We start from the raw sequence: 55,491 nt of genomic DNA on the forward strand, positions 1-55,491 counted from the left end.
GGCCGCTCACCGGATCGAGCAATCGAGCGGAGGACGTAAATGCGTGGACGAGCAACGTCAGCACCGCGAAGCCGATAGAGGCGACAAGCCATGTCGAGAGGTAGCCGGCAGCCAGGACCAGCGGATGGGCCACCGGCTCGCCCTTGATGCGGGCGGTGTCGGCGATTTCACAATAGGTACGGATCATCGGCGCCGCCGACGGCAGCATCTTCGCCACGGCCATCAAAAACCACATTACGCGCCAGAACCGGTGCGCCGCCGGCATCAAGTGGTGCGGGCGTCAGGCACATGCCGAAGAAGCGGTCGAGGACATCCGGCAGCGGCAGTTGCGGCAGATATCGCAGGACCACATCGCCTGGTACGCCGGGGAGCCGGCCTTCGGCGCCGCGGATCGCCATGGCGCCGAGAATGAACCAGGCGAGCAGAATGCCGCCGGCGATGGCGATGTTGACCGTCAGGCGGGGGCTGCGGGCCAGGCTTGCCGTGGCGCGGCCGGCGCGGTCGAGATGGCTGAAATCGTCCTGCTGGCCGGTCATGACAACCGAATGAGCCTAATCGCCGCGTTGATCAAGCCGCATGGTCTGACCTATATCCATAGGTAGATACCTGCATCGCAAACTGGAAGTCCAATTTGGATCATCTCGAGACAGCACGGATACTGGTAGCCGGCAGCGGCCCTGCCGGACTGATCGCGGCGCTCGGTTTCGCAGAGGCGGGCTTTCCGGTAACCCTGGTCGGACCCGAAGCAGGCGGGCCCGATGGCCGGACCACGGCGCTGATGAACCCTGCTCTCAAGGTTCTCGATCGGCTGGGCGTGCTGGCCGAACTTGCGCCGAAGGCCGCGCCGCTGAAGGTCATGCGCATCGTTGATGCGACCAGCCGGCTGATCCGCAGCCCGGTGGTGACTTTTCGCGCCATAGAGATCGGCGAGAAGCAGTTCGGGCTCAACCTGCCCAACAGTGCGCTGAACCCGACGCTGGCCAAGTCCGTCGCGGCGCATCCCGGCATCGAATGGCTGACGTCGATGGTCGAGAGCTGGCGTCTGGACGCCGATCAGGCGCATGCCGTCTTGACTGATGGTCGCGAAGTCTCGGCCGCGCTTGCGGTCGCTGCCGATGGGCGCCTGTCGCCGGCGCGCGAGGCGGCAGGCATAGTGGCCTCGGTGCGATCCTACCGCCAAGCGGCGCTGGTGCTGAATTTTGGCCATCGCATCGAACACGGCTTCACCTCGACCGAGTTCCACACAGAGACCGGGCCGTTCACCCAGGTGCCGCTGCCCGGCAAACGCTCCAGCCTCGTCTGGGTGGTGAAACCGGAGACGGCGAAGGACCTCGCCGCACTCGATGACGCGACGCTTTCCGAGCGTGTCGAGCAGCAGATGCAGTCGATGCTGGGCCGGGTGTCGGTCGAGCCCGGCCGACAAATTTACCCGCTTTCAGCGGCATCACCGGGGCGCTTCGCGCAAAACCGTGTGGCGCTGGTCGGCGAGGCTGCACATGTGTTCCCGCCGATCGGGGCCCAAGGTCTCAACCTCGGCATCAGGGACGTCGAGGATCTGATTGGAATCGCCGGTAAAAATCGCAGCGACCCCGGCGCCGCGAAGGCCCTGGCCGCCTATGATTCCAGGCGCCGTCCTGACATTCTGGCGCGTTCCGGCGCGGTCAATCTGCTCAACATGTCGCTGCTTTCGGACATGCTGCCTGCGCAGATGGCACGCAGCGCCGGCCTCAATGTGCTCGGCAGTTTCGCGCCGCTGCGCGCCTTTTTCATGCGCGAAGGCTTAAGGCCGGGCAGCGGCTTTGCGGCGCTTACCGGCGGTTCACGGAAACAGGTCCGGCGGTAAGATGCCGTGGCGGATCATGTAGAGTAGCCCGGTCACCGTCAGCACCGAGAGGCAGGTAGTAATCAGCACGCTGGCCGAGGCGCGTTGCACCCAGACGCCATATTGCTGGGCGATGACGAAGACGTTGGTTGCGGTCGGTAATGCCGCCAAAAGCACGGCTGAAAAAACCCAGATTTCGGAAAAGTTCCCGATCCAGCTCAGCACGACGTAGCAGAGCAATGGATGCAGGATCAGCTTCAGCGCCGCGATCGAGGCCAGCTCATGCGGCACGCGGTTGAGCGGCCGGAGCGCAAGCGTCACGCCCATGGCAAACAGGGCGCAAGGGGCGGCTGCCCGCGAAAGATATTCAAGCAGGCGATCGACCGGCTGCGGTGGGTGAAAGCCGAGATAGGCGGCGCCGACGCCAAGCGCGGTCGCGATGATGAACGGGTGCAGGACGATTTTCCTGACTACGCCGAGGATGAGCCGCCACGGCGATGTCTTGTCGTCGCCCGACAGCGCCATCATCATCGGCGCGATGGCGAAATGCATGATATTTTCGAAGCAGAAGATCAGCGCGACGGGAACCGCCGCTTGTTCGCCGAAGGCGAGCAGCGCCAGCCCCGGCCCCATATAGCCGATATTGCCGTAGGCCGCGGCCAGCGCCTTGATCGTCGACTGGGCGATCTCGCCGCGCGACGCCGTCACCGACCATACGAACATGATCGAGAAGATCGTGTAGGTGGAAAATACCGAGCCGAAGATGAAGCGCCATTCGGTCAACTGTTCGAACGGCGTGCGGGCCAGCAATTGGAAGAACAGGGCAGGAAGCGCGACATAGACGATGAAGGTGTTCATCCAGCCAAGCGCTTCCAGCGGCTGCCTGGTCATGCGCGCGACCAGAAAGCCGATGAAAATCAGCCCGAAGAACGGAAGAACAAGACCGACAATGTCAGACATTTTTGCCCTGGCCCGAAACCCCGGGACCGGGCTAGCCCGTAGCTTCATCGGGCGTCAAGCGCTTCGGCATTGAACTGACCCGCTATCTGCGCCAAATAAAGCCTGATCCCAGACCTAAGTCGGGCTCGATTTTTGGCCACGGTGTGTGTAAATTCAAAGTGTTAGAGCGCTCTTCGCACATTCGAGGGGACGCCGGGCGCTCTAGAGGCTTAGTGGTGAGTACGATGAAAACAGCCAAATTCTCGATCGGACAAGTGGTTCGACACCGGCTGTTTCCATTCCGCGGCATCATTTTCGATGTCGATCCGCAATTCGCCAACACCGATGAATGGTACGAGGCGATCCCGGCCGACGTGCGGCCGCGCAAGGACCAGCCGTTCTACCATCTGCTCGCTGAAAACTCGGAAACCGAATACATTGCCTATGTCTCCGAGCAGAACCTGCTCGAGGACCAGTCAGGTGAGCCGGTCCGGCATCCACAGATCGGCGAGATGTTCGACAAGCGGCCGGACGGACGCTATGAGCCAAAACGCCAGTCGAGACACTGACATCACCTTGCATCGACGTGACGACAACAAAAAAGCGGGGCATGACCCCGCTTTTTGTCGCTCCGGTATCTGTCCCGGCGATTAGTTGGCGGCTTTGGCCTTGGCCTGCTCGTCCTTGAGCTTCTTGGCGAAGTCCTGGTTGTTCTTGACGACGAAATCCTGAAGTTTTTTCTGCCGATCCTCGATGTCCGACTGCTGCAGCGGCGCGCCGTCAAAGGCGCCGCTGAAGCCGGTCAAGGCAACCTTGATGGGATTTGGCTGACTTTGGAAGTTGATCGAGGTCAGCGTGATCGCCTGTCCCTTCTTGAAGGACGCGACGAGCGCGTCGGTCAGCGGCACTTCGGCAACGCAACGGTCGGCGAAGCAAATGACATAATCCAGCTTCGTCGCCTTGCCGGCGTCTATCTGCAGGGCGATGCCGGGGGGCACCAAGCGACCTGGGGGAACCGTGACCTGGAAGACCTTGCGGTTTACCTTGCCCTTCAACTCGATCAGGCTGACCCCGGTGACGAACTGGCCGTTGCCGGCAGTGATGATGTTCTGGACATTGCAGATGTCGACATCTTCCTGCTTGGTGCAGGCCTTGAACCAACCCTGCGGAATCTGTTGCTGTGCCGAAGCGGTGGGAAGTCCGGCGCCCAGAAAGCCGACCACGCCCGCGGCCAGGACCGAAAGGCGGTATGCGTTGCTGTTCAGGCTCGTCATGTCGTGCATTTCCTCTCAAATGATCCCGGGACCGGCTTCTTCGCGCCGTGTGGTCCTGCTACCTGTTGCCGAATTGAGGCAACAGAATGACTTCGGAGCGCGTGTTACACTGCATGAGCAGCCGAATCCAGCCCGCCGCCTGCAATTCTTGGCCTCGCAATTTGGGTCGTGCGATTTGGGTTGATGTATCTGGCCGGAGCGCCGCGGCGCCATGTTAGGGTGCACTCCGAATCATCAAGCCGCCCAGTAAGGAGACGGTCATGGGCCGCATTCTTGTTTGGCTGATCGCCGCAATTTCGTTCATCGCCTTTGCACCCGGCGTGGCGATGTCGGAACCGAAACATGCCATCGCCATGCAGGGCGAGCCGGCGCTGCCAGCCGACTACCAGCATTTCGACTACGTCAATCCCGATGCGCCGAAGGGCGGCAACATCACTTACTGCGTCGTCGGCAGCTTCGACAATCTGAACCCGTTCATCCTGAAGAGCCTGCGCACCACGGCGCGCGGCATGCAGGACCTCATTTTCGGCAATCTCGTCTTCGAGCCGTTGATGATGCGCAACTACGACGAGGCCTTCAGCCTCTATGGCCTGCTCGCAGACACAGCCGATATGGATCCCGAGCGCAAGTGGATCGAGTTCCATCTGAACCCAAATGCAAAGTGGTCCGATGGCGACCCGGTGACGCCGGATGACGTGCTGTTCACCTACGATGTCTTTACCGACAAGGGCCGCCCGCCCTACAGGGATCGCATGAGCCTGATCGCCAAGCTCGAAAAGACCGGCGATCACAGCGTGCGCTTCACCTTCAACGACAAGGCCAATCGCGAGACCCCCTTGATCATCGCGCTGACGCCGATCATCCCAAAGCACGCCTTCAACAAGGATACCTTCGACAAGACGACGTTGAAGCCGGTGATCGGCAGCGGTCCCTACATCATCGACAAGGTGCAGCCGGGACAGCGCATCGTGTTCAAGCGCAACCCGAATTACTGGGGCAAGGACATCCCTTCCAAGCGCGGCTTCGACAATTACGACCAGATCACCATCGAGTACTTCCTCAACGCCAATGCCAAGACGGAAGCGTTCAAGAAAGGCATCTGCGCCATTTACGATGAGGGCGATCCGGTCAAGCGCGAGCGCGATATCGATTTTCCCGCCTTTCATCGCGGCGAGGTGATCGCCGAGACCTTCGACACCGGCATACCGCCCGTGGTGACCGGCTTCCTGTTCAACACGCGACTGGAGAAGTTTTCCAATCCGGAGGTGCGGCGCGCGCTCGGCATGCTCTACGACTTCGAATGGGCCAACAAGAACCTGTTCGGCGGTAAGTACACGCGCACGATGAGCTACTGGCAGAATTCCGAACTTTCCGCGCTCGGCCATCCCGCCAGCGACAGGGAAAAGGCGCTGCTGGCGCCCTACCCCGGCCGCGTGCCGGCCGATGTCATGGACGGCAGCTGGCGCCCGCCGGTGAATGACGGCACCGGCCAGGACCGTAAGGTGCTGAAGGTGGCGTTCGACCTGCTGAAGAGCCAGGGCTACACCGTCAAGGACGGGGTCCTGCTGGACCCAAAGGGAAACCCGTTCGGTTTCGAGATCCTGACGGCCTCGCAGGACGAGGAACGCTTTGCCGCCATCTATCAGCGCTCGCTGGAAAAGATCGGCATCGCGGTGACCATCCGCAGCCTCGAGGCCGACCAGATCCAGTCGCGCAAGCAGCGTCTCGACTTTGAGGTTCTTGTCGGGTCGAGCGGGTTCAGCAACTCGCTGTCTCCCGGTATGGAGCAGAACCTTCGCTGGGGTTCTTCAGAGGCCAAAAGAGAAGGTTCATTCAATCTGGCCGGCGTCGCCGATCCGGCGGTCGACGCGGCGATCGACGCGATGCTGAGAGCACGGACCAAGGAAGACTATGTCGCCGCCGTGCGCGTGCTCGACCGATTGCTGATCTCCGGCAATTACATGGTGCCGATGCAGTACAACGCGCAGCAATGGCTCGCTTACTGGAATTACCTGGACCATCCCAAAAAGACGCCCATATTCGGTTATCAATGGCCGACCTGGTGGCGCAAGCCGAACTGAGCGTGGCCCAGATCGGTCTCGCTGAAACGTTCGGCTGCAGGAGATCAAGATGAGCGATGACAATTCCATTACCGTCGACGTGGTTTCCGACGTCGTCTGCCCCTGGTGCTTCATCGGCCAGAAGCGGCTGGATAAAGCGATTGCCGCTGCCGGCGACGTTGAGGTTCATGTGCGCTGGCGGCCGTTCCAGCTCGACCCGACCATCCCGCCCGAGGGCAAGGACCGGCGCGAATACATGCTGGCCAAATTCGGCAGCGACGAGCGCATCCGTCAGATGCATGCCCGCGTAGAGCCGCTCGGCGAAGCCGAAGGCATCAATTTCGCTTTCGACGCCATCAAGGTCGCCGCCAACACGCTGGACGCGCATCGTGTCATCCGCTGGGCCGGTGCCGCCGGTGAAGCCGTGCAGAACCGGCTCGTGCGCCGGCTGTTCCAACTGTATTTCGAGAAAGGCGGCAATATTGGCAACCACGCCGTGCTGATCGATGCCGCCCGCGAGGCCGGCATGGACGCTGCCGTGGTCGAAACGCTCCTGCCGACCGATGCCGACGTCGAGGAGGTGCGCACAGAAATCGCCACGGCATCGCGGATGGGGATCACTGGCGTGCCGTGCTTCCTGCTCGAAGGCAAATACGCCGTCATGGGCGCGCAGGACGCCGACACGCTGACTGATGCCATCCGCCAAGTCGCGGCCGCAAAGGCCAAGGGCGAGCTGGAAAAGGCCGGCTGACCGAAGTTATTTCACCGTCACCTTGGCTTTGCTGAGGAAGAAGCCATGCCCGTTGCTGCCCGTGCAGGTCAGTCCCTTGGTTGACGACTGGCAGGTAAACGGCCCTTTGCTCCAGCTGTTGCCATAGGCCAGCTTCGCGACATCGCTGCAGCAGCCCTGCTCTCCCGGATTCTTGATCAAGGTCGCCGGGCCGTTCGGCCCAAGGATCACGGTGACGTAGCTGGGCTCGACGCGCGAACAGCTCAGTTCCGGACCGCCATCCTGTGGTTCGTAGGTGCTGGTGCCGCCCTTCGGCGTGTAGATGCAGCCGATGTTGCCGGACGGAGCATTGAACTCGATTTGCCCTTCGGCGCTTGCCGGAATGGTCTGGCTGACGGCATGCGCAAGAGGCAGCCAGGCAAAGAGCGTCACCATTGCGGGAACGGCTGCGCGTGCAAGCATTGGGGAGCTTCCTTGTTGGGGACCGGACATGCATCGGTGCCGACAGTGCCCGGCAAGGTTCATTCCAGTGCGCTTGATTGTCAAACGGTGTTGAGCTGCAGCTAAAAAGCGTGGGCCAACTCATGAGCAGTCGCCGTGCAGGAGCGACGATCTTGCGTGCCCAACCATGATGGCCGGTGAAATGATTCGGGCGGCCTGGGGCGATCACGGACGGCAATTTTTCGGGCGATCCGGTTAGCGCGCGGTGGGAAAACCGGCCGACGGGCAGGCCTTTTGGTCACAAAGCCGTGTATGAGCCTTCCCTCAGGGAATATATTCGCACATCTGAGCGTTCTCGCAACACATTGAAACAAAGGACAAATTTGACCCAAAGACGGCGCTCTCGCAGCACCAACTGTTGCCTCATGGCAACGGCGGGTGGGCTGCTTCACATTCCCCGGGATAAAATTCATAGAAAATGATCAATTGGTGTTACTATCCGTAACAAAACTAAAAAAGGTTTGGGCGGGATTGTGATTCGGGTCGACAGACCGCGACGTTCAATATCGGCACTTTGGAACCGCGACGCCCCCGCCGGGCCGTCGCCCCTGACGCCAGTATCGTCGATGCGGACCTTCTGGGGATTGATGCGGGCCTACTGGTTCTCGGACCGGTGGAGAGAGGCCTGGGCTCTCACCGTCGTCCTCGCACTCATCATAGCCCTGTCGAGCAAGGCCGACGTCTGGTTTACCGTGTTGGCGGGCGAACTGGCAGCCTCAATCGCTTTTTTCCACGACGCCGCGAATACCACGCCCCTTGAATCAGTGCTTACCAATGCCGGCCTGCTTGTGCTGCTGGTCGTGTTCAAGGACATGGGAATCATAGGCGCCTGCAAATTTGTATCGGCGACATTGCATCGCAAATGGCGCGCCTGGTTGAACGCGCGTTTCAATGCGGCGCTGCTTGATACCAACCATACTCACTACCACGCTCAGAATGGCTCGCCAGATGCGCCAGCGCCCGACAACATCGATCAGCGCGTGCAGGAATCCATCAAAGACATGGCGGGCGGCGCCATCGGGCTTGCCCAAGGTGTCTTCGGCGTCTTCACCTCACTTTATTTTGTCGGCGGCGCTTTGCTGGCGAATTCCGTGGAGGTAAAAGGCCTGGATGCCCTCGGCAGCTATGGCAGCGCCGTCCTCGCTCTGCTGGCGGTTGCCATCTACGTGCCCGTCAATACCTGGATCGCGATCAAACTCGGCGGAATGCTGGAGTGGCTCAACGTCAGGATGCAGAAGGCCGAAGGCACCTATCGCAGCGAGCTGATCACTTTGTTGCGCCGCAGTTTCCATGTGTCGGCGTCGCAAGGCGAAGACGTGCAAAAGACGATACATGGACGGCTCTATCTCGATATCGATACCACCTGGTCGAAGCTCAACATCGTCAACACCCTCTATGCGGGATTCGAATCGGTCTATAATTTCGTCGGGGCCAAAGTTGTCGCCTACGGACCTGGTCTGGTGCCGTTCATCCACAACGGCGTCGACCTCAAGGGCTACATAACCGGTTCCGAGCAGGTCAACGCGCTGATCAGCAAATGTTCCTGGTTCATCCATGTCATGCCGAGTCTCGCCACCTTGCGGGCCAACAGCCAGCGCGTCATCGAGTTGGCGCACGCCATTGAGAACGTCCAACAGCCGCAGGAATTCTACAGCCAGACCGGCCGTTCCGACTTCCACTATGCCAGCCAGAACCCGGTCTTCGGCCTGACCATCCAGAAGCTTGAACTGGCGCATCAGGGTGAAGACGCCACGCCGTTCCTGAGCGCAGCCAATCTGCGCTTTCGGCGCGGCGAGTGGGCATTCCTCAAGGGCGAATCCGGCTGCGGCAAGACTTCGCTGATCAAGGCGATCAACGGCTTGTGGCCTTATGGCCGCGGCACCATCGTCTTCCCTGACGGTGTGAGGAGCTTCTATGCCGCCCAGGAGGTCAAGCTGCAGCAGGTGTCGCTGAAGCAGCTGGTGTGCCTGCCCGGCTCCGAGGACGACTATGGCGATGCGCAGGTCGCGGCAGCCCTGCACAAGGCCGGCCTTGGCGATTTCATCGAACACATGGCCGATGAAAGCCGCGAGGGAAAGATCTGGGACCAGCTGCTGTCCGGCGGCCAGAAGCAGAAGCTGGTTGTGGCCCGCATCGTGCTGCAGCAACCGGGACTGTTGTTCCTCGACGAAGCGACCGGCGCGCTCGATCCGGATGGCAAGATCGCCTTCCACCAGGCCATCAAGGACAACTGTCCCGATGTCACGGTGATCAGCATCATGCATGAGGCGGTGCCGCCACGTTCGGCCTCGGGCGAGGAATTCTACCATAGCGTGGTCGCGATCGCCGACGGCGTCGCCACCAAGAGGCCGCTTGTTCCGAACCTTCCGCGCGAGCTCACCACCATCCTTACGCAGCCGCGGCCGGTCGAGGACAAATGGATGCGTTTTTCACGCCGGCTGAAGCAGAAATAGCAGCCACGCCGAAGCGCGTTCCGCCACTGGCGGCGGGGCACTCGCTCCCTCCCCCTTCAATAATCATCACAGTCTCGCGATTGGGCCGGCTCCCGGCTGTTTTCCGCCACCCCCGCGATTGACTCGCCAAGATGCGCTCCTATGTTGCGCCCGCTCGCTGAATTCCAACTCGAACCTGCGAGCAGAAAGGTCACCGCGCCATGCATGGCGACAGTAGTCGAACGCAACCGCCGTCCGCCTCGATGTGACCTCTAACGGCTCACGTCCCGCCGGACGGCAAGGAGTGAGCCATGAACGAATTTACCCCCGTCGTAGCGGGCGACGATGCCGTCGCTATCGCGCGTATCCTTGCCAATGATCACGTCGCCGATGTCGTCGAGGCCCTGAACCGGGAAGCTCGCGATACCGCGATAGAACTGCTTTGCGAAATGCCGTTCGAGCGGCTGGTCGAGATCTTCGACCAGCCTGAACTCGACGGCGCCTCCGATCTGGCCGAGGCGCTGCCGCGCGCCAAGGCGTGCAAGCTGCTGACCGCCATGTCGGTCGACCGCGCCGCCGATATCCTGCGAGAGCTGGATGAGCCGACGCGCTCCGAGCTGCTCGGCGGGTTGGTCCCGCCGCTGCGGGCAACGCTGCTTTCCATTCTCGGCTATCCCGAAGGCAGCGCCGCCTCGATCATGACGACCGAATTCGTCAGCGTGCCGTCGGACTGGTCCGTCGGGCGCACGCTCGACTACATCCGCAAGGTGGAGCGGACGCGGGAGACCGTCTACGCCATCTACATCGTCGATCCAGACACGCATGTGCTGGTGCGCTCGACCGGCCTGCGCCGGCTGATCACCGGCGAGCCGGACGATCCGATCCTGTCGGTGGCGCCGGATCGCGCCCCGGTGACGGTGACGCCGCTGACCGATCGCGAGACACTGGCGCAGACGATCTCCAAATATGACCTGCTCGCGGTTCCCGTCGTCGACCATGGCAAGATCCTCGGCATCGTCACCATCGACGACATCATCGACACCATGATCGAGGAGACGACCGAGGACGCGCATCGCTTCGGCGGCATGGAGGCGCTCGACGAGCCCTACATGAAGATGAGCTTTCTCGCCATGATCAAGAAGCGCGGCGGCTGGCTGTGCGCGCTGTTCATCTCGGAGATGCTGACCGCCAATGCCATGCAAAGCTATGAAGGCGAACTGCAAAAAGCGATCGTGCTCACTCTGTTCATCCCGCTGATCATGAGCTCGGGCGGCAATTCCGGTTCGCAGGCGACCTCGCTCGTCATTCGCGCGCTGGCGCTGCGCGAGATCGGCCTTCGCGACTGGTGGCGGGTGGCGTTGCGCGAATTGCCCACCGGCTTCGTGCTCGGCGCCATGCTTGGCGTGGTCGGCATCTGCCGCATCGCGCTCTGGCAATATATGGGCTTCTACGATTATGGGCCGCATTGGCCGCTGATCGCGGCGACCGTGGGGGCAGCACTCGTCGGCATCGTCACCTTCGGCTCGCTGTCGGGGTCGATGCTGCCGTTCGCGCTGAAACGGATCGGCTTCGATCCGGCGAGCGCCTCGGCGCCGTTCGTCGCCACGCTGGTCGATGTCACCGGCCTGGTGATCTATTTCTCGGTGGCGCTGGTCATCCTGCGCGGCACTTTGTTGTAATAAGCTTCAGGCTCCCATCTCGGTGGCAACAGCGGCTGCCATGGGGGGTTCTTCAAGATCGAGCGCGCGGGCGTCAATCGACCCGCACGCCGTTCTTCACGCGGTAGGTAGGCTTGTACATGGTGACCAGTTCCTCCGCTGCCGTCGGGTGGACGGCCATGGTGCGGTCGAAATCATCCTTGGTGACGCCGGCCTTCAGCGGAATGCCGAGCAACTGCGCCATCTCGCCGGCGTCCGGCCCGAGGATGTGCGCGCCGAGCACTTTTCGCGTGGCGCCATCGACCACCAGCTTCGTCAGCATCTTTTCGTCGCGGCCCGACAGCGTGTGCCGCATCGGCCGGAATGTGGCGCGGTAGATTTCGATATCGGAGTAGCGCTTGACGGCATCGTCCTCGGACAGCCCGACGGTGCCGATCTCCGGCTGTGAGAAGACGGCGGTCGGAATGGTGTCGTGGTCGGGCGCGGTCGGATTGCCCTTGAATGCGGTCTCGATGAAGCACATGGCTTCGTGGATCGCCACAGGCGTCAACTGCACGCGGTTGGTGACGTCGCCGATCGCCCAGATGTTGTCGATGTTGGTGCGGGAATACTGGTCGACAACGATGGCGCCGGTTATGCCGAGCTCGATACCGACGCCTTCCAGGCCCATATTCTCGGTGTTTGGGAGGCGGCCGATGGCGAGCATGACCTGGTCGATCGTCAGTACCTTGCCGCCGGTGACCAACGCATCCAGCCTGCCGTCCGGCCGTTTGCGGACCCATTCCGACACGGCGTGGCAGAGGATCTTGATCCCCTTCTTTTCCATGGTTTCGTGCAGCATGTGCCGCAGGTCCATGTCGAAGCGTGACAGTATCTCCTTGCCGCGATAGACCAGCGTGGTGTCGACGCCCAAGCCATGGAAGATATTGGCGAATTCGACGGCGATGTAGCCTCCGCCCTCGATCATGATCGCCTTCGGCAGTTGCTTGAGGTCGAAAACCTCATTGGAAAAGATGCAATGCTCGTGACCGGGCAGCGCCGGGTGCGGCGCCGGCCGGCCGCCGGTGGCGATCAGGATCTGGTCGGCGGTGACGGTGCGGTCATCGCCCAGGAGATGCACGACATGCGGGTCGACCAGCATGGCGCGCGAGTGGAACGTCTCGCCGCCGGCGCCTTTCACGTTCTTTTCGTAGATCGCTTCCAGACGGGCAATCTCGCGGTCCTTGTTGGCGACCAGCGTCGGCCAGTCGAAGCTCGCCTCCGGCACCGTCCAGCCATAGCCGGCGGCGTCGGCAAAATGCTCGGGAAATTGCGAGGCATAGACATAGAGTTTTTTCGGCACGCAGCCACGGATGACGCAGGTGCCGCCATAGCGGTATTCCTCCGCGATGCCGACACGCTTGCCGAGCGCTGCCGCCACGCGCGCCGCTCTCACCCCGCCGGAGCCGCCGCCGATGACGAAGAGATCGTAGTCGTAACCGGCCATGCTGCTGTTCCTTGCCTCAGGAAATGTTTGCGACAGGTAGGCCGCATGAAGCCAAAAGAAAAGCCCGGTTTCCACCGAGCTTTCTGGTCCAGCGGCAAGGATGCCGGTGGCGAAATCAGACGTCTTAGTTCTTCGGCGCTTCCGGCTGGTCACCGTCTGCGGGCGCATCGCCGTCGGCAGGTGCAGCGCCATCGGCGGGGGCAGTTGCGTTATCCGGCGCAGGCGCGGCCGGAGCAGCGGCCTTCGCGGCTGCTGCCAGCGTTTCGCCGACCTGCTGGGCGAGATCGCGCGCCAGGCCGTTCTGCCAGATGTCGGCGGCCTTGACCAGTTCGCGCGTCACGTTGGGGCCGTTGTCGAGCAGCTTCTTGCCGGCATCGGAATTGTAGAAGGCGGCGATGTCGGTGAGATCCTTCTCGGAGAACACCTTGGCATAGGCGAGCGCTGCTTCCTTCTCCAGATCGGCACGGCGCGAGGCCAGCGCCAGTGCCTTCTCGCTGACGGTCTTGCCGATCAGCTCCTGCATATCAGGGTTCTTCTGGATGAGCTGCTGCTCGAGCGAGGCCGCTGCTTGCGGCAGGATGTTGTCGAACGAGTCGGTCGCGTGGATTGCCGTGACCGCCGCCCGTGCCGCCTTCAGATGCGATTCCGTGATCTCCTGCGAGAACGCCGGGGAAGAGAAGGCGAAAACGGCCGAAGCCGCCAGAACGGCGCAAAGATTGCGAACCCGGTTATGCAACATCATGATCGGTAGAACTCCCTGGTTTTCGGGCGGCATGGACTGTTTGGATGCCGTCGCCGCCGGCGATGATGGCCGCTGACGCCAGCCCGATGAAAAGACCATGCTCGACCACACCAGGAATGGCATGGAGAGCATTAGAAAGCGCTCTTGTATCCGGAATGCGGCCAAAAGATGCATCGAGGATAAAATGGCCGCCGTCTGTAACAAAAGGCTGGCCCCCCGTCATCCTCAATGTAACCGGGCCGGAAAGGCCGAGACTTTTGGCCGCTGCCGCGACCGCGATTTCGGTCGCGCACAGGCCGAATTGGTTGACTTCGATCGGCAAGGGAAACCGGCCAAGGGTGTCGACCATCTTCGAGCGATCGGCAATGACGATCATGCGCTGAGATGCCGCCGCGACGATCTTCTCGCGCAGCAGCGCGCCGCCGCCGCCCTTGATCAGTGTCAGCGCCGCGTCGATCTCGTCGGCGCCGTCGACGGTAAGGTCGAGCTCGGGCGTTTCCTCAAGCGTCGACAGCGGCACGCCAAGTTCGCGGCAAAGGGCTGCAGTGCGCTCCGACGTCGGCACGCCGATGACGGTCAAGCCCGCGGCGATCTTTTCGGCCAGCAGCCGCACGAATTCGTCGGCCGTCGTCCCGGTGCCGATGCCGATGCGCATGCCGTCGCTGACATGGGCAAGGGCTGCCCGCGCGGCCTCGACTTTCAACTGCCTCGCATCCATGCTCGCCCCAGGGGTTTGGCTTGGTTCTGATTTTTCTGGATGCGCGCTCCTAGCACTTTTGCCCGCAGGGTCAAAGACTTTGGCTCGCACCGGCTTGCCTGAAAGAAGCGCAGCCGCTATCGCCTGCCTGCAATGCATCAGCCACAGGACAGGCCATGACCCAACCGATCATCGTGTTCGACCTCGACGGGACGCTGATCGACACGGCGCCGGATCTGCTCGACAGCCTCAACCACAGCCTTGCCGCCAGCGAGCTTGCCGCTGTCGACGAGGCCGGCTTCCGGCGTTTTGTCGGCCAGGGCGGACGGGTGATGATCGAGCGCGCGCATACCGCGCAGCAGAAATCGCTGGCGGTGGAGGAGCACGACAGGCTGCTGAAGGTGTTCCTCGACCACTACACACTCAACATCCCCGGCAAGTCGCGCCCCTACCCCGGTGTCGTCGAAGCCATCGCCCGCTTCGAGAAGGCCGGCTATCTGCTCGCCATCTGCACCAACAAATATGAGGCGAATTCGAAAGCGCTGATCGAGGCGCTCGGCCTGACAAAGCATTTCGCCGCGATCGCCGGCCAGGACACGTTCGCCTTCCGCAAGCCCGACCCGCGCCATCTGACCGAGACCATCCGGCTCGCCGGCGGCGATCCGCATCATGCGCTGATGGTCGGCGATTCGCAGACCGACATCGACACCGCCAAGGCAGCCGGCATTCCGGTGGTCGCCGTCGATTTCGGCTACACCGACCGCCATGTCAGAGAATTCGAGCCGTCGGCGGTGATTTCGCATTTCGACGCGCTGACGCTCGACCTGGCGGAACGGCTGATTGCAGCTGCGGCCGGCTGAGCGAAACGGGCGATTGCGCGGCAGCGCCTGCCCTCGCCTATTTCAGGCACAGAAGGCCGGCGCATCGCCTTGACTTCACAACCCTGCCTCCCTTATATCGCGGCTCGCTTGGCCTTCGGGCAACGAGCGGGCGATTAGCTCAGCGGGAGAGCACACCCTTCACACGGGTGGGGTCGCAGGTTCAATCCCTGCATCGCCCACCATTTTCTTTCCCTGAACAGCGCACTCCAAGCCAGCACTCCTAGCAGCTGCAACTCGCCCCTTCCCCACCAAAATTCTTCTGCGCGAAGTTCAAGGCGCTTGAGTAGCTCGTGTAGCTCTGGAACTGGCAGACATCGGAGCCGTTGCGCACCTTCATCTGCTCGAGATCCCAGAACGAAACCTCGATGTGATCGTTGGCGCAATAGACCGTGTATTTTTCAGGCTCCAGCGCGTTGGCTTTCTGCAGCGGCATGGAGACGGCTGGAATGCAAAGCGCGGAAAGTGCAAGCATGACGGCGTGACGCGTGCGCATGTAAAAACCTCTGGAGTGAGAACAGCCCGTATTTGTCGCGACGATAGTGAGCGGCGCATCGCGGCTTTTTTACGCGCCCTTGTCTTCGCCCCGCTCGGGCCTTCAGTGTTTCTATATGCTGGTCCATATCTCCAATGTGTTGGCCTTGATGATCGGCACCGCACGGGCTGTCATCAGTCGGCCAGCGGCAACCGTGAGGTCGGCGGCCAGCAGTTCGGCGGCGCCACGGTCGGCGTCGTTGTAGGGGTTGTAGCGAACTTCGTTCTTGCCGGCGGCAGCGGCGACACGTTCTTCGCCAGGGTTTGGAATGCCCCAGCCCAAGGCCCGCATTTTTGCGGAAAGCGCCCCGGCGTCCTCGCGCGCCATGCCGGCGAACTGGACGTAAACCGTCTGTGGGCTCTGCTGGATACGCAGCCGGTCCTTCAGCGTGTTGAGTGCGTTGCGATCCTGCTCACCGATAACAGTCTGGCCGTCGGCTGCCGAAAGGGCGAGATCGGCAACCGCCCGGCGCGCGCCGGCAAACACAGCCAGCCAGTCCGGGCGTTCCCACAATTCAGGCGGTACCCCAAGCAGGGTCTCAAGCACGTTGCGGCGCCCCGCCGGTGTCAGCCCGCTTATGCTTTGCAGGCCGGCCATCTCGACGAGAGCAGCGACGATCTTCTGCCGTTCGACCACCGGAAGGTCTGCGTCTTCGAGGACGGCAATCAGGTCACCGCGCAGTGCATCATTTGCGCCGTCGAGCAGCTTGACGCGAGCCGCCAGTTCGTCGGCCGCGGTTCCATTGGGGCCGCGGTTCTTCAGTGAATCCGTCCATTCGATGAGAGGGTCGAAATTGAGGCTCGTGAGCCTTTCAAGCTCGGCAACCGGGAGCCGATACTGCTCGACGTTGAACGCCCCCGTAGCGTCGGCTGGAATGAAGAACGCATCGACCTCAAATTCCGGCTCCCTCACCTCTCCCTTCACGGCCGCCGACACCGAGGACACCGCGAGCTTCCAATAGGCATAAGGGACCGGCACGCCGTCGACCGGCTGGTCCGCGGGCCGGAAGACAGGACCACTGAAGATGGTCACCCGATTGGCGAGCGGATTGTGCTGCGAGCGAACCCAGTTTTCGAGCGGCACCCATCGGCTGCCGTAGAAAGTACGCGGCTGCGGCATCGTGTTTGGCAGGAAAGAGGCATACTGCGCCAGCTTGAGCGCCGCCGTTGCCGGATCGCCGGCGAACTCCGGACCCCAGGCGATGTCGCTGGCACTTGCAAATCGCGCCGCCAGCCAGGGCCGGTCCGCGCGAAAGTACCAGTTGGGACGAGGCTGGTAGTCGACCGACAATCGGCTGTCGGGTTTCAGTCTGCTGGCGGTGAATTGCAGCGGCAACCTCTGCGACCGATCCAGGTTGACGGCCGAATAGATGGCCATGCGATGAGTTCGGCCCATGACCAGCGAGTAGTTGATGTAATCAAGCGGCGGCGCCACGGCGTCGTTGGCCAGGTCGTCGGTTATCCTGGGCAAGCCGATCGTGGCCCCTATGAAATCGACCTTGTATCCCGAAAGAACGTTAGGCTGTTTGTCTATGTCTTTGCCAAGCAGCGGTTCAAGCGCGGCGCGCAGCGGCGCCGGCAATTGGTCGAGCGCGACCTCGCCGCTTTTGACCTGCCCGGCCAGCTCGACCAGCACCCCCTGTCGCAAATCGGGCGCCAACTTGTCCAGGGACACGCTGCCGAGTTTGAGCTGTTCGACCACAAGCAAGATCGCGGATCGCAAAGTGGCCTGCGTGGCTTGCTGCTCGGCCAGCGTCTTGGCGGCGTCTTCCGCCTTCTTCTCGGCAACGGCAAGTGCAGCCTCGGCTCGCTGGCGTGCGTCTTCCGTCTTTTCAAGGGCGGTGGAAAGCTTTCCATTGAGCTTTGCGACCTCACTGGCCGTCGTCTCGGCATCCTTGCGCGCGTCAACAGCGTCATTTCTCTGGACGTAGGCGAAATAGGTGGTTGCCCCAAGGATCGCGGCCAGGATGGCAAACAGCGCGATCAATATATTCTTGCTGCGATCGCGCTGCTTCTGGCTGTCGGTCTCCGCCTTGGCGCTCGCCTCGACGAACTCGGCGATGTCCGGCCCCTGCGGCAGCTCCGCCGCCTCCTTCAGCGCTTCGCCGCGCAGGAGATAGCCGGGATAGCCGGTGTTCTTCCATTGCCGCGCCTGGGCGGCCACGCGAATGCGAAAGCGCTCGGTCAGCTCGTCCGAACTCAGTTCGTCGTCCGATGCGAAGCCGTCGCCGGATTCGGCACCGTCTTTGGTCGCGACGGCCATTGATTCAGGAACGGCGATGGCGACCGTTCCTGAATCGTTGATTTCACGCGATGCCGATTCGGAGTCAACCGCGACGGCAATTGGCTCTGTTGTTTCGAGCCCACCGCCACCTGCGAAAGACGCGAGCCGCGCCGGGCTGACGTCGGCTGAGGTGATGCCCGGCCGCGTGACCAGTTCGGCGGACCAATAATCGAGTATGCGCTGCGCCGCGCGCCGGTCGGATTCCCGCGCGATGGTGCTGCCGGCGCGCCGTGCCTTGGCCAGGAAGTCGCGGATGGCCTGCGCATCGGGGGCCGTGTTGTCGATGCTGGCTTCCGTCGTCTCGGCGCCGGCCTTGTCGCTGCGGCTCATCGATGGGTCGACGGCTTCATTGCTGCTGGCGATGCGCATCAGCTCGAGATGTGCGATCCGGATGTCGCTCAGCGAAATAAAGTCGGCCGGAGTTTCGGTCTCCGTGCCTGTCGCAAGTTCATCGCTCATGGCCCCAGGTCCTCAATGATCTTATGCAAAGGCGTGCTGACGCGGACGATCGAGGCGCATTCCGTTTTCAGCGCCAGATCGACCTGGACGAAGCGTTGCTGGGCCTCGTCCCGATAGGCTTCGAAGGCAAGAATGAAGGCGGTATCGACGGTCTCGCGCGATAGCTGGTCGTTGACGTCGGTGGAGTAGTCGACGAGCGTCGTTCGCCAGGCGCCATTGGGATCGAGATCGGCAAGAACCTTGACCTTCACTTCCAGGTTTCGCCACAGCGGCGAAAACTGGAACGGCAGCGACTTGTCCGCCGCGGCGCCCTCTTCTATCGGCTCGATCATGTCGGTGAGGCTGGCCAGCTTGTTGTCGACGTCCTGCCAGAGCTTATGCTCGACGACGCGCGCATAGATGGTCGACGACAGCACCATGATCGCATCATGCGCAGCCTTTATCAAAGGAACATCCGGGGCACCTGCTGGAAGCTTGCCGGCTATCGTGTCGAGACCGGTGGCAAGAAGCCCGAACGGCAGATTCTTCGCGGTAACGAAAATCTGCTGGTTGAGCCGCGAAGGCACGACGCGCAGCACGGTGCGCACGTCAAACAGCGCGTCGTAGGCGTCCGGAGACTTGTTATCGATGGCAGCCTGCAACTTGATCGCAGCCGCCTTGAGGTCGTCGAGCCAGGCCTGCTCGATATCGTGAAGCGCCGGCCCCGCCGGCAGCTCCATGACCGACTCTCCGATCGAGACACAGAAGAGCTTCAATATTTTGAGGAAATTGCGCAGGACGCGGACCTGTTCCAGGTCGGCCCCCATGTCGCGGGCGGCGACCAGCAAGGTCTGGAAGCTGCCGATGCCATATTGGAAGCTCTGCAGGTGGTCATGCAGGTCCTTGTAGGTCTTGAGGACATCGATCTGGCTGGCGACGGTGGTGAGGCCATCGCCAGCGGCGAGTTGCGCCTGAATGTCCTTGGGCTGCTGGTTGACGGCGTTGAAGCCTGCGAGCGCGGTGTTGACCCGATCGTCGGTGGTCAGGCCAGGCAGTTCGGGCGTCGGTTTCTCGCCCGCGGCAAGTTCATCCAGATAGGCTTTGCATATTGCGGCGCATTGCGGATTTTGCCGAACGACAGTGTTCATCAGCGGCTGCGACAGCTTCTTGGTCAAGGCATAGTCGAGGATGTTGAACCAGACTGTGAGCGCCGCGCCCTGGAGGTTGATGGCGCCAGCGACGATCCCAGCGTCCTTGGTTACCTGCAACCAATCGGGAGGCAATGGGTAGAGATCAGCCAGTTGAAGCCTGAGGTCGAAATAGGCGCTGATCTCTGAACTCCCTGGTGTTTGGTGTGTGGCGTTATAAACCGTCACATCCGAAAAAATTTACATGCCGTAGTCCCAAATCGCCGCGCATCGAGCTGCGCCATCGGTCTGCATAGCTCACCATCTACACAGGCTTGGCCGCGAGGTCTTGGATGATGGTGTCGATCGCAATGCCTTCGTTGCGATAATATGTGCTTTTGGTAGGCGCGTTGGGCTCGGTGAGCCAGCCTCCGCTGTGATGCAGCGCAATCAGGTTCCAGTCGGTGTCGAAGACCGGCGAGCCCGACGAACCCGGCAGTGTGTCGGTGAGATACTGGACGCGGCCGCCGCCGACGAAGGCCACGACATTGGCGACGAACGAAATCTGTTTCTGCGCACCGCCGGGATGCTGGATGATGTTGACATGGTCGCCGGCCTTGACGGTCATGGGTTTCAATTCCAACTCGCCCCATTTGGAGGCATCGCGCTTGATGCGGACGGCGGACCAATCATTGTCCTTGGAGGTACGAAGAGGCACGGCGGTGTCGATGTCGAACTGATCGAGCGGCGCGTCGAGCCCGGCAACGGTGCGCTGATAGTTGAACTGGACCACCGTGCCGGCCAATGAGGCATCGTCAGGCAACACATGGTTGTTGGTGATCAGGATCCCGCCGGTGGTCATGAAGCCGGTGCCGGAGCTGCCATCCGCACGCTTGATGCGCACCACCGATCTTGCCCTGACAAGGCCGAGTTCGAGATAGCTGATCGGCACCAGCGTGCTCTTGTCGCCAAGGATTTTTTCGAGCTGGGCCGGCGCCGTCGCGCCGCTCCAATTGGCGGTCGCGGGGCCTTCGACCGGCGGCGGCGGGGCGTGCTGCTTTGCCTGCAGCAGTGCCTGGTCGCCGGGATTCTCTTCGAGTGCAAAGGCGACGAGGTCGTCGGCCCTGGTCTCCTGCTTTGCGCGCTGGACAATCGCAAACCAGTTGTTGATCGCCTTGTTGTCAAAGGCGATCTGGGCCGTCGAAAGACCGACACCTTTGGCAACACGCACGCCGTCGCCGATCATCGGGTAGAGGTTGGCGAGGATGCGGTTGAGACTGTTCAGTTCGGATTGCGTCCATTCGGTCATGGGATTCCCTCCGACCCTAAGCCTTCTTCTTCCGCTTGCGTGATCCCGCCCGCATCGCAATTTCGGTGCCGCGAACCGTTTCGTACTGGTCGGCGTCGATCAGCGACTGGTCGAAGCTGACGCCGGTCATTTCGGAGATTTCGGTCAGCGGGTACATGGCGCCGATGAATTCTTCGGAGACGGCAAACTCAAGCTGCGTGTCCGACAGATCCTGTTCGAGCACGAAGCCATAACTGGCGATGCCGTCACTGACGCGGGCGACCACCACCTTCCAGAAGCGGCGCGGCACTAGCGCGCGAAGACTGGTGCCTTTGGGACCCTTGCCGGCAAAGGTCCGGTCGTCTTCGGCGAGGACCGGCCCGGCGAAGACGCAAAGCCGCTCGCTCGCCGCCTCCGACAGGACGTGGTTCTCAAGATCGCCCCAGTTCTTCTCGCCGCTGTCGGAGCGGTTGTAGCCTTCGACCTGGGGCGAGCAGTTGGTGACATGGAAGGAGCAGACATTGCCCCTGAGCAGCAGCTCGAAGGTGCTGCCCCAGGCCACGTCATCGCGCCTGACGATATGGCCCTTGTCGAAGGCGCCCTGATCCTGGGTGTAGAAGACGTCGGGGATCTGGTACTTGTCGTCGAGCCGCAGATCCGGGAACCAGCGCTCGCTGAACAGGCCGCCGCGCGAATAGTTGCGGCCCTTTTCCGGCTCGCGCAGGTTGCTCTCCTCGGTGACGTTGGAGGCGGTGAACAGCGCCAGCCGCCGCTTGGCGTGCATCTTGAGCGAAAAATTCTGGTAGTCCAGCCGCGTGCCCCCGTCCCTAAGTGGCGCCAGCACGGAGAGGTCGGTGGCCTCAGGCATGGGCACAATGACCGGTGCGAGTTTAGTGCCGCCAGAGAGAAATTTCTCGTCGTAGCCCTTATAGCCGGCATAGTCCGCGACCGTTTTGGGAACGAATGCGCCGCCTGGAGGGGTCGGCTTGGCCGCTTCGAGTTCGACCGATTCCGTGACCGCTTCATGGGCAGGCGTTGCGCCGAGCGAGACGGTGATGCGCAACGGCACTTCGAAGGTGACGCTGCCGCCCGGCGAAACGACGACGCCTCCGGATGAAGGCGTCTGGGTGGCGACGCCCGGGATCTGCTTGACGCCGCCGACTTCAACCAGGTTTACGCCCTCGGCCGGCGACCCACTGTCCGCCTTGTTCCACCATGCGCCCCAATCGTTGGGGCCGCCGCTGGCGGCGCCGGCGAAATTGAGGCCGAGGTCGACGACACGCTGGTCCTTGGCGAGCGCGCCGGTGGGCACGGCGTAGTTGCGCTCGAGATAGCGGCCGGCGAAATGCAGCGCCACGACCTCGCCGGTGGCGAGGTTGATCATGGCGGTGCCGGAGTTGCCGCCAGTGGTCGAGCAATCATGTGTCGCCGCGCTGACGATCTTGCCGAAACTCTCCGTATCGAAGCCGCCCTGCAGCATGCCCGGTTGCAGGCGCTTGACCTGGAAACGATTGCGCATGAGCTCGTTCTGGACATCGACCGCGTTGCGATTGTCGAACGCGGGATAGCCGATGGCGACGACTTCCTGGCGCAGCATATCGCGCGCGTCGGCGACCGCGAGCGACAGCGGCGTGATGTTGTCGGGCAGGCCTTCGACTTCGAGGATCGCCATGTCCCAATAGGGATGGATCATCCGGACATTGCGGATCTTGAAGACGTTTCCCGCCGCCGAATCGCGCTTGAAGTCGATGCCGGCGGCGCGGCCGTTGATGAATTGCAGATTGCGGTCGCCAAGGCCGTCCGCAAATATCTGCGCCACATGACGATTGGTCATCAACAGGTTGCGGCCGACGACGAAGCCCGTGCCGCCGTAAGGGATATTGGTGTTCCACAACAGTTCGATACGCCCGATCGCCGGCAGGGCGGCTTCGATGCGCTGCTTCGATGCGGCCTCGCTGGTAAGCTTCGTCCACAGCGAATGGCCAGGTGTCGGAGCGCCGTCGAAAGTCAGCGTCGTAAAGGTGCCATCCTTGATGTCATAGACCGGTCGCAACTCCGGGATGATTATGGCTTCCAGATCGGAAAGCTGCTCGGGCGCGACTTCGGCGCCCCGCGCGAGGCTCTCCATGCCAGCGCGCGCCGATTCAAACGCCGCCTCCGCCTTGCCGGCTTCCGCAGGCGCAAGGGATTCCAGAGCGCCGCCTGCCATCGTCTCCACGTTGCCGAGGACCGATTCAGTCCCCTCGCCCCCGGTGACGAGATCGAGATATTGACGGATTCGCTGCTCTCTGCTGACCGGCATAGTCGCCCCCAAAGGTTCTGTCCAAGTAAAGAACTGTATTGCCCCATTTTAGACTGGTGCAATTCTGACCGGCAGGCAAGGAAACAAATCAACTCGCGTCGAAGATGACCGGAGCGCAACGTCGGCATGTCTGTTTGCCCGCAGTCGCTCGCGCGATGTATGACGCTCGCATTATTTCAGCGATGCCGTATGTGATCTCCGTCACAGACGCTCACGCTGTTTGCGCCCAGCTATCGCAACAGGCGGAAAGGCCATTGCGGCCGCTCGGTTTTACAGAAATTTTATCACCTAACCATTTTAATCAGTTGGCGCCTGCACGCGCGGCTCCTCCCGCCGCGCGTGCAGACGGCTTTCCGCCCGGCACGAGCCAGGCACTGGGCGCGACCACTGCCTTTAGACTAGAAGGCGTAATCGCAAGGGATGAACGCCGGCCTTTGACGCGGTGCACTCTTGCCTTAGACTTCGGCCCTTAAACTTCGCCGATTGCGGCAATTGGGAATTTGGAACATGGCTTTTGGCGGCCCCAACGACAGAAACGATCTGCCGCGGCTGGCACGCATCGATCCAAAGCTGTTCGATATCCTGTTCAGCGGCTGCAAGGCCGAGCGCTACGCCGCCGGCCAGCATCTGTTCGTTCAGGAAGATGCCGCCGACCGGATCTACGGGGTCATGAGCGGCACGGTGGAAATCTCGATCTATTCGCCCGGCGGGCAGAAGCTGGTGGCCAATATCGAGCTGTCGCGCAGCCTCGTCGGCGAGATCGGCGCGCTTGACGGGCGGCCACGCACCGCCACCGCCATCTGCCTGACCGCTTGCGAGCTGGTTTCGCTCAGCAGGACACAACTATTTGATCGCATTGAGAAAAATCCACCGCTGGCACGCGCGATGATCGAACTTCTGTGCGCCCGGCTGCGCTGGGTCAGCGGCGAACTCGGCGACCAGGCCTTCTTCGGCATCGAGGCGAGGCTCGCCAAACGCCTGGTCTTCCTGGCCAAGGTGATGGCCGACAGCGCCGGCTGGATTCCGATCTCGCAATCGGAACTCGGAGAGTTCCTCGGCGCCACGCGCGAGTCCGTCAACAAGACGCTCAACGACTGGCGCAACCGCTCGTTCATTGCCATCAAACGCGGCGGCCTGCGCATTACCGACACCGGGGCGCTGCGCCATATCGCCGAATCGCAGGACGACGACTGACGCCGAATCAGAGCCGCGAAATCAGATATCGCAACGCCGAGCGGCTGGGCATGAAGAAATACCCACCCCCCTTGGTGGTGACGAATTGCGGCATGTCACGGAGCGTCGTGACCTTTTCCCATGACGGAATGGTGAACCTGCCATCGCCGCCGCGCGAACCAATCGTCGGGTCCTTTTCAGCGACGAGGCCCTGGAACGTGGCCGACGAAACCCAGGTCTGCTGAATGAATTCGTACTGGCGCTCTATGTCGGCGTTGAGGCACATGAACAGCAGCCCCTTTTCGACCTTGCCATTCTTGCCGTCCTGCTTCTCATAGGTGCGGCCGACCCGCAGGATACGATGGCGCTTGCCGATATTGATCTGCGTATCGCGGTCCTCACCCAGCGAGTCGCGTGGGTTGGAACGGCGAATGTGGGCACCAAGCGGGCAGCGATGGCCTTGCGGATCCTCGGCGCCAGCGGCGAAGTTGTTGTCGATGACGCGTCCCGGATGATCCGGGTTGCGCACCAGCGAGCTTCCGTTCTGCCAGCGGCCGAGCATCTTGGCGGCAATCCAGTCTTGCGTGATGGCTTGGTTGCCGAGTTGGCTCGCGACCAAGGCTGCAGCCTTTTTGCAGTAGTTGTTGAAGACGTCGACGTGCTGCTCGAACTGGCGAATAACGAGGAATGAACCGTTGCGCCCGAAATCGCGCGGCGGTGGCGGCAGGCCCGGAATCAGCCGGCTACGGCGCACCTGCGAAAGGATTCCGGTCCGATCGCGTGATGCGCTTACCGAGGGCGAGGCTGGATAGAACCCATGCTCATCACGATAGCCGAACAGGAACTCGCCGGGCGCGACCAGATGCATGGGCGCGGCGCCCCTGCTGGCGCGGGTCGTGCCCCGGACAATCGGCTGCGAAATCCCGTCCGCGAAACCGAAATGCTCGTAGGCTGGCCCACGTTCCGATCGATCGTCACGCTTTGCCCCGTCGGACGATTTCGTATTCGTGTCGGTCGGACCCCGGTTTACGGCGAGCGGCAGTTCGGCGACGACCTTCATGCCTGCACCGGTCGTCTTTCGTCTCACTGTGGCAATCTCGGTCTTCAACCGTCCCGGGTCTTCGGCATAGCAGACGATGACCAGGTCCACAGGGTTCTCCAACGACCCCCACTCCCATTCGTCCGGGCCGTCGCGGCCTCGGTCGTCCAGTATGCGCCCACGCTCGGGATTGCCCATGCCATGGCGAAAGGCGATCGGAAATGTTTCCAGTGGATCGCCCTCCACACCCTCGTCGAGCCCAAACTGCCGCAGGCCACCGGGACCAAAGGCGACTATCATAGCGCGCCCGGCGGGCCTGCCTTCGCCGAAACTCGTCTGCTCGACAACGAAATCGAGCCAGGCTCTGCGCTTGGGCGCCGGCAACTTGTCCGGCACCCGGATCGCAAGCATATGCGAATAAGCGAGCGGGCCGAGCGGGCCGAAGAAGATGGACTGGATCTCGCCGGTTTCCAGCTGCTGTTCGAGAGGCGCCGGAAAGGCAGAGCTGATATTGGCCAGCAGCGAAGTGGTCTTTTGAACGGTGGTTGTTTCGCTCGCCGGGCGCCGTAGCGAACCGAACAAGCTCAGCCAGTCGCGCGCCTCGTTGCCGACGGCGGAAGCAATGCCGCGCCTGACCCGGGAATTGATCCGGATGCGCTCTGTGTTGATTTGGGGATAGGCGGAGTACCAGAACAGGGTCGGCACCTGCTGGCGCCGCGCCCAGCGCTTGAAACGATCGCCGTCGCGCGCGCCGTCCAGGAACAGCCATCGTGTGCGTGGATAGCCCACGGTGTTGCTCCACACGCCGGTCAGGCCAGCGGACGCCTTGGCGATGAAGTCCTCAAGATAGCTTTCCCAGCTGCCGCCGTAGTTGGAGAAGAACATCAATCGGTTGGAGCCGGGCAGCAGTATCCAGCGGGCGAAATGGATGGTGTTGATTGTGTTGAGGAAGCCTGGCTTGAATACCTTCTGGGCAGCTATCGAGATCAGGTAGAAGGAAAACCTGAGCGCCAGCCGCCGCAGAATGCCGGCCTTCATCGTCGAAATCGCAGTCAGATGGTTTTGTGCCGCGTGGCCCTCCTTGACGAGTATCGCGTTCAATTCAGATATGCCGATCGATGTGCTTTCCGGCCGATCCCTGTCCTCGCGGCGTCGCAGCGCCAGCAAGCACGAAAACGCCAGCAGCGCCGCTGCCACCAACACTCCAAGTCCCGACAACAGAAGTGAGGTGATTGCTACGGCTATGGCGGTGAAGGAGATTTCCTGGGAACTGATGTCGATAGATCTGCCGAACACCACACCGTAGGTCATGTACCAGCAAGCAGCCCAGATGATCGCCACCGTGACGAAGACCGGCGGTACCAGCAACGTCGTCATCAGGGCACGGCCCCAATGACCCGGCGGCTTTTCCAGCAGGCTCTCGGCCGGCTCGAACGCCCAGGCAAACGTCCCTAATGACTGGACATGCTGGCGAACTTCAGCGAGCACGGCAGGAGCGTTGCCGGCGCCTTTGCGTGGCCGCTCGACGATGTCGCGCACGGCTTCGAAAAGCTGCTGCTCGGCCTTGATACGCTGGACCGAGTGCCCCGGCGTGCCCGAAAACACCAGTCCGGCATTGCTGCCGAAGGACGGCGATATGTCGACATTGTGCTTGCGCAGGAAATCGTTCAATGCGCCGCCATCGCGCAGATCGCAGACATCCTTGAAGATCGGCCGCAGCCGGTGCCCGATGGCGTGCGTGACCGCATCGATGACATCGTCGATGCTGCCGTCACCGGAAATCTCGAGAACCAGAGCTCCTTTTTCCTGACCGGAATCAGCGCCGATCTCGCCGGTGCCGACCACGGTCAGGCTGGTGAAGTGGACGGTGCCGGCAATGTCGAGCGCGGTGCGGATCTCTTCGACGGCCGGGTTGCCGAGGCTGGCAACCTTGTCGCGGACAGCATCCAGCGACGCGGACCGGGTGACCGGGCAGACCACCGTCACCATAGACTGCGTTACGGTGCGGCAGAGTTCTGCCCGTTCGAAATCGACCTTGAGGGTTTCGGGATAGGCGCCGATGCGGGTCATGCGCCCGGCCTTGCCGGGCATGCGGCGCACGCCCTGCTTCTGGAACAGGGCGCGCAGGCTTTCGCCGATCTGGATCCTGGCGATCTCGGCGCCGATGCACTGATGAATGCCGTGGCCGAACACCATGTAGTCGCGATGCGGGCGCGATGTGTCGAACTGGTCCGGGTTCTGCACGGCGTCGGCATCGAACATCGCCGACAGCGTCGCCGGCATCACCACCGTGCCGGCCTTCACCAGGCGCTCGCGGCGCGTACCCTTGCCGATGATCGCGTCGCGGGCCGTGTAGCGCCAGGGGCCGACCCAGATCGGCTTGAAGCGCATGGCTTCAAGGACGGCCCTGTCGAGCTTGGCGGTATCGTTTTCGGCCAATGCGGCATCGATAGCCTGCCGTGCGTCGGGCCGCGACAGGATCACGTCGAGGCAATTGCCGGCGGCCAACACATTGGTCGGGACGAAGCCGGCGATCATGCCCAGCATGATCGAATTGAGGTCGTCCCGCGACAGGCGGCCCTGATCCATCTGGACAACCAGCCTCGCCAGCGGTTGCTCGGCCTTCAAGCCCCGGTCCCTGGCCGACTGGATGGAGCGATCGATGACTTTGAGAAGACGGTCGCCCGCCACCACTGCGAGTTCGCGCATGACGGGGCTCGCCGTCGGGTCCGAAAAGAACAGCGCACTCAGCGCGATCGCCCAGTCGGCGAATTCGGATTCATCGTCGATCTCGACGCCGAAATAATCTCGACAGATGTGCACCGGGACGATCTTCATCAACCTGGAGATCGCATCGAAGCCGGGGCTAGCGCGCGTCATGATCTCTTGCGAATGACGCGCCGCGATCGGCCTGACGGCGGCTTCGACCTCGGCCGGCGGGAATGCACTCAGCACCGACGATTTCATGCGCCGGTAGTCGGCGCCGTCCTGCATGCCGAGGATGAAGTTGGATCCCCGGGCAAGCTCGGTCATTTCCGGGCCGTATGGGGTCTGGAATTCGTCGCCGCGCTCCAATATGTCGCGGACATCGGCGTTCTTGGTGACCACGAGAACACCGAAGAGCTTGCCGGTCGGCCGGAAACGCCGCAACAAGGAAAGCGCCCAGCGGGGGTCTTCGGCCAGAGACCCGACGATGCGCGCAATCAGCCCTGTCTTCCGGATCCGGCCGAGATCGAAGGGCGGCATTTCCGACAGCGGGCGCTGGTTTTTCTGGGCCGCGCGAATAGCGTCGAAATACTTCAGTTCGGTCATGCGCGTTCAAGCCCCCCGGCTATCCACGTTATTGCGATGCCGGCCGTTCAACGCCTAGGTTTGCATCGGTTGCACGTATGTGAATCTTTTCACAGTTGGTCCATGTTCCAGCCAGCATTGACGCCATGTTCATTTGGCCAGTCGGAAATTGGCGACGAGGATCTCGTTCGCGGCCTTGTCGGTGAACGGTATCCAGCGCACACGCTGTTCTGAAAAATCGGGATGCCGGGTGGTGAAAATGGTCATCTCGCGCCGCGCCTGTTCCGGCCGGCCGCTTCGCATCAGCGCGCCGATCTTCAGGAACCTGGAATAGAAATAGCCGGGAGACAGGTTGAGCGAGCGGTCAGCGGCAGCGATCGCCGCCGGCCAGTTCTCGACCAAACAATAGGCCGCCGTCAGTTCCCCCAGATTGTGGAAGCGGTAGAGGTCGAACGGGCTCAATCGCTCGGTATCGAGAAAGAACGGTATCGCGGTCGCGGCATTGCCGAGCAGCAGCTGGGCGCTGCCCATGGCCGAGCGCGCGAAGGCAAAGCTCGGATTGATGTGGATCGCTTCCTCGAGATGGTCGACGGCCGACCGCGGTTCGCCGCGCATGATGTCGACGGCGCCGAGATGGGCGTGCGGGCGCGCATCCAGGCTGTCCACCAGCAACGCCTTGCGGGCAAACTGCTCGACCTTGTTCAAATCGTCGCTGTCGCCAAAACGCAGCCATGCCCGCCAGAAATACCACCACGCCAGTTCGTTGAGCACGGCGCTCGAGTTGGCGTCCTCGCGGTAGGCCTTCTGGAAGAACTCGAGTGCGGTTTCGGTGTCGCCGCGGGTGCGCCGGTTCATGTGCCAGCGGCCCCGTCGCACCAGTTGCCAGGTCTCCAGGCTTTCCCAGGGAACCTGGAAGGTGCGTGCCTGTTCCGCCCGGTCGACCTCCTTGTCGAGGATCGAAACGATCTCAGCGCCGATCTGGTCGCGCAGGTTGAAGATGTCGACCAGATCGCGATCGAAGCGCTGCGACCACACCAGCCGCCCGTTGGACGCGTCGGCCAGCGAGGTGTTGAGGCGGATCTGGCCACCATTGCGCATCAGCGTGCCGCTGACGATGTAGCGCGCGCCGAGCGCGTTGCCGATCACCCGCGTGCCCAGCGTGTCGTCGCGGAACTGGAAGCTGGAGCCCTTGGCGATGACCGAGAGCCATCTGGTGTTGGATAGACCATAGATGATGTCCTCGGCGATGCCGTCGGCCATGTAGCCGATGTCATGCTCGCCGCCATCGGCGTGGAAGGGCAGGACGGCGATCGCCGGCGGCCCCTTGGACGACAGCTTCTGCTGCGCATTGGCCTGGGGAATGGCCGCGAACGACGCCGCCGGCGAGGATCCGTTGCCGCTGCGGCCGGCGATCAGAACGCGCACCGGCAAGGCGATGTTCTTCAGCATGAATTCGCCGAGATCGGTGAAATCGGCCGCCGTCTTGTCCTTCACATGGTGCCAGGTCGTCTCCGAAACGGCGAGACCGTTGCCCGGCGCGAATTCCTGGATTCTCGCCGCGATGTTGACGTCGTCGCCGTAGAGGCGGCCACCACGCACGATGACGTCGCCGGTATTGATGCCGGCGCGAAACGGCATGCGCATATCGTCGGCAACCTCGGCGTTGAGGGCGACGATGCGGCCCTGGAAATCAAAGGCTGCGCGCAACGCCTCGATCGGATTGCCGAACTCGGCCATGATGCTGTCGCCGGCGTCGCCGAACGTGCGGCCGCCAAATGTGCCACAGCTGTCGGCGATGATGTCGCGCCGTTCCTCGAATGCCGCGACAGCAGACTCGTCGTCGATGCCCATCAGCCTCGAGAACCCGACGGCATCGATAGAAATGATTGTCGCCAGCTGACGGGTGTAGTTCCGTACAGCCATGTTCGAGCCCCCGCTCCCTTTCTGGTTCTGGTCCAGCACAGGCGACGACCCGTTCCTGAAACACTTCGCCGCGCGCTGAGAGATGAAGATTCCGGCGGGGTTGGCGCGCCATGCCACCCCGCCAGGACCAGAAGTCTAGCAGGGTCTTTGGCAAAGCTCTACCACCATCGGGTTGTCCAGCGCGGGCCGTGGCAGCACTCATGGTTGGCCGGCCGTTGGCGCAAATATGGGCGTGCCGTCGCTCTGATCGCCGCGATCCAGGGCTTCACGGAACCGCCGCGACGTCAGCTATCGGAACAAACTGTGCTGCCTGCGAGTTTCCGGTGCGGTTCAGCCAACGTGAAATGAGGGTAATCATGCGAAATCTTGTTCTGGCGACCGGTGTCGTCGTTGTTCTGGCCGGCTCGACGGCCTTTGCCGCGGATGACAGCCCGCTGCCGCCGACGAATGCCCAGAAACTGTCGGCAATCATCGCCAAGGTCGAGCAGCGCGACGGCTTTCGCTATGTGAAGGAGGTCGACTGGGACAAGGACGGCTACACCGTGACCTATTACACCGCCGACAAGGCGAAAGTCGAAATCACCTTCGATCCCGTGACCGCCGAACCGAAATAGCGCCGATACCGCACCGCTTCGGCAATTCCGTCCGCCGCGTTTTTTGCCTACGATGGTGGCAGTTGTCGGACAACGGGGCGACCATGCTTTCTTCCAATCGAATTGCCAACTCGCTTGCGCTTGTCGTTGCACTGGCTGGCGCGGCGGTCTGCCTTGGTCCAGCGCGTGCCGACGGGCCATCCTTCGACTGCCGCAAAGCCAGCCTGCCGGTGGAAAAGGCGATCTGTGCCGACCCGCAACTGTCGGCAATTGATGCCTGGTGGCCGAGGCCTTTACGGGTTTCGAGCCAGCCTTTGGCGGCGACAAGCGCAAGATCGCCCGTGCGCTCATCGACGACAGGAACGCCTGTGGGCAGGATGCCGCCTGCATCGTCAGCGCCCAGAACAATGCGCTGCAGACCTACGGCAATGCGCCGTCCTGGGTGCAGGATTACAACATCGCCCTGATCGGCAAGAAGGCGCTCGACACCGCGGCCCGCCATCCGGGCAGCCCCGACCAGCCCCTGCCCTCGTCGATCGGCCAATGCGCCTTGACCCACATCACCGCGCTGACGACGCGGCTCGGCGACGACCCGCTGGAAACCGCCGGCCCTGAAGCCGGCAGCCTGGCGCGGTTCAGCAATGGCGGCGCCGGGGTTTCCTACGAGCGGGAGCCTGGCCTTGCCAGTTCGAAAGCCGGCGATCCTGTCGTCATGTGCCTGATTTCGATCCCGAGGGATTGTCCGCAGGGCGACGAGCGCGGGCGGGTCTATTACGGCGTCGACCTCACGATAAAAGGCACATGGGTTTTGCCGGATTCACAACATCTATGCGGCGGCGCCTGAAGATTTGCCGCAAAGCACTGCTGGATGCACTCTTGCGCCGGTCCGCCTTTGATGGCTGAGTGCGCGTAACAGTTGCAGGGCACGGGGGTGCATGGCCATGGTTAAGCATGTTTTGAAGCGCATCCTGATGATGCTTGCCGGCTATTTCGTTTCGGTGCTGATCGGATTGTTCGCGGTCGTGGCGATATATTGCGCACTCGCCGTATTGCCCAACGCGCCGGACTATTTCGGCGCCATGCAATTTTCGCCCATTGTCGTGCTGCTGTGGCCGCCGCTCGGCATGGTCGTCTATTTCCTGACGATCGTGCTGACCGGCCTGCAGACGCTGATCTTCGCGCTGCTCGCCGAATTCTTTGCCCTGCGCAATTTCCTGGTGCACATGCTGTTTGGCGCCGCTGCCGCTGCAGCCGGCTTTTTCCTGGTCTGGCCGGCCGCGGAAGAGGATGCCGGACGCTGGGCCGATATCGGCATCATCGCCGCCGCCGGCCTCGTAGCCGGTCTGGTCTATTGGCTGATCGCGGGCCGCGACGCCGGCTTCCGGCGTCCGCTCATCCAGCGCTGATCGCAGGAAACGGGCGACCGTCCATCGGCCAAAAATCTAATTAAACCAGAGAGATAAAGTGAGTTCCTCGTTCGTTGAACGAGGAACTCCGCTGGTTCAGCTCGTCGGCGAGCGCACCGCTTCAGTCGCGTCCAGCGCCTGCATCAGCCGCGTGTCGCGGTCGTAGACGTCGTTGAAATATTCGACTTTGCCGGACAGGTCCGGCCAGGCAGTGAAGTAGGAGACATAGACGGGAATCGTGCGTGTCACGTCTTCGCTGGCATGGCCGTGCTTGAGCTTTTCGGCGATGTCGTCGACCGAGACGCCGAGCACCGCCGCTGCCATCCCACGCGGATCCTGAAGGCGAATACAGCCGTGGCTGAGCGCCCGCATATCGCGCTGGAAGAAGGATTTTTGCGGCGTGTCGTGCATGTAGATGGCGTGCTTGTTGGGGAACAGGATCTTCAGTTCGCCCAGCGCATTGGCTTCGCTCGGCTGCTGGCGCACGCTGTAGGGAATGTTGGCGCCGTAGGCGCCCCAATTGACCGAGGAAGAGGGAACCCGCCTGCCGCGCGAATCGGTCACCTCGTAGCCGGCACGGTCGAGATAGCCCGGATCGCCACGCAGCCTTGGCAGCATCTCGTTGACGATGATCGACTGCGGCACGCCCCAATAGGGATGGAAATCGACCTGCTTGATCTCCTTGAAGAAGAAGGCGGTCTGGTTGGTGGTCCGGCCGATGACGACGCGGGTCTTCAGCTTCTCCTCGCCATTGTCGATATAGCTGGCGGTGAAGGCGGGCTGGTTGATGAAGACCCGCGGGCTGCCGAGATCGGACGGCATCCAGCGCAATTCTTCCAGCGCGACCTGCACCTTCTGCAGCCTGTCGGCCTTGGACGTGCCGGCGAGCGAGGCGACGGTGCGCGGGCCGATGACCCCATCGCCCTTCATGCCGGCCTTCACCTGCACGGCCTTGATGATCGGAACCAGTTCGGGAACATAGACATCGCTGGTGCCGAGACGAGACAGGATCTCGCCATAGGCGCCGCCCATCTCGTCGTCGAGATTGCGCGCGATCAGCGTCAGCAGCTTCGGCAGTTCGGCGCTGGTCTCGCCGGGCTTCAGCAACAGCTTGGGATCGACGACGATTTCGTTTTCGGCGCTCGCCTGCAGCGATTCAAGTTCGACGCGCAGCGCCTGATATTCCGCGTTCTGCGGGTGCCGCGATTCGAGGTAGGTGCGCACTTCCTGGGTGTGGGCCAGCGTCTTGAGCGCGCCTTCCACGTCGACCGGCTTCGGCGGAAATTCATAGTAGCCGGTGATGCGATTGGGATCGACGCGCCCGCTCTGGGCGTCACGGGCATAGCGCAGTACGCGCGCCGACAGCGCCATCTCGAAGCGGACGAGTTCCTTCAGATGGGCGTCGGCATCGACTGCCGATGCGTTGGCTGCCGGCACCTCGACCGTGTAGTCGGCCGACGTGAGACCATAGCTTGCGGCTTCGCCAAGCACCCGCACCGCATCCTGGGCGCGGGCATTGGGATTGCCCTCGTTCACCCAGATGAAATCAGGATTGGCAGAGTAATAGGCAATCAGTGCCTTGGCGATATCGGGCTCGGCATAGAGTTCATAGTCGCTGAGGCCTGCAACGGCTTCGCGGAAGGCGGTGCTGGTCGCCGACGGAACAAAGGCGGCGTCTTCAGCTGTTGCCACCTGGGGAGGTGCTGCCACCAATGCGGTAAAGTCGACGCGCACCAGCCGGTCGGCCTTGTAGGTGTAGTAGGACGGGCTGCCGATCCTGGTGCCGCCACCGCCCGACACGGCGGGCTTCGGCTTGCGCTTCGGCGGCGGCGGGAATTCGCCTTGCGGCCTGTGCTTGACGCCACCGCCGAACAGCATGTCGAACAGGCCTTGCGCGCTTGCCTGCGGCACACCGAAGGCCAGTGCTGCCGCCACTGCAAGCGGCATCACGGTGGCTTTATTTCCGAGGAATCTCATTAATCACCCGCTCCGGCTGCAAGCCGGCTCCCGTTCCGCGCCGCTAGACGATCTTGCCAACCGCATGGCGGATGTAAGGCGCTACTATACCGATTCATACCGATTTCGTTAAGCTTCCATAAATTTCCGCGGGCCTGTTGCAGAACGGTTTCACAACATCGTGACGTCTGGAGCGGCGTTGCCGCCCCAGACCGGTCAAAGCGGCTGCTGCTTCAGGCGTTGGCGCCACCGTCGATGGTGAGCGCGGCGCCGGTGACGAAGCGCCCTTCCGGACCGGCGAGCCAGGCAACCATGCCGGCGATCTCGTCAGCCTTGCCGAAGCGGGGCGTCGCCATCTTCCGCCGCTGGTGTTCGGCATGTGGGGCTTGGGCCGGGTTCATGTCGGTGTCGGTCGAACCGGGATGAACGACATTGGCGGTGATTCCGCGCGGACCGAGGTCTCGCGCCAGCGCCTTGGTCAGGCCGACGAGCGCTGCCTTGCTGGTCGAATAGGCGCTGAGGCTGGTGTCGGTGACGCGCTCGGCCAGATTGCTGCCGATCGAAATGATGCGGCCTCCCTCGCCCATGTGAGCCGCGGCCGCCTTAGAGGCCACGAACGGCGCTCTCAGATTGACCTCAATGGTTTCGTCGAAGTCGGCCAGCGACATTTGTTCGATGGGCGCCGCGCGCCAGATGCCGGCGCTGTTGACCAGGATGTCGAGCCGGCCGAAGGCATTCACCGCCTCGATGACCGAATTTTCGATGGCGGCAGCGTCGCGATTGTCGGCTTGGATGGCGATCGCGCGACCACCTGCCGCTATAATCTCGGCGACGACAGCTTGGGCCGGCGCCGCGCTGTTGACGTAGGTGATGGCGACGTCGGCGCCATCGGCCGCAAGCCGTTTTGCTATCGCAGCACCTATGCCGCGGCTGCCGCCGGTGACCAGTGCTGCCTTGCCGTTCAATCCGTTCGCTGACATGTCATTCTCCGTTATGTAACGATCGATACATAAATATCTGGCAACCTTGCCTGGCGACGTCAAGTGAATTATGTATCGATCAACACAGAAAAGATCGTCATGCCGGAAAGAGGCCGTCCCCGCACCTTCGATCGAACCGCCGCCTTGCGGCAGGCGATGGAGCTGTTCTGGGCCAAAGGCTATGAGGGCACCTCGATCGCCGACCTGACCGCGGCGATGGGGATCAGCTCGCCCAGCCTCTATGCCGCCTTCGGCAGCAAGGAGGCGCTGTTTCTGGAAGCGACCGAGTATTACACCCGCAACGAAGGCACCGAGATCTGGAGCGCGCTGGACGAAGCGCCGACGGCATGCCAGGCGATCGAGAATTTCCTGCGCCAGACGGCAAAAGCGTACTCTCAGGACGACCGCCCGCAGGGCTGTCTCATCGCGCTGGGCGCACTGCACCAGGATTCAAGCAGCGGCGCGATCTGCGATGATTTGCGCCGCCGCCGCGCCGAAAACCACACCCTCTTGCTGAGACGGCTGGAACGCGGTGTGGCGGAAGGCGAATTGCCGGCGGGCTTCGACAGCAACGCGGCGGCGACCTTCTATGCGACGGTCCAGCACGGCATGTCGATCCAGGCCCGCGACGGCGCCTCGTGCGAAGCGCTGATGGCCACAGTGGCCGGAGCGATGGCGGCGTGGCAGGGGCTGGTCGGAACAGCGTGACAAAGCGCGGAGCTTGTGCTGGAAATCCAGTCGGCGGCGAATGCGCCGGGAGGGATCATCCGTGAAAAAAGGGTATCGCGAGTTGCTCGACGAGGCCAATGCCGAGATCGAGGTGGTCTCGCCCGAGGAAGCGGCCGGGCTGCTCGACGACGAGGACACCATCTTCGTCGACCTGCGCGATCCACGCGAGATCGAGCGGGACGGCCAGATCCCCGGCGCCAAACATGTCACTCGCGGCATGCTGGAATTCTGGATCGATCCCGAAAGCCCTTACCACAAGCCGTTCTTTGCCTCGGGCAAAAGCTTCGTCTTCTTTTGCGCCGGCGGCTGGCGCTCGGCGCTGGCCGCCAAGACGGCGCAGGATATGGGGCTGTCGCCGGTCAAGCACATCCTTGGCGGCTATACCGCCTGGAAGGCGGCCGGATTGCCCGTCGAGCCGGGCGGCAAGAAGAACGGTTAGCTCACCGCTCCGGCGTTGTCGGAGTCGACAATACACCCATTGGAATCAATGCAGTATCGGCTCGCGCTCGTTTTTGACAAAAGTCACAGCGCGTTCGACAACACCTTTGTCGGCGAGAATGCGACGGTGGCCGAGCCCATCGGCCCAGTGCAGCCGCACATGGCTGCCGGCGCCGGCATAACGTGTGGCATGATCGGCGGGGACTTCGCGGTCGTCCGGCGCGTGGATGACCAGCGTCGGCACCGGCGCCTCAGCCAACTGGCGGTCGCCGGTGAATTCATGCAGCGGCCGGCCCGACAGCCTTTTCACCTGATCGGCCATGGAAACCTGCGAACGCGGACCGACATTGAGCATGCGGCTGAAGTCGGCGAAGATCGCCGGCAGGGAACTTGGCGCGGCGACCAGCACCAGCCGCTCGGCCGCCACTGGGTGGATACCCTTGATCGAACCGGCAATGGCATTGGCGGCGACGGCGCCACCGAAGGAATGGCCGACGATCGCCTTGAACGGACCGAACCATTCGCCGGCGACCCTGACCGCCTCGACCGCATTGACCATATTGAGATGACGGCCCAGCGACTGGCCATGGCCCGGCAGGTCGAGCGAGGCGACCCGGTAGCCCGCATCGCGAAAGCCTTCGATCAGCGCCCGCATATATTCCGTGCGCGAACGCCAGCCATGGACCACCAGCACCGTGCCGGCGGACGCCCTGCCCGGCTCGGGCCGGAATTCGTGCACCATGACGCAGCCGGCCTTGGTCGTCAGCCGATGATGGCGCGCCTCGGCCATGAAGCCGGCGGCGCGGTCGACCGCACGCCGCTCGCCGTCGCTGAGCGCCTTCACGCTCGGCGTGCGGCAGAACAGTTCGAAGGCCGCGCGCCCGCTCAGACGCGGCGCCACAAGCTCGGCCGCGCCGAACACGCCCCGGATGACCTTCAGTCCAAATGATGCCATAGTGGCGATCCATCCATTCCGTTCAAGCATGAACATAATAGTTCAAACATGAACATTAAACAAGAGCTGCCCTGGGACAACCCGCGCTTTCGCAACTGGGTCGCGGTGGCGCGCGCCTGCCATGTGCTGGAGCGTGCGCTGGCGGTAAAGCTGGCGCCGCTGGATCTCAAGCCGGCGCAGCTCGACGTGCTGATGAACCTCTATCGCCATCCCGGCATGTCGCAGCACGATCTCGCCCGCAAGCTGCTGGTCGGCCGCTCCAACATCACCATGCTGTTGCCGCAGCTCGAGGCGCGCGGCCTGCTGCGCCGCGAAGGCGATGAGAAGGACAAGCGCGTGCTGCGGCTGACGCTTACCGAGGCCGGCACGGAGCTTTTGATGAAGGCGCTGAAGGTGCATATGGCGCTGATCGAAAAGGCGATGAGCCAGTCGACAGCGGAACAGTGCGATATGATCGGCGAACAGATGCGCAAGATCTATGACGTGCTGAAGGATACCTGAGCCGTTCGATCCACGCGCCTCCCACCTCACCACATCGTCTTCTTCGCCCGCTCCGGCCATTCCTTGTCGTAAGTACCGGCATCGATATTCTTGCGGCTGGTGACTTCCAGGATTGTTCCGGGTGTCGGCAGCGATTTCGGGTCGACGTGCTTTGCCGGGTTCCACAGCTCCGAGCGAACGATGGCGCGGGCGCACTGGAAATAGACCGAATCGACATCGACCACGGTGACCGAGCGCGCCGGCTTGCCTTCGACGGCGAAGGAGGCGCAAAGCGCGGCGTCGGTGGTGATGCGGGCGCGGCCGTTGACGCGCAGCGTCGTGCCCGAACCCGGCACAAGAAACAGCAGCGCGACGCGAGGATCGCGGATGATGTTCTTAAGCGAATCGGCGCGGTTGTTGCCGCGCCTGTCCGGCATCATCAGCGTTTTCGGGTCATGCATGCGCACAAAGCCGGCGAGATCGCCGCGCGGCGAACAGTCCAGCCCTTCCGGCCCGCTCGTCGCCAGGGCGACAAAAGGCGAGGCTTCGATGAAGGCGGCATATTCGGGAATGACGTGGTCGAGTTCCTTGACCGTCGACGCTTCGCCGGGCAGGCCGTAGAGGGCTTCGAGCTGTTCGACCGTGGTGATGTCAGACATTTTCCCGTCTCCGAACCGTTGCCAGCGTTACCCCCAGTCAATGACGTTTTGCCGACAGTGCCGAACTAGCGGTCGCGGCTCAGTCCCTTCTCCTGGAGCTCGGCGAGATAGGCATTCCAGCGCGCGTCCTTTTCGTGGCCAAGCGTGTGCAGGTAATTCCAGGTGAAGATGCCGGTGTCGTGGAAATCGTCGAAGGTGATGCGCACGGCGTAGTTGCCGACCGGCTCGATCTTCAGGATAGCAACGTTACGCTTGCCGGGAACCGTCACCCGCTGGTCCGGCGAATGGCCCTGCACCTCGGCCGAGGGTGAAGCGACGCGCAGCAGTTCGGCCGGCAGTTCGAACGGCCGATGATCGGGAAAGGTGACGGACAGCAGTTTTCTGTCCTTCGAGACCCTGAGTTCCTTCGGCGCCGTCATTGTTCTGCATCCCGCATCAATCCGCCCTTCCCTACGCTGCTTCGCGCGAGCGGAAAAGGCCATTTGGACCCGGCCGACATCGGATGTCGGCCAGGGAATGTCACCAAAGATCGAGAGCGGCTATCTTGAATGGCGGGTTGGATCGTATCACATAGCCGTATATAACGGCACCACTCGCAGCATTGGAAACGCTTGAACGCATGGACATGATCGATCCCTTCGGTCGCACGATCAGCTACTTGCGCGTGTCGGTCACCGACCGCTGCGATTTCCGCTGCACCTATTGCATGGCCGAGGACATGGCGTTCCTGCCCAAGAAGGACCTGCTGTCACTCGAGGAACTCGACCGGCTCTGCACCGTCTTCATCGAAAAGGGCGTGCGCAAACTGCGCCTCACCGGCGGCGAGCCGCTGGTGCGCAAGAACATCATGCATCTGGTGCGCCAGTTGTCGCGGCACTTGAAGAGCGGCGCGCTGGAAGAGTTGACGCTGACCACCAATGGCTCGCAGCTGTCGCGCTTTGCCGCTGAGCTTGCCGATTGCGGTGTCGAGCGCATCAATGTCTCGCTCGACACGCTCGATGCCGACAAGTTCCACGCCATCACCCGCTGGGGCCATCTCGGCAAGGTCATGCAAGGCATCGATGCCGCGCAGGCGGCGGGGCTGAAGGTGAAGCTCAACGCCGTTGCGCTGAAGGACTTCAACGACGCCGAACTGCCGGAGATGATGCGCTGGGCACATGGCCGCGGCATGGACTTGACCGTCATCGAAACCATGCCGATGGGCGAGATCGACGCCGACCGCACCGACCAGTATCTGCCGCTGTCGCTGCTGCGCGCTTCGCTCGAGCGCCAGTTCACGCTGAGCGACATCCCCTACAAGACCGGCGGTCCGGCCCGCTACGTCCATGTCGCAGAGACCGGCGGCAGGCTGGGCTTCATCACGCCGATGACGCATAATTTCTGCGAAAGCTGCAACCGCGTGCGGCTGACCTGCACCGGCACGCTCTATATGTGCCTGGGCCAGGAGGATGCCGCCGACCTGCGCGCGCCGTTGCGTACCTCGGAAGGCAACGAACTGGTCGCTGCTGCCATCGACGAAGCGATCGGCCGCAAGCCGAAGGGCCATGATTTCATCATCGACCGCCGCACGAGCCGCCCCTCGGTATCGAGGCATATGAGCGTCACCGGCGGCTGATTTTTCCGCGATTTGGTGCAAGGAGTGTCTCCATAGAGCAGTTCACCGTTTCACGGCGAACCGCTCTATGTCTTTGTTTTTTGCGCAATTCCGGACGGAAAACCGATCACACTTTTCCTGGAATTGCTCTAGTTCACTGGAGACATCGAATGAAGCGTCTTTCCATTGGATTGGCAGTTGCACTGATCGCGGCAGGCAGCGCCAATGCAGCGCCGTTCACCTACACCAATGCGCGCTTCGGCACGGTCTGCACCTTTCCGGACGACATCTTCACCGATCGCCAGCCCGAGCCGTACAATGGCGACGGACAGCAATGGCTCAGCGCCGACGGCGCCAGCCTGATCTGCTCCGGTATTTTCAACGTCAGTGACGACACCCCAAAGAGCTTCGTCGCCGAGGAGAAGGCAATCAAGGAAGCGGGCTACCAGATCAGCTACAGCAAGACCGGCAAGAACTGGGCGGTGCTGTCGGGACTGAAGGATGGCAAGATCTTTTACGAACGGCGCCTGTTCGGCAAGGACGGCGTCATCCGCACCGTGCGGATCGACTATCCGCCGGCCGTTAAAGCGAAATACGATCCGCTGGTCGGCGCCATTGCCGGCAGCCTCAAAGGACTGTGAGCTTTTCGGACACACACCAGAAAAAGTCTCATGGGCATATAGCTGGCGGATTTACCGCAAGCGCGTTCGAGCCTAGATTCCTTGATATAGCGGCTCGTCGCTCGGTTTGGGGGAATACGACATGCGCACATTCTTACTTTCTCTTGCAATGCTTGGGTTTGCCGCCGCGCCGGCAGCAGCACAGTCCATCGGCGGCAGCTACACCGTCGCGGGCACCAATTTCGACGGCTCGAAATATGGCGGCGAAGCCACCATCACGCTGACCAGCGAGACCACCTGTACCATCCATTGGGAGACGGGCGGATCATCGTCGGACGGCATCTGCATGCGCAACGACGATGCCTTCTCCGCCGGCTATGTCATGGGCAAGGAAATCGGTCTCGTCGTCTATAAGGTAGAAGATGACGGCTCGCTGCACGGCCTGTGGACCATCGCCGGCAAGAACGGCAGCGGCACCGAGGTGCTGACCCCGAAATGAGCCTGCCGGTCATCCGGCCAGCCCTCTCAGGGAATTTCTATGGGCCACGGGTGAAAATCCGTGGCCTATTTCTTTGACGTTGCTGTCTTGCCGCCGGCTGCTACAGGCTTGGGCGGTTCACCGTTTCGCCGAAACGTCGAACCGCTTTATTCTTTGTTTTCACGCAATTCCGGACGGAAAACCGTTTCACACTTTTCCTGGAATTGCTCTTGCAAAACCGGTAACGCCCTTGCCTCTTTCCCCAAACATTCGCGGCGCGCTGTGCATGATGGTGGCCATGATCGGCTTCACCCTCAACGACGCCATTACCAAGTTCTCGTCGGAATCGATGAACATGGCGCAAGTCATGCTGGTGCGCGGCGCCTTTGCGTCGCTGCTCGTCGGCCTGCTCGCCTGGCAGCAAGGCGCGCTCGCACGGCCGGGCTCGATGCTGCAGCCGCTGGTGGCGCTTCGCGTGATCGCCGAGGCCGGCGCCACCGTCGCCTTCCTTGTCGCATTGGCGCATCTGCCGATCGCCAATGTCTCCGCGGTGCTGCAGGCGCTGCCGCTGGCGGTGACGATGGGGGCGGCACTCGTATTCAGCGAAGCGGTCGGCTGGCGGCGCTGGCTGGCGATCGCGGTCGGCTTTGGGGGCGTGCTGATCATCGTGCGGCCAGGCTTCGAAGGCTTCAGCATCTATTCGCTGTACGCACTCGTCAGCGTCGCCTGTTGCGCAGTACGTGACCTCGCCACCAAGCGCATCCCGAGGGCTATCCCGACCTTGCTGGTGTCGACGGCAACGGCAATCGCCATGACCATCGTTGGCGCCGTGCTGCTGTCGCCGATGGGCGGCTGGACGCCGATGTCCGGCAAAGGCACGGCACTTTTGGCATTGGCGGCGGTGCTGGTGCTGATCGGCTACCAGTTCATCATCATGGCAATGCGGGCCGGCGACATCTCCTTCATTGCGCCATTCCGCTACACCGCCCTCTTTTGGTCGATGCTGCTTGGCCTCATCATCTTCGGCGATGTCCCCGACCTGCCGATGATCGTTGGCTCCGCCATCATCATCGGCTCCGGCCTCTACGCGCTCTATCGCGAACGGGTCGTCGGCCGGCAGAAGCCGGCGGCCGAAAGCGCTGGACCCGACATGGCGCCGGACGGCATATAGGTTGGCCATGAGCCAAGACATTGCAGGAATTATCCTGGCCGGAGGCCTGTCACGGCGCATGGGCGGCGGCGACAAGACTTTGCTAGCGCTTGGCGAGCGTCCGCTTCTCGACCATGTCGTTGCCCGCCTGGCGCCGCAGGTCGGATCGCTGGCGCTCAGCGCCAATAGTGACCCGGCGCGCTTCGCCGCGGCCGGTCTTCCGGTTCTCGCCGATGCGGTGGAAGGCTATGCCGGACCGCTGGCCGGAATTCTCACCGGCCTCGAATGGGCGGCAGCGAATACCGCTTTCAAGGCATTGGCGACGGCCGCCGGCGACACGCCGTTTCTGCCGGTGGACCTGGTCGAGAGGCTGGCTGCGGCTGTTGACGAGCGACCAGGCTCGATTGCGGTTGCCAGTTCCGGCGGCCGGCAGCATCCGACCTTCGCGCTGTGGCCGCTTGGGCTGCGTGAGGCCTTGCGTCATTTCCTGATCGACGAGGACAACAGGCGCGTCTCCGCCTTCATCGAGCGGCACGACTGTGTCGAAGTGGAATTTCCGTTGCTGACCCACGGCAGTGACGAGATCGACCCGTTCTTCAACATCAACACACCGCACGACCTTGCGGTGGCCGAGCGTCTGTTGCAGAGCATCGGCCCATGAACATCTTCGGCATCACCGGCTGGAAGAATTCCGGCAAGACCACACTGACCGAGAAGCTGGTCACAGAGCTCGTCCGGCGCGGCTGGACGGTGTCGACGGTCAAACACGCCCATCATGAGTTCGACATCGACAAGCCTGGCGCCGACAGCTTTCGTCACCGCCAGGCGGGCGCCACCGAAGTCGCGGTGGTGTCGGGCAAACGCTGGGCGCTGATGCATGAATTGCGCGGTGAGGACGAGCCGACGCTGGAGACGGTCCTGTCGCGGTTGGCCCCGTGCGACATCGTGCTGGTCGAAGGCTACAAGCGCGAGGCGCACAAAAAGATCGAGACCCGGCGGCGGGAGGCCAAGGACCGCTCGCCGCTGTCGGCGAACGACGGACATATCGTGGCGATTGCCGCCGACTTCGCGGTTACCGGCGAAAGCCTGCCTGTGTTCGATCTTGACGACACGGGAGGGATAGCCGACTTCATCGAGCGCATGACCGGCCTCAAACCTTGAGGCCCCTGCCCTCGCCCGGGTCAGCCGCCCTCTTCAGCCGTTGCATTGTCTAAGCGCGTCGCGCCTGAACGGCCTCATGCGACGCTTCAGGTTGTTTTATTTATGCATGTCGTCGTCCCAAAACCGCTGCGCACTTTTGGGCGACATGCATTAACCCGGCGTCGGCATTGGCTGGACCCGCAAATCCCGCAAGCAACGGTTTTGCAGTTGCTTTTCTCCCGAAAACAGTGGGAGTATCGCGCCAGCGGGCGGTCAAAAGCACCGCCCCACAGAGCCGTTCCGGAACGACGGCCGGGAGCCATAAAGAGAGGACTATCATGCGTATTGCACTGCGTATCGCGCTCGCCGCATCGGCTGCGCTGCTGACGCTCGGCGTCGCCCAGGCTCAGGAAACGACCCTGAGAATCGGCACCGAAGGCGCCTACCCCCCATTCAACAACCTGACCTCCGACGGCCAGCTCGTGGGCTTCGACATCGACATCGCCAAGGCGCTCTGCGACGAGATGAAGGTCAAGTGCACCTTCGTCGCCCAGGATTGGGACGGCATCATTCCGGCCCTGCAGGCCGGCAAGTTCGACGCCATCGTCGCCTCGATGTCGATCACGCCGGAGCGCGCCGAGAAGGTCGACTTCACCCACAAATACTACAACACGCCGTCGGCGATCGCGGTACCCAAGGATTCGACCCTCAAGGGCGTGACCAAGGAAGACCTGGCCGGCAAGACCATCGGCGTCGCAACCACCACGACGCATTTCAATTATGCCTCGAAAACCTATACGGACAGCACGGTCAAGGGCTATCCGAGCAGCCCCGAAGAGCAGGCCGATCTCGCCAATGGCCGTCTCGACGCGATCGAGGACGATATCGTCGTGTTGCAACAGTTCCTGGATTCGCCTGATGGCGCCTGCTGCAAGATTCTCGGCCAGCCTTCGCCGCAGCCGGTCGATATCTTTGGACCGGGCGCCGGCATCGCCGTGCGCAAGGGCGAGACGGATCTGGTCAACAAGTTGAACAGCGCCATCGACGCAATCCGCGCCAACGGAAAGTACAAGGAAATCAACGACAAGTACTTCAAGTTCGACGTCTTCGGCGCCGAGTCCTGATCGTCTGAACAAGGCGGCAGGGGAAGTTTCCTCCTGCCGCCTTGGCCTGACAGAAGTGGAGACAAGACCCGTCAATGCCAAGCCAGAACATATGGATACTTCTCACTTGGGGACCCGATGGCTGGATTGACGATATTGCCTATGGCGCACTGGTCACCATTGCGCTCGCGCTGGCGACACTGCCGATCGGCCTGACGATCGGCTTTTTCGTCGCCTGGGCGAAACAATCCGAAGAGCCATCGCTTCGCGTGGCTGCCAACATCTACACCACGGTGTTTCGCGGACTGCCGGAACTGGTGACGCTTTTCCTGTTCTTCTTCGGCATGCCGATCCTCTTGCAGTATGTCATCCGTCTGTTCAGGCCGGAAGCGACGGTCGATGTCGACAGCTTCCTCGCCGGCATGATCGTGCTGTCGCTGATCTTTTCGTCCTATTCCAGCGAAGTCTTCCTTTCGGCCTTTCGCGCCATTCCGAAGGGCCAGTATGAGGGCGGCTATGCGATCGGGCTGTCGAAATGGCAGACGATGCGCAAGGTGATCCTGCCGCAGCTGCTGCGCATCGCCTTCCCCGGCCTTGAGAATTGCTGGCTGAGCCTGCTCAAGGACACGGCCCTGGTGTCGGTCGTCAACCTGGCTGAAACCTTGCGCAACGCCGGCGTCGCGGCCCGTGTCACCAAACATTCCTTCCTGTTCTACAGCGTCGCGGCGATGGTGTTCCTTATCCTTGCCATCCTGTCGTCGATCGCCACCGGCTTCATCCTGCGTTCGCTCGGGAGGAGGGAGGCACGATGAGCGTCGTGACGCGCGCCGCCGTCGACATCGAGAAGCCACCACCACGGGCGCGAGGCTGGCCGCGGGCCCGTATCGTCGGCTACGCGCTGGTCGGCTTCTGGATCCTGTTCGGCATCGGCATCGCCGTCTATCTGGTTTACGCTTGGAATGGCGAATTCTTCGCCAGATACGCGCCGGCCTATCTGCAGGGCTTGGGAACCACGCTTGCGCTGGTGGCCATCTCGATGGTGCTCGGCGCGCTTTTTTCGCTGCCCGTCACCTATGCCCGCATGTCGAAGAACCGCTATCTGTCCGTCCTGGCCTATTGCTACGTCTACTTCTTCCGCGGCACGCCGCTGCTGGTCCAGGTCTATCTCGTCTATTACGGCCTGGGCTCGTTCCGGGTGCAGCTCGAATCCGTCGGACTGTGGTGGTTCTTCCGCGACGCCTTCAATTGCGGTGTGTTCGCCTTCGCGCTCAACACCGCCGCCTACCAGGCCGAGATCCTGCGCGGCGCCATAGAAAGTGTTCCGAGGGGCCAATGGGAGGGCGCTGCTTCGCTCGGCCTGCACAAATTGCAGACGCTGCGCAAGGTCATCCTGCCGCAGGCGTTTATCGTCGCGCTCCGGCCCTACGGCAATGAACTCGTCCTGATGATCAAGGCCTCCGCCATCGTTGCCATCATCACAGTCTATGATTTGATGGGCAACGCGAAGCTGGCCTACGCCAAGTCCTTCGACTTCCAGGCCTATGTCTGGGTCGCCATCGTCTATCTGGTGATGGTCGAGATCCTGCGCCACGGCGTCGAATGGATCGAGCGACGGATCACCATTCATCTGATCCGCTGAGCGTTCGGCTGTACCAGTCGATCGGCTCATGCGCGTCTTGACGAATGGCGCGTAGAGCCTAGAGCTGTCCAAGACAATTCCGTTCCGTCTGAAGGGCAAACCCATGGCATCTGTGGCATTTCTCGGTCTTGGCGTGATGGGCTATCCCATGGCCGGGCACCTCAGGAACAAAGGCGGCCACGACGTCACCGTCTACAACCGCACCGCGGCGAAGGCGGAACAATGGGTGGCCCAGCATGGCGGCAAGCTTGCTTTGACGCCGGCGGACGCCGCAGAGGGCCAGGATTTCGTCTTCTCCTGCGTCGGCAATGACGACGATCTGCGCTCGGTGACGACCGGGGCCGATGGCGCCTTCGCCGCGATGAAAAAAGGCTCCGTCTTCATCGACAACACCACCGCTTCGGCCGAAGTGGCGCGCGAACTGGCCGACGCCGCTGAAAAGGCCGGCTTTTCCTTTCTCGATGCCCCGGTCTCCGGCGGCCAGGCGGGCGCTGAAAACGGCGTGCTGACGGTGATGGTCGGCGGCGAGCAGGCTGCCTTCGACAAGGCCAGGCCGGTCATCGACGCCTTTGCCCGCATGGTCGGGCTGATGGGTCCGTCGGGCGCCGGCCAGCTCACGAAGATGATCAATCAGATCACCATTGCCGGGCTGGTTCAGGGACTGGCCGAAGGCATCCACTTCGGCAAGAAGGCCGGGCTCGACATCGAGAAGGTCATCGAGGTGATTTCCAAGGGCGCTGCCGGGTCCTGGCAGATGGAGAACCGACACAAGACGATGAATGCCGGCAAATACGATTTCGGCTTTGCCGTCGACTGGATGCGCAAGGATCTCGGCATCTGCCTCGATGAAGCCGACCGCAATGGCGCGCGACTGCCGGTGACCGCCCTTGTCGACCAGTTCTACAAGGATGTGCAAGCGATGGGCGGCAAGCGCTGGGATACGTCGTCCCTGCTGGCGCGACTGGAGAAGTAGGCGTTCGCAATGGCCGAGCTTTCGCCCCAATCGAGCGCCGATGAGATCGTCGCCCATTTGCGCTCGATCGGCTCGGAAGACAATCGCCGCGGCATGCGGCGCTACGGCATCAAGATCGAACGCGCGCTCGGCATCTCGCATGGCATGCAGCGGCAGATCGCCAAAAAGATCAAGCGCAACCACGAGCGTGCTTTCGAGCTTTGGCAGACCGGCATCATGGAGGCGCAGTTCATCGCTTCCGTCACGGCCGACCCGAAGCGCTTCTCAGCCGCGGATGCACGACAATGGGCCGCGTCCTTCGATTCCTGGGACATCGTCGACGGCGTCTCCGATCTCTTCGTCGACACGGACGCCTGGAAGGAGCTGATTGAAGAGTTCGCGGCGGACGAGCGCGAGTTCGTTCGACGCACGGCCTTCGCCATGATGGCGTGGTCCGTCGTGCACCGGAAGCAGGAGCCGGTGGCGACTTTCCTCGGCTTCCTGCCGATCATCGAAGCGCATGCCACCGACAGCCGCAATTTCGTGAAGAAGGCGGTAAACTGGGCGCTTCGTTCGATCGGCAAGCGATCGTTGGAGATGCACGGCGCTGCCCTTGCCGTGGCCGAACGACTGGCCCAGTCGGCCGACAAGACGGCGCGCTGGATTGGCAAGGACGCCGTACGGGAACTCACCAATGCCAAGATCATCGAGCGGATCGCCGCCAGAAAAGGCTGACCTAGCCAACGTCCGGTTCACCGAGGTGACGCGGCAGACGCGCGCCGATTTCGAAGGCCTCTTCGAAGCGCAAGGCGGTCCGAAGTATTGCTGGTGCATGGCCTGGCGGCCCCTGCCCGGCCGCCGCGAGGATGTTCAGCACGCCGAGTTGAAACGGGCCATGATGGCGCTTGTCGAGGCCGGCACGCCGGTCGGAATCTTGGCCCAGATTGACGGCAAGACCGTCGGCTGGTGCTCGGTCGCGCCGCGCCAGACATATCGGAAGCTGACGTCGCAACAGGACGATGACGAGACCGGCATCTGGTCGATCGTCTGCTTCTATGTGCCAAGCGCGCTGCGCGGCGGCGGGCTGGCGGCAGCGCTGCTTGACGCTGCCATAGATCACGCCTTTGCCAAGGGCGCTGGCGTGATCGAGGCCTACCCGGTCGGCGAGGCATCGCCGAGCTACCGTTTCATGGGGTTTCGCGACATGTTCATCGCTCGCGGGTTCCATGAGGTCGGCATGGCCGGCTCTCGCAGACATGTGATGCGGCTCGAGCGTTGATGCGATCGGCCGCGGCGTCTTTACTCCTGCACAAAGGAAGCGGCCGATGAGCAGTCCTCTCAAATCGACCTTGGCGCTTGCAGCCGCGTTGTTGGTGTTCACCGCTACCAACGCCTCAGGCCAAACCGCGCACATCTTCTGGAAAGATCTGCGTCCTGCGACGCAGGCGGTGGCCGAAGATGCCGGCCTGCCGATGATTGCGGCAAAACTGCCCGATCGTGGCGAGACATTGTCGCTCAACCTGCAGGACAAGACGGTACAATTAGCCGGCTATGCATTGCCGGTCGACCGTGATGGCGATCTCGTCTACCAGTTCCTGCTTGTGCCGTGGACAGGCGCTTGCAGCCACATGCCGACGCCGCCGCCCAACCAGATCGTGCTGGTGACGCCGGCCCGTCCCTACAAGATGTCGCAGGCCTATGAGTCGGTTGCCGTGACCGGCGCCTTGCGGCCCGGCTTGGAGAAGAGCCAGTTGTTCATTCTCGACGGCGTCAGCATCATCCAGTCCGGCTACACCCTACGCAAAGCCGATGTGGTGGCAGTCGACACGGTGCCGGACACGATCACGCTGCCGGTCAACTCGCCCTGGAGTTTCCTCAACAAAAAGAAAAACTAAGCGCCGCCTGCTTGTGCAGCGTCAACGCCCAGTCATGGACAACCGCGCTCAGGCCGCGTTGGCGCCGGATTCCTTGTCCAGCAGCATGTAGTCGAGCGGCATTTCGGTGGTGTACTTGATCTGCTCCATGGCGAAGGACGACGACACGTCGCGGATCTCGATCTTGGCGATCAGCCGCTTGTAGAAGGCGTCATAGGCGGCGATGTCGGGCACCACGACGCGCAGGAGATAGTCGACGTCGCCGCTCATGCGGTAGAATTCGACCACTTCGGGAAATTCCTGGATGACTTCCGAGAAACGCCGCAGCCATTCATGGCTGTGCGAATTGGTGCGGATCGACACGAAGACGGTGACGCGCACATTGACCTTTTCGTGGTCGAGGATGGCGACGCGCCGCTTGATGACGCCCTCTTCCTCCAGCTTCTGGATGCGGCGCCAGCACGGCGTCGTCGACAGGCCGACTTTCTTGGCGACATCGGCAACCGCGAGCGTCGCGTCCTCCTGCAGGAGGCGGAGAATTTTTCTGTCGAGGCGATCCATTAAGGTGCTCCTGGTGCAGGCCGCGTTCCCTCGGGCGCGACGCGCTTTGGGAATAGATTGGCTATACTCCCTCTTATTTCGACCTTTCACAAGAAAGAAATTCTGCCGGATGGCACAAAAGCGAGTGATATCTTGCTTAAAGTCTAATCTATGCGATAGCGGATTTCCGATCTCAGAAACGGCAGCAAATCCATTTCAAACCATGGATTCTGCTTCAGCCATCCTGAGTTGCGCCACGACGGGTGTGGCAGCGGCAGCACTTTCAGGCTGGCCGGCGCATCCCAGATGGTGCGCCAGTCCTTCACGGTTTCGGTCAGCGACGGCCGGCGCGTGGCGCCCATATGCCAGGATTGCGCGTAGGAGCCGATTGTCAAAACGAGGTCGATCTGCGGCATCAGCGCCATCAGCGGCGCGCGCCAGGCCAGCGCGCATTCTCGGCGCGGCGGCAGGTCGCCGCCCTTTGCGTCCTGGCCGGGGAAGCAGAACCCCATCGGCACGATGGCGAATTTATCCGTGTCGTAGAATTCCTCGCTGGTTACGCCCAGCCAGCTTCGCAGCCGGTCGCCGGACGGGTCGGTGAACGGCATGCCGGACGAATGCACCTTTGTGCCTGGCGCCTGGCCGGCGAGCAGGATGCGGGCGCTGGATGATGGCAGCAGCACCGGGCGCGGCTCGTGCGGCAGTGGCCTGCCGACCGGAGTGTCGACGCAGATGCGGCAGGCGCGGACCTTTGCCGTCAAGCGTTCGAGTTCCGCCTCCATCAGGCGGAAGCGCTCGGACGGCTGGAGACGGCGCTGTACCAGCGCAGCACGTTTGTGCACTCGTCCGGCACTTTGATGCGCGCCGGTTTCATGAAATCCATGGCGATCATGCCGGTGATATCGGCGATCGAATAGGCGTCACCGGCGGCGAATTCGCGGTTTGCCAGTTCGGGCTCGAGCAGGTTCAGGAATTCAACCGCTTTCGCCTTGTTGGCCTCGCCCCATTCGGGGATCTGCGGAATTTCCCATTCCTTCATCGCCGGATGGATGTGGCGAAAAGCCTGGGCGACGCAGCTGAGAAGATTGAACTCCATGCGCCTTTGCCACATCTCGACCTTGGCCTTGCCGAGCGCGCCTTGCCCGAACAGCGCCGGTTCGGGATGCAGTTCCTCGAAATAGCGGCAGATGGCGACGGATTCGGTGAGGATGATGCCGTCGTCGAGCTCCAGCACCGGCAGCCGCTGCAGCGGGTTGCGCGACCTGACCGGCTCCTGCTTGTGCCCCATCGCACCCATGTCGACCGGCACCAGCGGCACTGCGATGCCCTTTTCGGCGAGGAAAACCCGTACTCGCCGCGGGTTGGGGGCGCGGCCGCCGTCGAACAGTTTCATGCTTATCCTCCCGATCTGGTCCTTCAACTATAGTGCTCGTCACCAGAAGCGAAACATCTCTCGCAAGGCGTCACCGACCGAAGCCAGGGTGCCGTGCTTTCTTTCGAGCGGGCCGCCGTGGTGGCTTTCGCGCCAGTCTTGCGGCTGATCGAAAGTGCCGGCCCAGATGCCAACCTTGCCGGCGCGGGCAATGGCCTGCTCGGTGTCGAAATCGCCATAGGCAATGGCCCAGCCGGCCTCAACCTGGGCCCGGTTGAGATCCTTTCCACCGGCCTTGCAATCGCCGAGCAGGCGGCCGTAGCGGTCGCGCTGCCAGCCGCTGCAGGTCACCGGATTTCCTGATATCAGCCGCACCAGCGCCTGGCGCGCCAGCCTGCCGCAAGCGTAGTCTGCGCCATCCCTACGGCAGATCTGCTGGTATTCCGGAGCGTCGATGCCGCGCATGCGGATACGTTCGGTGCCAAGAGTGAGTGAATCGCCATCGTTGACGATCGCCACCCCTTGCGCCTTGCGCGTCTCGAAACGGTCGAGGCGTGCGGCGAGCAGGATCAGCAGGCCGAGCAGAATGACCGTCAGCGCGTAATCCAGCAGCTTGCGCCACAGGCTTCGCGGCGGCGGCGGATAGTATCGCCGGCGCGGCCTTGGCGACCACGAACGGCTCATATGGCAAACAGTCTCTTAATCATTCGAACGTAGCTTAACGAATTGAGATCGCTGCGCGCATAAATCGAAGTTTCCATGCCTCTGCTACGCTCGAACACAGCGGATAAATTCATTGTGGACCGCCGGAAACCGCACCGCAACAGCGATGTGGCGCGCGCGGTGCGCAAGACGCGCGACCGTCTTTCGCAGCAGGTTGGCAATCTCGACTTCGACCGTGAACTGCTGAAGCTGCATGCCGGGACCATGGTGCGCGGCGCAGCCGTCATCCCACTGCTGGTGTTGGCGGTCGCGGCGGCCGGGCTGCTGGCCGGTGTGGACAAACAGATCAGCGTCTGGGCGCTGTTCACCCTGATCTGCTATTCGATCGTCGCCTTCATGGCGCGCCGCGTCGAGCGCACCGAAGCCGCCGAGCTCAATCCTGTTCACACCCGCAGGGATTTCCTGATCGGACATTCGCTGTGCGGCCTCGGCTGGGCGTGGTTCGCATGGCTCGGCTGCGCCACCTGCCAGATCGACCAGTTCCAGGCCGCCAAGGCGGTGGTGCTGCTGCTGGCCATGGCGGCGACCGCTATCATGGCGTCGTCCTTGCGCGGCTCTCTGCTTGCCACCTTCGTCGTTCCGGTGGCGGTCTATGCCTATGCTGAAACGAAATTTTGGGTGCCGGTCGGGACGATCATGGTCGCCCTGCTGGTCGCGGCATTGCCGTTCTTTGCCTATATCGCGCGCCATCTCAACCGCTCGTCGCTGATACTTCTGTCCTTTCGCTCCGAAAAGGATGCGCTGCTCGCCGAGGTGGAGACCGCGAAATCGATGTCGGACGAAGCTCGTCGGCGGGCCGAAGACGCCAATCTGGCGAAGTCGCGCTTCCTTGCTTCTATGAGCCATGAGCTCAGGACGCCCCTCAACGCCATTCTCGGTTTTTCCGAGGTGATGGCCAATGAGGTGCTCGGGCCGATGAGCAACCCGACCTATCGCGACTACGCCCGCGACGTGCACGATTCCGGCCAGCATCTGCTCGACCTGATCAACGAAATCCTCGATCTGTCTCGCATCGAGGCCGGCCGCTATCAGCTCAACGAAGAGCCGGTGATGCTGCTCAACATCGCCGAAGATTGCTGCCACATGATGGAATTGAAGGCGCGCAACAAGGACATCCGCATCGTCCAGGATTTCGAAAGTGCCCTGCCCCGGCTGTTCGCCGACGAGCGCGCGGTGCGGCAGATCACGCTCAACCTCCTGTCCAACGCCATCAAATTCACCGCCACCGGCGGCGAAGTTCGCGTGCGCGTCGGCTGGACGGCGGGCGGCGGCCAGTACATTTCGGTCAAGGACAATGGGCCGGGCATACCGGAAGACGAAATCCCGATCGTGCTGTCCGCCTTCGGCCAGGGCTCGATCGCCATCAAGAGCGCCGAACAGGGCACCGGGCTCGGACTGCCGATTGTGCAGGGCCTGCTCGCCATGCATGGCGGCGAATTCGAACTTCAGTCGAAATTGCGCGAAGGCACCGAGGCAATCGCCATCTTCCCGCTCGCCCGAGTGATGGAGGAACTGCCGGCGCTGCCAACCAAGACCGTGGCGGCGGCCCGCCGACGTTGACAGCTTGTTCTAGGCTTTGACCGCCGCCGCCATGCCCGAACTGGTAAGCGCCGCCGCCTTGACCAGACCGGCGGCAAGGGCGGCCCCTGCCCCTTCGCCGTGGCTGATGCCGAGATCGAACAGCGGCCTGAGGCCGAGCCGCTCGGCGGCAAGCCTTTGGCCGGGCTCCGGCGACAGACTGGCCAGCAGGCAATGGTCAAGCGCACCTGGGTTGGCGGCATGCAGCACGGCAGCGGCGGCGGTCGCGGCGAAGCCGTCGAGCAGCACCGGGATTTTTTGCATCCGGGCGGCGAGGATGGCGCCGGCAATGGCCGCAAACTCGCGGCCGCCGACCCGGCGCAGTGCTTCCAACGGGTCCTTCAGAGCCGCACCATGGAAGGCGACGGCTGCATCGACTACATCAGCCTTGCGCGCCTGCATGGCCGCGTCGGCACCGGAGCCGGGGCCGACCCAGTCGGCGCCGCTGCCGCCGAACAGGGCCGCGCACAAGGCCGCCGCAACGGTGGAGTTGCCGACGCCGAGATCGCCGAGGCAAATCAGATCGGCGCCACCGGCGATGGCTTCCATCCCGAAGGCCATGGTGGCGGCGCAGCCGCGTTCGTCGAGGGCGGCGTCCTCGGTGATGTCGGCGGTCGCAATGTGCAGCGCCAGATCGAACACCTTGAGGCCAAGATTGTTGGCGACGCAGATCTGGTTGATTGCCGCACCGCCGGCGGCGCACAGCTCAACGGCGTTTGCGGTCGAAGCGACAGGGCGCGGCGAGATGCCGTGGCGGGTCACGCCATGGTTGCCGGCGAAGATCGCCACCAGGGGCCGGTTCACCGCCGGCGGGGCGCGCCCGCTCCAGGCAGCAAGCCAGGCGGCGATGTCCTCGATGCGGCCAAGCGAGGCTTTCGGCTTGTCGGCCTTGGAAAACAGGGTGCGCACCCTGTTTTCCGCGACTGTATCGGCAGGCGGCAGGCTCGCCAGCAGATTGCGAAAATCGTCGAAGGGCAGCGCGCTGGTCATGTCGGTCCTGATCATCCCCTGTGGTTGATCAGCGGCATAACCGCCTTGCCCGGCCGGCACAACTCCCCTCGACATTGGCGCGAAAGCGTTGCCCCGCGCCGCATTCCGAAGGGCTTGCATTGGCTTTGCCGTTGCACCATGTGGAGATGGAATGAGGATTCCGGACGGAGCCTTCAAGAGAAAGTGATGACGGCCATCGAATCCCCGTGCATCCTGGTCTGTTCGATCGACATGAAAACCGGCTTCTGCTTCGGCTGTGGCCGCACGCGCGATGAAATCGGCTCCTGGATGGGCATGACGCCGGAGGTACGCCGCAGCGTCATGGCCGAGTTGCCGGCCCGATTGGAAACGGTCGAGCGCCGGCCGCGCCGGGAGACACGCCGCAGCCGCATGGCGCGCGAGCGCGACGTCCTCTCTTGAAACGGCAGGTCCAATGAACCGACTGTTCTGGATCGTGATGGCGGCAATCGGCCTCGGGCTGGTGCTGCTGATGATCAACAACGACGCCGGCAGCACGTTCGGCATCGAGAATTACGATTTCAGCCGTCTGGTCTGGCTGGGGGCGATCGGCTTGCTGGTCAGCGCCGGCCTTGTCCGGTCCGGCAGGCCGCTCGGCGTCATGGCCCGCAATCTCGGCACGTGGGCCCTGATCGTGTTGGCGCTCGTCGCCGGCTACCAGTACCGCTACGAGTTGCAGGATTTCGCCAGCCGGGTGACGGCGGGCCTCGTTCCCGGCAGCCCGCTGGCGCTCGGCGTCGAGGACGGCCATGCCACCGTGACCCTGGACAAGGCCGACAGCGGCCATTTCGAGGCCCGCATCACGATCAACGGCGCACCGATCCGCACCGTCGTCGATACCGGCGCGACCAGTACAGTGCTCAGCGCCGAAGACGCGCAGGCGGCCGGCTTCAATCCGGCAGCGCT

55 protein-coding genes and 1 tRNA gene (2 of these 56 only partly in view) are annotated in these 55,491 nt (G+C 62.6%); 31 read left to right on the plus strand and 25 right to left on the minus strand.

Annotated elements, in window-relative coordinates; genetic code table 11:
- On the minus strand, positions 1-223 hold the 5' portion of the coding sequence (locus NKI31_RS14280) for a DUF2182 domain-containing protein (protein WP_352651880.1). It extends 347 nt beyond the left edge of the window; the window shows 223 of its 570 coding nt (coding positions 1-223); it begins with the start codon at positions 221-223; its stop codon lies beyond the left edge, outside the window.
- Entirely contained in the window at positions 168-536 is a 369-nt protein-coding gene (locus tag NKI31_RS14285) for a hypothetical protein (RefSeq protein WP_352651882.1), read from the minus strand. The genes NKI31_RS14280 and NKI31_RS14285 overlap by 56 nt, the downstream gene beginning before the upstream one ends.
- A gap of 95 nt (positions 537-631) precedes the next feature.
- On the opposite strand from NKI31_RS14285, the gene NKI31_RS14290 reads away from it, so the two are divergent.
- Positions 632-1,843, plus strand: a complete 1,212-nt coding sequence (locus tag NKI31_RS14290) for a UbiH/UbiF family hydroxylase (protein ID WP_352651883.1) — start codon at positions 632-634, stop codon at positions 1,841-1,843.
- Here the strand turns inward: NKI31_RS14290 and NKI31_RS14295 are convergent.
- A complete protein-coding gene (locus NKI31_RS14295; protein WP_027050898.1) occupies positions 1,820-2,782 on the minus strand; it encodes an AEC family transporter in 963 nt (320 codons plus the stop codon). The genes NKI31_RS14290 and NKI31_RS14295 overlap by 24 nt on opposite strands.
- A gap of 224 nt (positions 2,783-3,006) precedes the next feature.
- Between NKI31_RS14295 and hspQ the strand changes: the two genes are divergently transcribed.
- Complete coding sequence (hspQ, locus tag NKI31_RS14300; protein ID WP_023668971.1) at positions 3,007-3,330, plus strand: heat shock protein HspQ; 324 nt, start codon at positions 3,007-3,009, stop codon at positions 3,328-3,330.
- 81 nt (positions 3,331-3,411) lie between these two features.
- Here hspQ and NKI31_RS14305 read toward each other — a convergent pair whose 3' ends face one another.
- On the minus strand, positions 3,412-4,035 hold the full coding sequence (locus NKI31_RS14305) for an invasion associated locus B family protein (RefSeq protein ID WP_023668972.1): 624 nt from the start codon (positions 4,033-4,035) through the stop codon (positions 3,412-3,414).
- Positions 4,036-4,295: 260 nt separating this feature from the next.
- Here NKI31_RS14305 and NKI31_RS14310 point away from each other — a divergent pair, with 260 nt between their 5' ends.
- Both NKI31_RS14310 and NKI31_RS14315 read left to right on the plus strand, forming a co-directional pair.
- Positions 4,296-6,116 carry an extracellular solute-binding protein gene (locus NKI31_RS14310; protein WP_352651884.1) on the plus strand — a complete coding sequence of 607 codons (1,821 nt, stop codon included), beginning with the start codon at positions 4,296-4,298 and terminating at the stop codon, positions 6,114-6,116.
- A 49-nt stretch (positions 6,117-6,165) separates the two neighbouring features.
- Positions 6,166-6,846 carry a DsbA family oxidoreductase gene (locus NKI31_RS14315; RefSeq protein WP_023752271.1) on the plus strand — a complete coding sequence of 227 codons (681 nt, stop codon included), beginning with the start codon at positions 6,166-6,168 and terminating at the stop codon, positions 6,844-6,846.
- A gap of 6 nt (positions 6,847-6,852) precedes the next feature.
- Here the strand turns inward: NKI31_RS14315 and NKI31_RS14320 are convergent, their stop codons facing one another.
- Complete coding sequence (locus NKI31_RS14320; protein ID WP_196813629.1) at positions 6,853-7,260, minus strand: hypothetical protein; 408 nt, start codon at positions 7,258-7,260, stop codon at positions 6,853-6,855.
- A 632-nt stretch (positions 7,261-7,892) separates the two neighbouring features.
- On the opposite strand from NKI31_RS14320, the gene NKI31_RS14325 reads away from it, so the two are divergent.
- Entirely contained in the window at positions 7,893-9,779 is a 1,887-nt protein-coding gene (locus tag NKI31_RS14325; protein ID WP_023691324.1) for an ABC transporter ATP-binding protein/permease, read from the plus strand.
- 290 nt (positions 9,780-10,069) lie between these two features.
- A complete protein-coding gene (gene mgtE, locus NKI31_RS14330) occupies positions 10,070-11,437 on the plus strand; it encodes a magnesium transporter (protein WP_023696129.1) in 1,368 nt (455 codons plus the stop codon).
- Positions 11,438-11,510: 73 nt separating this feature from the next.
- On the opposite strand, the gene gor is transcribed toward mgtE, so the two are convergent.
- The 3 genes from gor to rpiA form a co-directional block, all read right to left on the minus strand.
- Positions 11,511-12,902, minus strand: coding sequence for a glutathione-disulfide reductase (gene gor, locus NKI31_RS14335; protein WP_023691326.1), 1,392 nt, complete (start codon positions 12,900-12,902; stop codon positions 11,511-11,513).
- Positions 12,903-13,026: 124 nt separating this feature from the next.
- The gene (locus NKI31_RS14340; RefSeq protein WP_023668979.1) at positions 13,027-13,644 is read right to left on the minus strand and encodes a DUF2059 domain-containing protein; all 618 of its coding nucleotides are present in this window, start codon (positions 13,642-13,644) and stop codon (positions 13,027-13,029) included.
- Positions 13,631-14,362, minus strand: coding sequence for a ribose-5-phosphate isomerase RpiA (gene rpiA, locus NKI31_RS14345; protein ID WP_023668980.1), 732 nt, complete (start codon positions 14,360-14,362; stop codon positions 13,631-13,633). Before rpiA ends, NKI31_RS14340 begins: the two co-directional genes overlap by 14 nt.
- Positions 14,363-14,517: 155 nt before the next feature.
- Between rpiA and NKI31_RS14350 the strand changes: the two genes are divergently transcribed.
- Positions 14,518-15,201, plus strand: a complete 684-nt coding sequence (locus NKI31_RS14350; protein ID WP_023691328.1) for a phosphoglycolate phosphatase — start codon at positions 14,518-14,520, stop codon at positions 15,199-15,201.
- 128 nt (positions 15,202-15,329) lie between these two features.
- Positions 15,330-15,404 (plus strand) — tRNA-Val (locus NKI31_RS14355).
- 38 nt (positions 15,405-15,442) lie between these two features.
- Here NKI31_RS14355 and NKI31_RS14360 read toward each other — a convergent pair.
- The 5 genes from NKI31_RS14360 to NKI31_RS14380 all read right to left on the minus strand — a co-directional run bounded on the left by NKI31_RS14360 (position 15,443) and on the right by NKI31_RS14380 (position 23,192).
- The gene (locus NKI31_RS14360) at positions 15,443-15,715 is read right to left on the minus strand and encodes a hypothetical protein (RefSeq protein WP_023696133.1); all 273 of its coding nucleotides are present in this window, start codon (positions 15,713-15,715) and stop codon (positions 15,443-15,445) included.
- 111 nt (positions 15,716-15,826) lie between these two features.
- A complete protein-coding gene (locus NKI31_RS14365) occupies positions 15,827-18,496 on the minus strand; it encodes a DNA/RNA non-specific endonuclease (protein WP_352651885.1) in 2,670 nt (889 codons plus the stop codon).
- Positions 18,493-19,758 (minus strand): hypothetical protein, encoded by a 1,266-nt coding sequence (locus NKI31_RS14370; protein WP_156940988.1) that lies wholly within the window; start codon positions 19,756-19,758, stop codon positions 18,493-18,495. The genes NKI31_RS14365 and NKI31_RS14370 overlap by 4 nt, the downstream gene beginning before the upstream one ends.
- A gap of 169 nt (positions 19,759-19,927) precedes the next feature.
- Positions 19,928-20,911 carry a trypsin-like peptidase domain-containing protein gene (locus NKI31_RS14375; protein ID WP_352651886.1) on the minus strand — a complete coding sequence of 328 codons (984 nt, stop codon included), beginning with the start codon at positions 20,909-20,911 and terminating at the stop codon, positions 19,928-19,930.
- 16 nt (positions 20,912-20,927) lie between these two features.
- Positions 20,928-23,192 (minus strand): DNA/RNA non-specific endonuclease, encoded by a 2,265-nt coding sequence (locus NKI31_RS14380; RefSeq protein WP_352651887.1) that lies wholly within the window; start codon positions 23,190-23,192, stop codon positions 20,928-20,930.
- Between the two features lie 507 nt (positions 23,193-23,699).
- Here NKI31_RS14380 and NKI31_RS14385 point away from each other — a divergent pair.
- Positions 23,700-24,386 carry a Crp/Fnr family transcriptional regulator gene (locus tag NKI31_RS14385; RefSeq protein WP_352651888.1) on the plus strand — a complete coding sequence of 229 codons (687 nt, stop codon included), beginning with the start codon at positions 23,700-23,702 and terminating at the stop codon, positions 24,384-24,386.
- Between the two features lie 7 nt (positions 24,387-24,393).
- Here NKI31_RS14385 and NKI31_RS14390 read toward each other — a convergent pair whose 3' ends face one another.
- Positions 24,394-28,716 carry a cytochrome P450 gene (locus NKI31_RS14390; RefSeq protein ID WP_352651889.1) on the minus strand — a complete coding sequence of 1,441 codons (4,323 nt, stop codon included), beginning with the start codon at positions 28,714-28,716 and terminating at the stop codon, positions 24,394-24,396.
- A 129-nt stretch (positions 28,717-28,845) separates the two neighbouring features.
- On the minus strand, positions 28,846-30,618 hold the full coding sequence (locus NKI31_RS14395) for an adenylate/guanylate cyclase domain-containing protein (protein ID WP_023726586.1): 1,773 nt from the start codon (positions 30,616-30,618) through the stop codon (positions 28,846-28,848).
- A gap of 356 nt (positions 30,619-30,974) precedes the next feature.
- On the opposite strand from NKI31_RS14395, the gene NKI31_RS14400 reads away from it, so the two are divergent.
- The 3 genes from NKI31_RS14400 (at position 30,975) to NKI31_RS14410 (ending at position 32,617) form a co-directional block, all read left to right on the plus strand.
- Positions 30,975-31,232 (plus strand): PepSY domain-containing protein, encoded by a 258-nt coding sequence (locus NKI31_RS14400; protein WP_023726587.1) that lies wholly within the window; start codon positions 30,975-30,977, stop codon positions 31,230-31,232.
- 259 nt (positions 31,233-31,491) lie between these two features.
- On the plus strand, positions 31,492-32,055 hold the full coding sequence (locus NKI31_RS14405; protein WP_245270796.1) for a hypothetical protein: 564 nt from the start codon (positions 31,492-31,494) through the stop codon (positions 32,053-32,055).
- 91 nt (positions 32,056-32,146) lie between these two features.
- The gene (locus tag NKI31_RS14410; RefSeq protein ID WP_023668992.1) at positions 32,147-32,617 is read left to right on the plus strand and encodes a hypothetical protein; all 471 of its coding nucleotides are present in this window, start codon (positions 32,147-32,149) and stop codon (positions 32,615-32,617) included.
- Positions 32,618-32,713: 96 nt separating this feature from the next.
- Here NKI31_RS14410 and NKI31_RS14415 read toward each other — a convergent pair whose 3' ends face one another.
- A complete protein-coding gene (locus NKI31_RS14415; RefSeq protein WP_352651891.1) occupies positions 32,714-34,594 on the minus strand; it encodes a L,D-transpeptidase family protein in 1,881 nt (626 codons plus the stop codon).
- A gap of 212 nt (positions 34,595-34,806) precedes the next feature.
- The gene (locus NKI31_RS14420; RefSeq protein ID WP_023682503.1) at positions 34,807-35,553 is read right to left on the minus strand and encodes a 3-oxoacyl-ACP reductase family protein; all 747 of its coding nucleotides are present in this window, start codon (positions 35,551-35,553) and stop codon (positions 34,807-34,809) included.
- 99 nt (positions 35,554-35,652) lie between these two features.
- Between NKI31_RS14420 and NKI31_RS14425 the strand changes: the two genes are divergently transcribed.
- Both NKI31_RS14425 and NKI31_RS14430 read left to right on the plus strand, forming a co-directional pair.
- Positions 35,653-36,261 carry a TetR/AcrR family transcriptional regulator gene (locus NKI31_RS14425; RefSeq protein ID WP_023710494.1) on the plus strand — a complete coding sequence of 203 codons (609 nt, stop codon included), beginning with the start codon at positions 35,653-35,655 and terminating at the stop codon, positions 36,259-36,261.
- Between the two features lie 61 nt (positions 36,262-36,322).
- The gene (locus NKI31_RS14430) at positions 36,323-36,721 is read left to right on the plus strand and encodes a rhodanese-like domain-containing protein (RefSeq protein ID WP_023730568.1); all 399 of its coding nucleotides are present in this window, start codon (positions 36,323-36,325) and stop codon (positions 36,719-36,721) included.
- Positions 36,722-36,766: 45 nt separating this feature from the next.
- Here NKI31_RS14430 and NKI31_RS14435 read toward each other — a convergent pair whose 3' ends face one another.
- Positions 36,767-37,675 carry an alpha/beta hydrolase gene (locus tag NKI31_RS14435; protein ID WP_027050911.1) on the minus strand — a complete coding sequence of 303 codons (909 nt, stop codon included), beginning with the start codon at positions 37,673-37,675 and terminating at the stop codon, positions 36,767-36,769.
- A gap of 48 nt (positions 37,676-37,723) precedes the next feature.
- Here NKI31_RS14435 and NKI31_RS14440 point away from each other — a divergent pair, with 48 nt between their 5' ends.
- The gene (locus NKI31_RS14440; RefSeq protein WP_023668997.1) at positions 37,724-38,176 is read left to right on the plus strand and encodes a MarR family winged helix-turn-helix transcriptional regulator; all 453 of its coding nucleotides are present in this window, start codon (positions 37,724-37,726) and stop codon (positions 38,174-38,176) included.
- 26 nt (positions 38,177-38,202) lie between these two features.
- On the opposite strand, the gene NKI31_RS14445 is transcribed toward NKI31_RS14440, so the two are convergent.
- Positions 38,203-38,814, minus strand: a complete 612-nt coding sequence (locus tag NKI31_RS14445) for a pyridoxamine 5'-phosphate oxidase family protein (RefSeq protein WP_023820733.1) — start codon at positions 38,812-38,814, stop codon at positions 38,203-38,205.
- Positions 38,815-38,879: 65 nt separating this feature from the next.
- Entirely contained in the window at positions 38,880-39,233 is a 354-nt protein-coding gene (locus NKI31_RS14450) for a gamma-butyrobetaine hydroxylase family protein (protein ID WP_023668999.1), read from the minus strand.
- 200 nt (positions 39,234-39,433) lie between these two features.
- On the opposite strand from NKI31_RS14450, the gene moaA reads away from it, so the two are divergent.
- The 13 genes from moaA (at position 39,434) to NKI31_RS14515 (ending at position 49,385) form a co-directional block, all read left to right on the plus strand.
- On the plus strand, positions 39,434-40,429 hold the full coding sequence (moaA, locus tag NKI31_RS14455) for a GTP 3',8-cyclase MoaA (protein ID WP_352651893.1): 996 nt from the start codon (positions 39,434-39,436) through the stop codon (positions 40,427-40,429).
- A 149-nt stretch (positions 40,430-40,578) separates the two neighbouring features.
- Entirely contained in the window at positions 40,579-41,049 is a 471-nt protein-coding gene (locus tag NKI31_RS14460) for a hypothetical protein (protein ID WP_023669001.1), read from the plus strand.
- A 121-nt stretch (positions 41,050-41,170) separates the two neighbouring features.
- Positions 41,171-41,527, plus strand: a complete 357-nt coding sequence (locus tag NKI31_RS14465) for a hypothetical protein (protein WP_023669002.1) — start codon at positions 41,171-41,173, stop codon at positions 41,525-41,527.
- A 229-nt stretch (positions 41,528-41,756) separates the two neighbouring features.
- The gene (locus NKI31_RS14470) at positions 41,757-42,677 is read left to right on the plus strand and encodes a DMT family transporter (RefSeq protein ID WP_023714208.1); all 921 of its coding nucleotides are present in this window, start codon (positions 41,757-41,759) and stop codon (positions 42,675-42,677) included.
- Between the two features lie 7 nt (positions 42,678-42,684).
- The gene (gene mobA, locus NKI31_RS14475) at positions 42,685-43,317 is read left to right on the plus strand and encodes a molybdenum cofactor guanylyltransferase MobA (protein ID WP_352651895.1); all 633 of its coding nucleotides are present in this window, start codon (positions 42,685-42,687) and stop codon (positions 43,315-43,317) included.
- Positions 43,314-43,817 carry a molybdopterin-guanine dinucleotide biosynthesis protein B gene (gene mobB / locus NKI31_RS14480; RefSeq protein ID WP_023690740.1) on the plus strand — a complete coding sequence of 168 codons (504 nt, stop codon included), beginning with the start codon at positions 43,314-43,316 and terminating at the stop codon, positions 43,815-43,817. The genes mobA and mobB overlap by 4 nt, the downstream gene beginning before the upstream one ends.
- A gap of 317 nt (positions 43,818-44,134) precedes the next feature.
- Complete coding sequence (locus NKI31_RS14485; protein ID WP_023688509.1) at positions 44,135-44,920, plus strand: ABC transporter substrate-binding protein; 786 nt, start codon at positions 44,135-44,137, stop codon at positions 44,918-44,920.
- A 74-nt stretch (positions 44,921-44,994) separates the two neighbouring features.
- Complete coding sequence (locus NKI31_RS14490; RefSeq protein ID WP_023669007.1) at positions 44,995-45,711, plus strand: ABC transporter permease; 717 nt, start codon at positions 44,995-44,997, stop codon at positions 45,709-45,711.
- Entirely contained in the window at positions 45,708-46,538 is an 831-nt protein-coding gene (locus NKI31_RS14495) for an ABC transporter permease (RefSeq protein WP_023688511.1), read from the plus strand. Before NKI31_RS14490 ends, NKI31_RS14495 begins: the two co-directional genes overlap by 4 nt.
- Before the next feature lie 103 nt (positions 46,539-46,641).
- Positions 46,642-47,511, plus strand: a complete 870-nt coding sequence (locus NKI31_RS14500) for an NAD(P)-dependent oxidoreductase (protein WP_023690739.1) — start codon at positions 46,642-46,644, stop codon at positions 47,509-47,511.
- 9 nt (positions 47,512-47,520) lie between these two features.
- On the plus strand, positions 47,521-48,225 hold the full coding sequence (locus NKI31_RS14505) for a DNA alkylation repair protein (RefSeq protein WP_352651897.1): 705 nt from the start codon (positions 47,521-47,523) through the stop codon (positions 48,223-48,225).
- On the plus strand, positions 48,185-48,769 hold the full coding sequence (locus NKI31_RS14510) for a GNAT family N-acetyltransferase (protein ID WP_352651898.1): 585 nt from the start codon (positions 48,185-48,187) through the stop codon (positions 48,767-48,769). The genes NKI31_RS14505 and NKI31_RS14510 overlap by 41 nt, the downstream gene beginning before the upstream one ends.
- Positions 48,770-48,815: 46 nt before the next feature.
- Positions 48,816-49,385 carry a DUF3299 domain-containing protein gene (locus tag NKI31_RS14515; RefSeq protein ID WP_023738820.1) on the plus strand — a complete coding sequence of 190 codons (570 nt, stop codon included), beginning with the start codon at positions 48,816-48,818 and terminating at the stop codon, positions 49,383-49,385.
- Positions 49,386-49,433: 48 nt separating this feature from the next.
- Here the strand turns inward: NKI31_RS14515 and NKI31_RS14520 are convergent, their stop codons facing one another.
- The 4 genes from NKI31_RS14520 to NKI31_RS14535 form a co-directional block, all read right to left on the minus strand.
- On the minus strand, positions 49,434-49,925 hold the full coding sequence (locus NKI31_RS14520; RefSeq protein WP_023669013.1) for an Lrp/AsnC family transcriptional regulator: 492 nt from the start codon (positions 49,923-49,925) through the stop codon (positions 49,434-49,436).
- Positions 49,926-50,068: 143 nt separating this feature from the next.
- Entirely contained in the window at positions 50,069-50,686 is a 618-nt protein-coding gene (locus NKI31_RS14525; protein WP_023688514.1) for a uracil-DNA glycosylase family protein, read from the minus strand.
- Positions 50,686-51,297 carry a glutathione S-transferase gene (locus tag NKI31_RS14530; protein ID WP_352651900.1) on the minus strand — a complete coding sequence of 204 codons (612 nt, stop codon included), beginning with the start codon at positions 51,295-51,297 and terminating at the stop codon, positions 50,686-50,688. The genes NKI31_RS14525 and NKI31_RS14530 overlap by 1 nt, the downstream gene beginning before the upstream one ends.
- Positions 51,298-51,336: 39 nt before the next feature.
- The gene (locus NKI31_RS14535) at positions 51,337-51,960 is read right to left on the minus strand and encodes a thermonuclease family protein (protein WP_023750711.1); all 624 of its coding nucleotides are present in this window, start codon (positions 51,958-51,960) and stop codon (positions 51,337-51,339) included.
- A gap of 75 nt (positions 51,961-52,035) precedes the next feature.
- Here NKI31_RS14535 and NKI31_RS14540 point away from each other — a divergent pair, with 75 nt between their 5' ends.
- Entirely contained in the window at positions 52,036-53,559 is a 1,524-nt protein-coding gene (locus tag NKI31_RS14540) for a sensor histidine kinase (RefSeq protein ID WP_023741201.1), read from the plus strand.
- A 9-nt stretch (positions 53,560-53,568) separates the two neighbouring features.
- On the opposite strand, the gene NKI31_RS14545 is transcribed toward NKI31_RS14540, so the two are convergent.
- The gene (locus tag NKI31_RS14545; protein ID WP_352651901.1) at positions 53,569-54,567 is read right to left on the minus strand and encodes a nicotinate-nucleotide--dimethylbenzimidazole phosphoribosyltransferase; all 999 of its coding nucleotides are present in this window, start codon (positions 54,565-54,567) and stop codon (positions 53,569-53,571) included.
- 186 nt (positions 54,568-54,753) lie between these two features.
- On the opposite strand from NKI31_RS14545, the gene NKI31_RS14550 reads away from it, so the two are divergent.
- Positions 54,754-54,987, plus strand: a complete 234-nt coding sequence (locus NKI31_RS14550; RefSeq protein WP_352651903.1) for a DUF1289 domain-containing protein — start codon at positions 54,754-54,756, stop codon at positions 54,985-54,987.
- Positions 54,988-55,000: 13 nt separating this feature from the next.
- Positions 55,001-55,491 carry the 5' portion of a TIGR02281 family clan AA aspartic protease gene (locus NKI31_RS14555; protein ID WP_352651904.1) on the plus strand. The gene runs 214 nt beyond the window's last position, so the window shows 491 of its 705 coding nt (coding positions 1-491); it begins with the start codon at positions 55,001-55,003; the stop codon falls past the right edge of the window.

Origin of the sequence: Mesorhizobium sp. M0659, assembly GCF_040320605.1 — a bacterium.
In the GTDB taxonomy this organism is placed as follows: domain Bacteria; phylum Pseudomonadota; class Alphaproteobacteria; order Rhizobiales; family Rhizobiaceae; genus Mesorhizobium.

Bases quoted from the DNA above. Each gene is read 5' to 3' on its own strand.
- NKI31_RS14395 (WP_023726586.1), bottom strand. From the start codon at position 30,618: ATGGCTGTACGGAACTACACCCGTCAGCTGGCGACAATCATTTCTATC.
- NKI31_RS14550 (WP_352651903.1), top strand. From the start codon at position 54,754: ATGACGGCCATCGAATCCCCGTGCATCCTGGTCTGTTCGATCGACATG.
- NKI31_RS14445 (WP_023820733.1), bottom strand. From the start codon at position 38,814: ATGTCTGACATCACCACGGTCGAACAGCTCGAAGCCCTCTACGGCCTG.
- NKI31_RS14545 (WP_352651901.1), bottom strand. From the start codon at position 54,567: ATGACCAGCGCGCTGCCCTTCGACGATTTTCGCAATCTGCTGGCGAGC.
- NKI31_RS14350 (WP_023691328.1), top strand. From the start codon at position 14,518: ATGACCCAACCGATCATCGTGTTCGACCTCGACGGGACGCTGATCGAC.
- NKI31_RS14360 (WP_023696133.1), bottom strand. From the start codon at position 15,715: ATGCGCACGCGTCACGCCGTCATGCTTGCACTTTCCGCGCTTTGCATT.
- NKI31_RS14495 (WP_023688511.1), top strand. From the start codon at position 45,708: ATGAGCGTCGTGACGCGCGCCGCCGTCGACATCGAGAAGCCACCACCA.
- NKI31_RS14540 (WP_023741201.1), top strand. From the start codon at position 52,036: ATGCCTCTGCTACGCTCGAACACAGCGGATAAATTCATTGTGGACCGC.
- NKI31_RS14415 (WP_352651891.1), bottom strand. From the start codon at position 34,594: ATGAGATTCCTCGGAAATAAAGCCACCGTGATGCCGCTTGCAGTGGCG.
- NKI31_RS14510 (WP_352651898.1), top strand. From the start codon at position 48,185: ATGCCAAGATCATCGAGCGGATCGCCGCCAGAAAAGGCTGACCTAGCC.
- NKI31_RS14435 (WP_027050911.1), bottom strand. From the start codon at position 37,675: ATGGCATCATTTGGACTGAAGGTCATCCGGGGCGTGTTCGGCGCGGCC.
- moaA (WP_352651893.1), top strand. From the start codon at position 39,434: ATGGACATGATCGATCCCTTCGGTCGCACGATCAGCTACTTGCGCGTG.
- NKI31_RS14420 (WP_023682503.1), bottom strand. From the start codon at position 35,553: ATGTCAGCGAACGGATTGAACGGCAAGGCAGCACTGGTCACCGGCGGC.
- NKI31_RS14380 (WP_352651887.1), bottom strand. From the start codon at position 23,192: ATGCCGGTCAGCAGAGAGCAGCGAATCCGTCAATATCTCGATCTCGTC.
- NKI31_RS14340 (WP_023668979.1), bottom strand. From the start codon at position 13,644: ATGATGTTGCATAACCGGGTTCGCAATCTTTGCGCCGTTCTGGCGGCT.
- NKI31_RS14490 (WP_023669007.1), top strand. From the start codon at position 44,995: ATGCCAAGCCAGAACATATGGATACTTCTCACTTGGGGACCCGATGGC.
- NKI31_RS14525 (WP_023688514.1), bottom strand. From the start codon at position 50,686: ATGGAGGCGGAACTCGAACGCTTGACGGCAAAGGTCCGCGCCTGCCGC.
- NKI31_RS14500 (WP_023690739.1), top strand. From the start codon at position 46,642: ATGGCATCTGTGGCATTTCTCGGTCTTGGCGTGATGGGCTATCCCATG.
- NKI31_RS14375 (WP_352651886.1), bottom strand. From the start codon at position 20,911: ATGACCGAATGGACGCAATCCGAACTGAACAGTCTCAACCGCATCCTC.
- NKI31_RS14515 (WP_023738820.1), top strand. From the start codon at position 48,816: ATGAGCAGTCCTCTCAAATCGACCTTGGCGCTTGCAGCCGCGTTGTTG.
- NKI31_RS14530 (WP_352651900.1), bottom strand. From the start codon at position 51,297: ATGAAACTGTTCGACGGCGGCCGCGCCCCCAACCCGCGGCGAGTACGG.
- NKI31_RS14425 (WP_023710494.1), top strand. From the start codon at position 35,653: ATGCCGGAAAGAGGCCGTCCCCGCACCTTCGATCGAACCGCCGCCTTG.
- NKI31_RS14410 (WP_023668992.1), top strand. From the start codon at position 32,147: ATGGCCATGGTTAAGCATGTTTTGAAGCGCATCCTGATGATGCTTGCC.
- NKI31_RS14365 (WP_352651885.1), bottom strand. From the start codon at position 18,496: ATGAGCGATGAACTTGCGACAGGCACGGAGACCGAAACTCCGGCCGAC.
- mgtE (WP_023696129.1), top strand. From the start codon at position 10,070: ATGAACGAATTTACCCCCGTCGTAGCGGGCGACGATGCCGTCGCTATC.
- gor (WP_023691326.1), bottom strand. From the start codon at position 12,902: ATGGCCGGTTACGACTACGATCTCTTCGTCATCGGCGGCGGCTCCGGC.
- NKI31_RS14535 (WP_023750711.1), bottom strand. From the start codon at position 51,960: ATGAGCCGTTCGTGGTCGCCAAGGCCGCGCCGGCGATACTATCCGCCG.
- NKI31_RS14320 (WP_196813629.1), bottom strand. From the start codon at position 7,260: ATGGTGACGCTCTTTGCCTGGCTGCCTCTTGCGCATGCCGTCAGCCAG.
- NKI31_RS14385 (WP_352651888.1), top strand. From the start codon at position 23,700: ATGGCTTTTGGCGGCCCCAACGACAGAAACGATCTGCCGCGGCTGGCA.
- mobA (WP_352651895.1), top strand. From the start codon at position 42,685: ATGAGCCAAGACATTGCAGGAATTATCCTGGCCGGAGGCCTGTCACGG.
- NKI31_RS14485 (WP_023688509.1), top strand. From the start codon at position 44,135: ATGCGTATTGCACTGCGTATCGCGCTCGCCGCATCGGCTGCGCTGCTG.
- NKI31_RS14390 (WP_352651889.1), bottom strand. From the start codon at position 28,716: ATGACCGAACTGAAGTATTTCGACGCTATTCGCGCGGCCCAGAAAAAC.
- NKI31_RS14450 (WP_023668999.1), bottom strand. From the start codon at position 39,233: ATGACGGCGCCGAAGGAACTCAGGGTCTCGAAGGACAGAAAACTGCTG.
- NKI31_RS14465 (WP_023669002.1), top strand. From the start codon at position 41,171: ATGCGCACATTCTTACTTTCTCTTGCAATGCTTGGGTTTGCCGCCGCG.
- rpiA (WP_023668980.1), bottom strand. From the start codon at position 14,362: ATGGATGCGAGGCAGTTGAAAGTCGAGGCCGCGCGGGCAGCCCTTGCC.
- NKI31_RS14400 (WP_023726587.1), top strand. From the start codon at position 30,975: ATGCGAAATCTTGTTCTGGCGACCGGTGTCGTCGTTGTTCTGGCCGGC.
- NKI31_RS14305 (WP_023668972.1), bottom strand. From the start codon at position 4,035: ATGACGAGCCTGAACAGCAACGCATACCGCCTTTCGGTCCTGGCCGCG.
- NKI31_RS14285 (WP_352651882.1), bottom strand. From the start codon at position 536: ATGACCGGCCAGCAGGACGATTTCAGCCATCTCGACCGCGCCGGCCGC.
- NKI31_RS14520 (WP_023669013.1), bottom strand. From the start codon at position 49,925: ATGGATCGCCTCGACAGAAAAATTCTCCGCCTCCTGCAGGAGGACGCG.
- NKI31_RS14460 (WP_023669001.1), top strand. From the start codon at position 40,579: ATGAAGCGTCTTTCCATTGGATTGGCAGTTGCACTGATCGCGGCAGGC.
- mobB (WP_023690740.1), top strand. From the start codon at position 43,314: ATGAACATCTTCGGCATCACCGGCTGGAAGAATTCCGGCAAGACCACA.
- NKI31_RS14295 (WP_027050898.1), bottom strand. From the start codon at position 2,782: ATGTCTGACATTGTCGGTCTTGTTCTTCCGTTCTTCGGGCTGATTTTC.
- NKI31_RS14440 (WP_023668997.1), top strand. From the start codon at position 37,724: ATGAACATTAAACAAGAGCTGCCCTGGGACAACCCGCGCTTTCGCAAC.
- NKI31_RS14310 (WP_352651884.1), top strand. From the start codon at position 4,296: ATGGGCCGCATTCTTGTTTGGCTGATCGCCGCAATTTCGTTCATCGCC.
- NKI31_RS14505 (WP_352651897.1), top strand. From the start codon at position 47,521: ATGGCCGAGCTTTCGCCCCAATCGAGCGCCGATGAGATCGTCGCCCAT.
- NKI31_RS14325 (WP_023691324.1), top strand. From the start codon at position 7,893: ATGCGGACCTTCTGGGGATTGATGCGGGCCTACTGGTTCTCGGACCGG.
- NKI31_RS14315 (WP_023752271.1), top strand. From the start codon at position 6,166: ATGAGCGATGACAATTCCATTACCGTCGACGTGGTTTCCGACGTCGTC.
- hspQ (WP_023668971.1), top strand. From the start codon at position 3,007: ATGAAAACAGCCAAATTCTCGATCGGACAAGTGGTTCGACACCGGCTG.